At 67.9% G+C, this 57,671-nt stretch carries 50 protein-coding genes; 30 read left to right on the top strand and 20 right to left on the bottom strand.

Going from position 1 to position 57,671, the window contains the following annotated elements:
* The 3 genes from ACXJLU_RS04765 to ACXJLU_RS04775 all read right to left on the bottom strand — a co-directional run.
* Positions 1–2,238: sensor histidine kinase (locus ACXJLU_RS04765; RefSeq protein ID WP_457329327.1), on the bottom strand; the 2,238-nt coding region annotated here is incomplete at its 3' end.
* A gap of 147 nt (positions 2,239–2,385) precedes the next feature.
* Entirely contained in the window at positions 2,386–3,243 is an 858-nt protein-coding gene (locus tag ACXJLU_RS04770) for a YbgC/FadM family acyl-CoA thioesterase (RefSeq protein WP_457329328.1), read from the bottom strand.
* The gene (locus ACXJLU_RS04775) at positions 3,240–4,151 is read right to left on the bottom strand and encodes an alpha/beta hydrolase (RefSeq protein ID WP_457329395.1); all 912 of its coding nucleotides are present in this window, start codon (positions 4,149–4,151) and stop codon (positions 3,240–3,242) included. Before ACXJLU_RS04775 ends, ACXJLU_RS04770 begins: the two co-directional genes overlap by 4 nt.
* A gap of 84 nt (positions 4,152–4,235) precedes the next feature.
* Between ACXJLU_RS04775 and ACXJLU_RS04780 the strand changes: the two genes are divergently transcribed.
* Positions 4,236–5,384, top strand: coding sequence for an iron-containing alcohol dehydrogenase (locus tag ACXJLU_RS04780; RefSeq protein ID WP_457329329.1), 1,149 nt, complete (start codon positions 4,236–4,238; stop codon positions 5,382–5,384).
* Between the two features lie 23 nt (positions 5,385–5,407).
* Here ACXJLU_RS04780 and ACXJLU_RS04785 read toward each other — a convergent pair whose 3' ends face one another.
* From ACXJLU_RS04785 to aceA, 3 genes are all read right to left on the bottom strand, one after another.
* A complete protein-coding gene (locus tag ACXJLU_RS04785) occupies positions 5,408–5,884 on the bottom strand; it encodes an RES family NAD+ phosphorylase (protein ID WP_457329330.1) in 477 nt (158 codons plus the stop codon).
* Between the two features lie 13 nt (positions 5,885–5,897).
* Positions 5,898–6,422, bottom strand: a complete 525-nt coding sequence (locus ACXJLU_RS04790; RefSeq protein WP_457329331.1) for an Xre family toxin-antitoxin system antitoxin — start codon at positions 6,420–6,422, stop codon at positions 5,898–5,900.
* A gap of 61 nt (positions 6,423–6,483) precedes the next feature.
* Positions 6,484–7,800, bottom strand: coding sequence for an isocitrate lyase (gene aceA / locus ACXJLU_RS04795; RefSeq protein ID WP_457329332.1), 1,317 nt, complete (start codon positions 7,798–7,800; stop codon positions 6,484–6,486).
* Positions 7,801–8,141: 341 nt separating this feature from the next.
* On the opposite strand from aceA, the gene ACXJLU_RS04800 reads away from it, so the two are divergent.
* The 3 genes from ACXJLU_RS04800 to speB are packed head-to-tail and all read left to right on the top strand — an operon-like array spanning position 8,142 to position 11,976.
* Positions 8,142–10,565: a bifunctional metallophosphatase/5'-nucleotidase gene (locus tag ACXJLU_RS04800; protein WP_457329333.1), complete on the top strand. Its 2,424-nt coding sequence runs from the start codon at positions 8,142–8,144 to the stop codon at positions 10,563–10,565.
* Positions 10,565–11,020, top strand: a complete 456-nt coding sequence (locus ACXJLU_RS04805) for a hypothetical protein (protein ID WP_457329335.1) — start codon at positions 10,565–10,567, stop codon at positions 11,018–11,020. The genes ACXJLU_RS04800 and ACXJLU_RS04805 overlap by 1 nt, the downstream gene beginning before the upstream one ends.
* Before the next feature lie 17 nt (positions 11,021–11,037).
* The gene (speB, locus tag ACXJLU_RS04810; RefSeq protein WP_457329336.1) at positions 11,038–11,976 is read left to right on the top strand and encodes an agmatinase; all 939 of its coding nucleotides are present in this window, start codon (positions 11,038–11,040) and stop codon (positions 11,974–11,976) included.
* On the opposite strand, the gene ACXJLU_RS04815 is transcribed toward speB, so the two are convergent.
* Complete coding sequence (locus ACXJLU_RS04815; RefSeq protein WP_073467839.1) at positions 11,948–12,427, bottom strand: Lrp/AsnC family transcriptional regulator; 480 nt, start codon at positions 12,425–12,427, stop codon at positions 11,948–11,950. The genes speB and ACXJLU_RS04815 overlap by 29 nt on opposite strands.
* A 133-nt stretch (positions 12,428–12,560) precedes the next feature.
* Between ACXJLU_RS04815 and aptA the strand changes: the two genes are divergently transcribed.
* From aptA to ACXJLU_RS04885, 14 genes are all read left to right on the top strand, one after another.
* Positions 12,561–13,865 (top strand): omega-aminotransferase AptA, encoded by a 1,305-nt coding sequence (aptA, locus tag ACXJLU_RS04820; protein WP_457329338.1) that lies wholly within the window; start codon positions 12,561–12,563, stop codon positions 13,863–13,865.
* Positions 13,866–13,917: 52 nt separating this feature from the next.
* A complete protein-coding gene (locus ACXJLU_RS04825) occupies positions 13,918–15,246 on the top strand; it encodes an NAD(P)/FAD-dependent oxidoreductase (protein WP_457329339.1) in 1,329 nt (442 codons plus the stop codon).
* A 121-nt stretch (positions 15,247–15,367) separates the two neighbouring features.
* Positions 15,368–16,156: a gamma-glutamyl-gamma-aminobutyrate hydrolase family protein gene (locus tag ACXJLU_RS04830; RefSeq protein WP_457329340.1), complete on the top strand. Its 789-nt coding sequence runs from the start codon at positions 15,368–15,370 to the stop codon at positions 16,154–16,156.
* 79 nt (positions 16,157–16,235) lie between these two features.
* A complete protein-coding gene (locus ACXJLU_RS04835; protein WP_047512597.1) occupies positions 16,236–17,603 on the top strand; it encodes a glutamine synthetase family protein in 1,368 nt (455 codons plus the stop codon).
* A gap of 13 nt (positions 17,604–17,616) precedes the next feature.
* Positions 17,617–18,999 (top strand): aspartate aminotransferase family protein, encoded by a 1,383-nt coding sequence (locus ACXJLU_RS04840; RefSeq protein ID WP_457329341.1) that lies wholly within the window; start codon positions 17,617–17,619, stop codon positions 18,997–18,999.
* A gap of 47 nt (positions 19,000–19,046) precedes the next feature.
* The gene (locus ACXJLU_RS04845; RefSeq protein WP_457329396.1) at positions 19,047–20,150 is read left to right on the top strand and encodes a polyamine ABC transporter substrate-binding protein; all 1,104 of its coding nucleotides are present in this window, start codon (positions 19,047–19,049) and stop codon (positions 20,148–20,150) included.
* Between the two features lie 11 nt (positions 20,151–20,161).
* Positions 20,162–21,271: an ABC transporter ATP-binding protein gene (locus tag ACXJLU_RS04850; protein ID WP_457329342.1), complete on the top strand. Its 1,110-nt coding sequence runs from the start codon at positions 20,162–20,164 to the stop codon at positions 21,269–21,271.
* A 169-nt stretch (positions 21,272–21,440) separates the two neighbouring features.
* Positions 21,441–22,358: an ABC transporter permease gene (locus ACXJLU_RS04855; RefSeq protein WP_457329343.1), complete on the top strand. Its 918-nt coding sequence runs from the start codon at positions 21,441–21,443 to the stop codon at positions 22,356–22,358.
* Positions 22,355–23,203, top strand: coding sequence for an ABC transporter permease (locus ACXJLU_RS04860; RefSeq protein WP_073467847.1), 849 nt, complete (start codon positions 22,355–22,357; stop codon positions 23,201–23,203). The genes ACXJLU_RS04855 and ACXJLU_RS04860 overlap by 4 nt, the downstream gene beginning before the upstream one ends.
* 39 nt (positions 23,204–23,242) lie before the next feature.
* Positions 23,243–24,667, top strand: a complete 1,425-nt coding sequence (locus tag ACXJLU_RS04865) for a DUF3138 family protein (protein WP_457329344.1) — start codon at positions 23,243–23,245, stop codon at positions 24,665–24,667.
* A gap of 25 nt (positions 24,668–24,692) precedes the next feature.
* Positions 24,693–26,180 (top strand): aldehyde dehydrogenase, encoded by a 1,488-nt coding sequence (locus ACXJLU_RS04870; protein WP_457329345.1) that lies wholly within the window; start codon positions 24,693–24,695, stop codon positions 26,178–26,180.
* A 13-nt stretch (positions 26,181–26,193) separates the two neighbouring features.
* Entirely contained in the window at positions 26,194–27,480 is a 1,287-nt protein-coding gene (gene gabT, locus ACXJLU_RS04875; protein ID WP_457329346.1) for a 4-aminobutyrate--2-oxoglutarate transaminase, read from the top strand.
* A complete protein-coding gene (gene glnT / locus ACXJLU_RS04880; RefSeq protein WP_457329347.1) occupies positions 27,477–28,793 on the top strand; it encodes a type III glutamate--ammonia ligase in 1,317 nt (438 codons plus the stop codon). Before gabT ends, glnT begins: the two co-directional genes overlap by 4 nt.
* 37 nt (positions 28,794–28,830) lie before the next feature.
* Positions 28,831–29,763 carry a DMT family transporter gene (locus ACXJLU_RS04885; RefSeq protein WP_457329348.1) on the top strand — a complete coding sequence of 311 codons (933 nt, stop codon included), beginning with the start codon at positions 28,831–28,833 and terminating at the stop codon, positions 29,761–29,763.
* Here ACXJLU_RS04885 and dusA read toward each other — a convergent pair.
* Positions 29,749–30,798: a tRNA dihydrouridine(20/20a) synthase DusA gene (gene dusA / locus ACXJLU_RS04890; protein ID WP_457329349.1), complete on the bottom strand. Its 1,050-nt coding sequence runs from the start codon at positions 30,796–30,798 to the stop codon at positions 29,749–29,751. The genes ACXJLU_RS04885 and dusA overlap by 15 nt on opposite strands.
* A gap of 153 nt (positions 30,799–30,951) precedes the next feature.
* Between dusA and ACXJLU_RS04895 the strand changes: the two genes are divergently transcribed.
* Positions 30,952–31,194 carry a hypothetical protein gene (locus ACXJLU_RS04895; RefSeq protein WP_073467876.1) on the top strand — a complete coding sequence of 81 codons (243 nt, stop codon included), beginning with the start codon at positions 30,952–30,954 and terminating at the stop codon, positions 31,192–31,194.
* 4 nt (positions 31,195–31,198) lie between these two features.
* Here ACXJLU_RS04895 and ACXJLU_RS04900 read toward each other — a convergent pair whose 3' ends face one another.
* From ACXJLU_RS04900 to rimP, 11 genes are all read right to left on the bottom strand, one after another.
* Positions 31,199–32,083 (bottom strand): alpha/beta fold hydrolase, encoded by an 885-nt coding sequence (locus ACXJLU_RS04900; RefSeq protein WP_457329350.1) that lies wholly within the window; start codon positions 32,081–32,083, stop codon positions 31,199–31,201.
* A complete protein-coding gene (locus ACXJLU_RS04905) occupies positions 32,080–32,898 on the bottom strand; it encodes an esterase/lipase family protein (protein ID WP_457329351.1) in 819 nt (272 codons plus the stop codon). The genes ACXJLU_RS04900 and ACXJLU_RS04905 overlap by 4 nt, the downstream gene beginning before the upstream one ends.
* A 37-nt stretch (positions 32,899–32,935) precedes the next feature.
* Complete coding sequence (locus ACXJLU_RS04910; RefSeq protein WP_457329352.1) at positions 32,936–34,462, bottom strand: wax ester/triacylglycerol synthase family O-acyltransferase; 1,527 nt, start codon at positions 34,460–34,462, stop codon at positions 32,936–32,938.
* A gap of 66 nt (positions 34,463–34,528) precedes the next feature.
* Positions 34,529–35,638, bottom strand: coding sequence for an enoyl-CoA hydratase/isomerase family protein (locus ACXJLU_RS04915; protein ID WP_457329353.1), 1,110 nt, complete (start codon positions 35,636–35,638; stop codon positions 34,529–34,531).
* Positions 35,635–36,501 (bottom strand): DMT family transporter, encoded by an 867-nt coding sequence (locus tag ACXJLU_RS04920; protein ID WP_457329354.1) that lies wholly within the window; start codon positions 36,499–36,501, stop codon positions 35,635–35,637. The genes ACXJLU_RS04915 and ACXJLU_RS04920 overlap by 4 nt, the downstream gene beginning before the upstream one ends.
* 1 nt (position 36,502) lies before the next feature.
* Positions 36,503–38,317 (bottom strand): translational GTPase TypA, encoded by a 1,815-nt coding sequence (typA, locus tag ACXJLU_RS04925; RefSeq protein WP_457329355.1) that lies wholly within the window; start codon positions 38,315–38,317, stop codon positions 36,503–36,505.
* Between the two features lie 16 nt (positions 38,318–38,333).
* Positions 38,334–39,281, bottom strand: a complete 948-nt coding sequence (truB, locus tag ACXJLU_RS04930) for a tRNA pseudouridine(55) synthase TruB (RefSeq protein WP_457329356.1) — start codon at positions 39,279–39,281, stop codon at positions 38,334–38,336.
* A gap of 4 nt (positions 39,282–39,285) precedes the next feature.
* Positions 39,286–39,651 (bottom strand): 30S ribosome-binding factor RbfA, encoded by a 366-nt coding sequence (gene rbfA, locus ACXJLU_RS04935; RefSeq protein ID WP_056809543.1) that lies wholly within the window; start codon positions 39,649–39,651, stop codon positions 39,286–39,288.
* Between the two features lie 94 nt (positions 39,652–39,745).
* A complete protein-coding gene (gene infB, locus ACXJLU_RS04940) occupies positions 39,746–42,658 on the bottom strand; it encodes a translation initiation factor IF-2 (protein ID WP_457329357.1) in 2,913 nt (970 codons plus the stop codon).
* 70 nt (positions 42,659–42,728) lie between these two features.
* Positions 42,729–44,207: a transcription termination factor NusA gene (nusA, locus tag ACXJLU_RS04945; RefSeq protein ID WP_073467866.1), complete on the bottom strand. Its 1,479-nt coding sequence runs from the start codon at positions 44,205–44,207 to the stop codon at positions 42,729–42,731.
* On the bottom strand, positions 44,197–44,745 hold the full coding sequence (rimP, locus tag ACXJLU_RS04950; protein WP_073467867.1) for a ribosome maturation factor RimP: 549 nt from the start codon (positions 44,743–44,745) through the stop codon (positions 44,197–44,199). Before rimP ends, nusA begins: the two co-directional genes overlap by 11 nt.
* 197 nt (positions 44,746–44,942) lie before the next feature.
* Between rimP and fabI the strand changes: the two genes are divergently transcribed.
* Positions 44,943–45,728: an enoyl-ACP reductase FabI gene (gene fabI / locus ACXJLU_RS04955; RefSeq protein WP_073467868.1), complete on the top strand. Its 786-nt coding sequence runs from the start codon at positions 44,943–44,945 to the stop codon at positions 45,726–45,728.
* On the opposite strand, the gene ACXJLU_RS04960 is transcribed toward fabI, so the two are convergent.
* Entirely contained in the window at positions 45,729–46,703 is a 975-nt protein-coding gene (locus ACXJLU_RS04960) for a glucokinase (RefSeq protein ID WP_457329358.1), read from the bottom strand.
* Between the two features lie 497 nt (positions 46,704–47,200).
* Between ACXJLU_RS04960 and ACXJLU_RS04965 the strand changes: the two genes are divergently transcribed.
* The 10 genes from ACXJLU_RS04965 (at position 47,201) to ACXJLU_RS05010 (ending at position 57,615) form a co-directional block, all read left to right on the top strand.
* On the top strand, positions 47,201–48,445 hold the full coding sequence (locus ACXJLU_RS04965; protein WP_457329359.1) for a maltoporin: 1,245 nt from the start codon (positions 47,201–47,203) through the stop codon (positions 48,443–48,445).
* A 276-nt stretch (positions 48,446–48,721) separates the two neighbouring features.
* Positions 48,722–49,756, top strand: coding sequence for a D-xylose ABC transporter substrate-binding protein (gene xylF / locus ACXJLU_RS04970; RefSeq protein WP_073465203.1), 1,035 nt, complete (start codon positions 48,722–48,724; stop codon positions 49,754–49,756).
* A gap of 53 nt (positions 49,757–49,809) precedes the next feature.
* A complete protein-coding gene (locus ACXJLU_RS04975) occupies positions 49,810–50,940 on the top strand; it encodes a sugar ABC transporter permease (protein WP_457329397.1) in 1,131 nt (376 codons plus the stop codon).
* A complete protein-coding gene (locus tag ACXJLU_RS04980) occupies positions 50,937–51,719 on the top strand; it encodes an ATP-binding cassette domain-containing protein (RefSeq protein ID WP_073465232.1) in 783 nt (260 codons plus the stop codon). The genes ACXJLU_RS04975 and ACXJLU_RS04980 overlap by 4 nt, the downstream gene beginning before the upstream one ends.
* A gap of 121 nt (positions 51,720–51,840) precedes the next feature.
* Positions 51,841–52,428, top strand: coding sequence for a DUF2889 domain-containing protein (locus ACXJLU_RS04985; RefSeq protein WP_457329360.1), 588 nt, complete (start codon positions 51,841–51,843; stop codon positions 52,426–52,428).
* 32 nt (positions 52,429–52,460) lie between these two features.
* Positions 52,461–53,636, top strand: coding sequence for an ADP-forming succinate--CoA ligase subunit beta (sucC, locus tag ACXJLU_RS04990; protein ID WP_457329361.1), 1,176 nt, complete (start codon positions 52,461–52,463; stop codon positions 53,634–53,636).
* A gap of 33 nt (positions 53,637–53,669) precedes the next feature.
* Positions 53,670–54,563, top strand: a complete 894-nt coding sequence (sucD, locus tag ACXJLU_RS04995) for a succinate--CoA ligase subunit alpha (RefSeq protein WP_056812764.1) — start codon at positions 53,670–53,672, stop codon at positions 54,561–54,563.
* Positions 54,564–54,721: 158 nt separating this feature from the next.
* Complete coding sequence (locus ACXJLU_RS05000) at positions 54,722–55,429, top strand: TerC family protein (protein WP_073465200.1); 708 nt, start codon at positions 54,722–54,724, stop codon at positions 55,427–55,429.
* Between the two features lie 119 nt (positions 55,430–55,548).
* Positions 55,549–56,784: a serine/threonine-protein kinase gene (locus ACXJLU_RS05005; protein WP_457329362.1), complete on the top strand. Its 1,236-nt coding sequence runs from the start codon at positions 55,549–55,551 to the stop codon at positions 56,782–56,784.
* Between the two features lie 48 nt (positions 56,785–56,832).
* Entirely contained in the window at positions 56,833–57,615 is a 783-nt protein-coding gene (locus ACXJLU_RS05010) for a Stp1/IreP family PP2C-type Ser/Thr phosphatase (RefSeq protein WP_047501166.1), read from the top strand.
* Positions 57,616–57,671: the final 56 nt, after the last annotated feature.

Raw genomic sequence — 57,671 nt, forward strand, 5'->3', positions numbered from 1 at the left:
GCCCGGTGCCGCCGCGGCACCGCCGGCCGCGCTCGCCTCGAGCACGCGCACCGGGATCTCGAACTGCGCCGTCGTGCCCCGGCCGTGTTCGCTCTCGATGTGCAGTTCACCGCCCATCACCTGCAGGAAGCCGCGGCTGAGCGCCAGCCCGAGGCCGGTGCCTTCGGCCGCCTGCCTGCCGGCCTGGGCCTGCACGAAGGCCTCGCCCAGCATCGCCAGTTCGCCGGCGGCAATGCCGACGCCGGTGTCGGTGACGCTGAAGCGCAGCCGGCCGTCGCCGACCATCCGGACCGCCAGCGTCACGCTGCCCTGCGGCGTGAACTTGATCGCGTTGCCCAGCAGGTTGACCAGCACCTGCCGCAGCTTCAGCACGTCGGCCTCCACATGCGTCGGCAGCGGCGAGCGGGCTTCCACCGCGAGTCGCAGGCCCTTCTGCCGCGCGCTCAGCGCGAACACCTCCTCCAGCTCGTGCAGCACCACCGGCAGGTTGAAGCGGACCGGCTGCACGCCCATGTGCCCGGCCTCGATCTTCGACAGCTCCAGCACCTGGTTGATCACCTGGTACAGGTGCTCGCCGCTGGACAACACCACCCCGACGTCGCGGCGCGCGCGCTCGCCCAGGCTCGGGTCGCGCATCAGCAGCCGTGAGAAGCCCAGCATCGCGTTCAACGGCGAACGCAGCTCGTGGCTCATGCTCGCCAGGAACATGCTCTTCGCGCGGTTGGCGGCCGCCTCGGCATCTGCCCGGCGCGCCTCGGCCTCGGCCAGCGCGCGGTTGTGCTCGGCGTCGTCCTTGGCACGCTCGGTCTCGAAGCGCACCTGCATCGCCGCCGTCAGGTCGGTCGCCTTCTTCGACTGGATGCGGCTGCGTGCCGCCATCGCGCGCCGTTCGAAGGCCAGCGCCCGCGCGAGATCGCCGACCGTTTCGTACTCGCGCGACAGTTCGCTGCACAGTTCGTCGGACACCGTCTTGCCCGCGGTGTCCTCGTCGATCGCGAGCGCCTGTTCCAGGTAGTGGATCGCACCGGTCGCCGCGCTCGAACCGGCCGGCGGCGGCAGTTGATGCTCGCGGGCGATGGTGGCCAGCGCCTGCAGGCAGGCGGCCTGCCGCCAGCGCACGCCCGCCTTCACGTGGATCGCGATCGCCTCTTCGGCCGCGGCGATGGCCTCGCTCTTGCGGCGAAAGCGCGACAGCACCAGCGACTTGCCGCGCAGCGCATCGGCCAGGTACCAGGTGGCGCGGCCGGCGCGCCGCTCGATGTCTTCGCTGACCGCATACGCATCGGCGGCCGCCGCATGTTCGCCCAGGCTGAAGCACACGTCGCCCAGCAGCGTGGCCGCAATGGTGTGGAAGGTGCCCGCGCGCGACGCTGCCCCCAGCCCGGCCAGGCTCTCGGCGAGCAGTTCGCGCGCGGCCGGCGAGCGGCCGGTTCGATGCAGCGCCAGGCCGACCCAGCCAAGGCTGAGCGTCAGCGTTGCCGGCCAGCCCGTCTTGCGGGCCAGCGCGACGGCGCGCTCCGCCCACTCCAGCCCCTGGGCCGGGTCGTTCAGGCTCAGGAAGGCGCGGGTGACGTTGCCGGCGACGATGATCGCGGTGCGCAGCTGCCCGGCGGCCAGCGCCAGCGAGAACGCCCGCTGGTTGAAGGCGATCTCGTGCACCAGCTCGCCACGGAACTGCGCGAACCAGCCGTTCGTCACCGCGATTCGGGCATCGAGCCCGGCGTGGCCCGATGGGGATGCGGTGCCGAGCAGCTCGCCCCAGCGCGCGACGGCCGCCGCCGGTGCCTGCATGAACTGGCCGAGCGCGAGGCTGGCCTCGGCGCAGCGCAGGCGCACCGCGTCGCCGGCGCGCTGGTAGGCGGCCAGCGCGTCGGCAAAGCATTCGTTGGCGCGCGCGGGCTCGTCGGCGTGGTACTGCAGCAGGATCGCCTGCGCGAGCGAGGCGTCGCCGGCACCGGTGAAATCGCCGATCGATTCGAAACCCTCGCGCGCCTGCGCGAGCAGGCCCTTGGCCGCATCGAGCTCGGCGAACAGCCACCGGGCCTCACCGTGAACCAGCTGCAGGCGCGCCAGGCAGCGGATGCGCGGCGCCTCGCCCGCCGCGTCGAGCGCGCCGGCCGCCAGCAGCGCCTGCGCCTCGTCGACCAGCGCCAACGCGCGCTGCGTGTGGCGCTGGCGCAGGTACCAGGCGAGCGCGGCGAGCCGTTGCGGGCGCAGCGCCTCATCGACGACGGTCAATTGCCGTTCCAGCGCCTGAACGTCCTGCTCCGACCCGAAATAATCTAGGTCCATCGCCCAACACCGAGAGACAACCATGACGGTATACGCGCCGGCGTCGCCGCTCGCAACGGTGGATTCGACCAAGGCCCCTCGATCCGATGGCCGCTACAGGCTGCGCACCATCTCGACGTGCGGGATGTCGACTTCCTCGAACACCGGCCCGCGCGGCGCGAACCCGGCCCGCGTGTAGAACGCCTCGGCCGAGGTCTGCGCATGCAGCACGGCTTCGCGGTAGCCCTGCTCGCGCGCCGCCTTCATCAGCGCGTCGAGCACCGCCCGGCCGACGCCGCTGCCGCGCATCGCCTGCGTCACCGCCATGCGGCCGATCTTCGCGACGCCGGGCACGTGCTCCAGCAGCCGGCCGGTCGCCAGCGCCGCGCCGAAATGGTTGTACGCGACGGCATGCAGGCAGTCGGCATCGGCGTCGTCCCACTCGCGCTCCGGCGGGATCTTCTGTTCCTCGACGAACACCTCGGTGCGGATGCGCTGCGCATCCCGACCCAGCTCGGCCCAGGCGCCGACGCGCACCTCCACCATCGGCTTGCCGGCCTCGAAATCCTGCAGCAGCTCGCGCAACTCCTGCGGCACCGGTTTCGAGGTGTGCGCGACCGGGTCGGCGAACACGTAGACCAGCTCGGCGCTGACCAGCAACTGGTCCTGCCGGAAGGCCGCCGCGCTGAACACCATCGACGAGGTGCCGATGCGCCCGCAGCGCACGCCGATGTCGAGCACGTCGTCGTAGCGTGCCGAGCCTTCGTACTCGACGGTGGTCTTGCGCACGAACAGGTCGCCGCCGAGGTAGTGCATCGTCGACGCATACGGCATCGCGAGCGCCCGCCAGTAGCCGGCGACTGCGGTGTCGAAGTACATCAGGTAGTGGCCGTTGAAGACGATCTGCTGCAGGTCGACTTCGGCCCAGCGCACGCGCAGCCGTTCGAGGAATCGGAAATCGGTGCGTTTCATGCGAGCAGTGCTTTCTTCAATGCGGCGGCGATGGCGTCCTGCGCAGCGACGGCTTCGTCGAGCTCGCGCGCCATCTTGATGAAATCGTGCGTGACGCCGCGATACAGCTCGAGCTCGACCGCGACGCCGACGGCGCGCAGCATGTCGGCGTAGGCGACGCCCTCGTCGACCAGCGGGTCGCATTCGGCCAGCACCACGCAGGCCGGCGCGACGCCGTCCAGATCGGGCGCGTTCAACGGCGCGAAGCGCCAGTCGCCGCGGTCGGCATGGGCGATGTAGTGGCCGAAGAACCACTCGATGCCCTGGGCGTCGAGCAGGAAGCCTTCGGCGAACTCGCGGTGTGACGGCGTGTCGGCATAGGCCGTCGTGCCGGGCGTGATCAGCACCTGCAGCGCGAGCGGCAGGCCGATGTCGCGCGCATGGATCGCGCTCGCCGCCGCCAGCGTGCCGCCGGCACTGTCGCCGCCGACCGCCATGCGGCGCGCATCGAGCCCGAGCGTCTCGGCATGCGACGCCAGCCAGCTCATGGCGGCCCAGGCGTCGTTCACCGCGGTCGGGAAACGGTGCTCCGGCGCGAGCCGGTAGTCGATCGCGACCACCGCCGTGCCGCTGCGCAGCGCGAACTGGCGGCACAGGCTGTCGTGGGTCTCGAGGTTGCCGATCGTGAAGCCGCCGCCATGCAGGTACATCATCAGCGGCAGCCGGCCGGCCGACGGCGCGTAGAGCCGGGCGCGCAATGGCGTGCCGTCGTCGGCAGGCAGCGTGAAGTCCTCGACGCGCACCAGCGGCGCGCGCGGCGGGTCGATGGTTTCGGCGGCCGCGATGTAGACCTCGCGGGCTTGCGCGACCGGCATGGTGTGGAACGGGGGGCGCTTGGCGCGGCCGATGCGATACAGCAGGCTGCTCATCGCGGGGGTCAGGGGATGCGAGCTCACGGGGGGCGAGTGTGCCAGAGCATACTGGCCGGTCCCATCGCAACGTTCCGTTCCGCCATGGCCTTCATCTACTACCTCACGCAGATCCAGCTCGACTTCGGCACCTTGAAGCTGCTGCCCGCCGAGTGCGAGCGCATCGGCATCCGCAAGCCGCTGGTCGTCACCGATGCCGGCGTGCGCGCGGCCGGCGTGCTCGACCAGGCATTGGCCGCGCTCGGCGCCCTGCCCCACGCGGTGTTCGACGGCACGCCGTTCAACCCGACCGAGGCAGCGGTGCGTTCCGCGGTGCAGGTCTGGCGCGAGCACGGCTGCGACGGGCTGATCGCGGTCGGTGGCGGATCGAGCATGGACCTGGCCAAGGGCGTCGCGATCGCCGCGACCCACGACGGCCCGATGAAGACCTACGCGACCATCGAAGGCGGCAGCACGAAGATCACCGACCGCGTGGCGCCGGTGATCGCGGTGCCGACGACGGCGGGCACCGGCAGCGAGGTCGCGCGCGGCGCGATCGTGATCGTCGACGACGGCCGCAAGCTCGGCTTCCACAACTGGAACCTGCTGCCGCGTGCGGCCATCTGCGACCCGGCGCTGACGCTTGGCCTGCCGCCGCTGCTGACGGCCGCGACCGGCATGGACGCGATCGCGCATTGCATGGAGACCTTCATGGCGCCGGCGGTGAACCCGCCCGCCGACGGCATCGCGCTCGACGGGCTGGAGCGCGGCTGGAGTCACATCGAGCGGGCCACGCGCAATGGCCAGGACCGCGAGGCGCGCTGGAACATGATGAGCGCGAGCCTGCAGGGCGCGATGGCCTTCCAGAAGGGCCTCGGCTGCGTGCATTCGCTGAGCCACAGCCTGGGCGGCGTGAACCCGAAGCTGCACCACGGCACGCTGAACGCGATGTTCCTGCCGGCGGTGCTGCGCTTCAATGCCAGCGCCGAATCGATCGTGCGCGAGCGGCGGCTGGCGCGCATGGCGCACGCGATGGGCATCGGCTCATGCGATTCGAGGGGCACCGAGATCGCCGAGGCGGTGCGCGAGATGAACGCACGGCTCGGGCTGGCCTCGGGGCTCGCGGCCCTCGGCGTGACCGAAGAGCTGTTCGAGCGCGTGATCGACGGCGCGATGGTCGACCACTGCCACAAGACAAACCCGCGCCTCGCGACGCGGGAGTATTACCGCGAGATGCTGCTGGCGTCGATGTAACCCGGCCGGGGAGCCGTCGCGCCTCAAGCCAGCCGCAGGTCGTACACCCAGGGCCGCAGCTTGGCGGCCCGGAGGCCCGCCGCATCGGCGTGCAGCGGATTGATCAGCACGTTGCACTCTTCCGGAACGATCACCGACGGCACGACCAGCAAGGCCGACGCCGCCGTGCGCAGCCAGGCGTCGCCGATGTCGAGCGACACCTTGCCCTCCGGGATGGCGCTCCAGCCCACCGGCAGTTCCGCCGCTGCGCACGAGCGACGGGCGGACCACACCGCGGCCGGCACCTCGATGCGCACCAGGAAGCGGTTCAGCGGAAGATCGCCGGCATTCAGGTGCACCACCGTTTCCAGGCAGGCGAGTGACGCGGTCGACGCGGTGTAGACGAGCGGGCGGCCGGGCCGGTTCCAGCGCCCGCCGGTCTGCTCGGCGCCTTTGCCGCTCAGGTCATGTGCTTCGTACTCGCGAGCGTCCGTGGCGATGCGCCACAGCAGCTGGGTCACGCCTTCTCCTGCGTCACGAATAGGCCCCGCTCTGCATCCGGGCGACCAGTTGCGACACCAGCCCCTGGCCTTCGGCGGTGTCCATCAGCTCGGCGGGGCGCGCGCCTCCCAGCGCCGACAGCGGCCGGTCCAGCCAGCTGGCCAGCCAGCCTGCAGCGTCGAAGCCTGCCGGCTCCCCCGATTCCTCGACCATCGCCTGCACCTGCCCCACCAGGCGGGCCATGCCCAGCACCTTCGAGCCCTCATCGGGCGACAGCGGCTTGCTGTCGCGCGCCTTGCGGTCGATGGTGGCGCGGGCCAGGCCCAGCGTGACGATGAGCTTCTCCTTCGGCATGCCCATGCGCTTGGCCATCGTGTCGATCACGCCGGCCGGCACGCCGCGCTTGACGATGCGCACGCGCTCCATCGCGTCGGCCTGGAAGGCGTGCAGGAAGTCGGTCGAGACGGCGGTGCCGACCAGTGGGATGGTCGCCCGCGCCTGGGTCAGCTTGAGGGCAGGCAGGCTCGCGGGCCGGGAGCGCGACGGTGGCTTTCGCATGGTTTCATCCTTTGAGCGGATATTTTCGCTCAAATGAGCGCCCCCGTCGCGATCGAATCGCTCAGGCCACCTTGCGCTCGTCGAAGAACTGCTCGTCTTCGGTCGAACCCTTCAGTGCTGCCGTCGATGCCTCGCGCTCGATCGTCGTCGTCACCGCATCGAAGTACCCGGTGCCGACCTCGCGCTGGTGCTTCACCGCGGTGAAGCCCTTTTCGGCCGCGGCGAACTCGGCTTCCTGCAGCTCGACGAACGCGGTCATGTTGTTGCGCGCATAGCCATAAGCCAGGTTGAACATCGAGTAGTTCAGGCTGTGGAAGCCGGCCAGCGTGATGAACTGGAACTTGTAGCCCATCGCACCCAGCTCGCGCTGGAACTTCGCGATCGTCGCGTCGTCGAGGTTCTTCTTCCAGTTGAAGCTCGGCGAGCAGTTGTAGGCCAGCAGCTTGCCGGGGAACTTCTTGTGGATCGCATCGGCAAACGCCTTCGCGAACGCCAGGTCGGGCTTGCCGGTCTCGCACCAGATCATGTCGGCGTACTCGGCATAGGCCAGGCCGCGGCTGATCGACTGCTCCAGCCCGTTGCGGGTGCGGTAGAAGCCTTCGATGGTGCGCTCGCCGGTGGTGAACGGCTTGTCGTTGTCGTCGACGTCGCTCGTGACCAGGTCGGCGGCCTCGGCATCGGTGCGGGCCAGCAGCACGGTGGGCGTGCCCATCACGTCGGCCGCGAGACGCGCTGCCACCAGCTTGGCCACTGCTTCGCGCGTCGGCACCAGCACCTTGCCGCCCATGTGGCCGCACTTCTTGACGGAGGCGAGCTGGTCCTCGAAGTGCACGCCGGCGGCACCGGCTTCGATCATCGACTTCATCAGCTCGAAGGCGTTCAGCACGCCGCCGAAACCGGCCTCGGCATCGGCCACGATCGGCGCGAAGTAGTCGCGGTAGTCGGCGTCGCCCGGGCCCTTGCCTTCGGACCACTGGATCTGGTCGGCGCGCTGGAAGGTGTTGTTGATGCGGCGCACCACCATCGGCACCGAGTTCGCCGGGTACAGCGACTGGTCGGGGTACATCTCGCCGGCCAGGTTGGCATCGCCCGCCACCTGCCAGCCGCTCAGGTAGATCGCCTTCAGGCCGGCCTTGACCTGCTGCATCGCCTGGTTGCCGGTCAGCGCGCCGAGCGAGTTGACGAAGGGTTCGGTGTTGATGAGGTTCCACAGCTTCTCGGCACCGCGCTTCGCGAGCGTGTGCTCGATCTGCAGCGAGCCGCGCAACCGCACGACGTCGGCCGCGGTGTAGCCGCGCTTGATGCCCTTCCAGCGCGGGTTCTCGGCCCAGTCTTTTTCAAGGGCGGCGATCTGTTGTTCGCGGGTCGGTTGGCTCATGTCGGTCTCCGGAAGTGACGGTGTGGAAAAACGAGGACTTGATGGCTTCAAGAATAGGAGCCGTCCGTCTCTTGCGGAAGACTTGTGTCTTATATAAGACTAAAAATAATCTTCAATGAAATCAATAACTTGAGCTGTCGGTTTCTGGATGTGAAATCAACTTCTTCCATCTGGAAGAATGCACTCGCAGCGTCGCCCTTGCGTTGCCACAATGCGAAATGATGTTTTCTTGATGCGGAAAGCTGAAGCGCGAGGCGCGCATCTTGCGAGGTGTGCGTCTTCTGTCACCTGCGCGCCATGTTGCGCAACCATGATCGCGAGCTTTGAAGGAGGGCCTGCCTGTGTCGAACCGTCGTTTTTCAAGCCGCTTGCGGCTGTGCCTGCTGGCGTTGGTGTGTGCAGGCCTGAGTGCCTGTGGTGGCGATGACGGGCCGTCCCCCGGCGAGCCCGCTGCATCGTTGACCCTCTCCGGCACCGCAGCCACCGGCAGCGCGCTGGCGAATGCCAAGGTCGCCGTCCGCTGCGCCGACGGCAGCCAGGCCAGTGCCACCACCCGCGCCGATGGCGGCTACTCCGCCGCCTTCAACGGCAAGCTGCCTTGCGTGCTGGAGGCCGATGCAGGCGCGCTCGGCAAGCTGCACTCGCTGGCCACGGGCAGCGGCAACAGCGCCACCGCGAACATCACGCCGCTGACGGAAGCCGTGGTGGGCAAGTTCTCGGCCGACACCGTGGCCTGGTTTGCGAGCTTCGACGCCGCCGCGGGCGCCAGCCTCAGCGCCGCCAAGGTCTCCGCCGCGCAGGCCGCGGTCAAGGACGAACTGGTCGCCAACGGCATCAGCATTCCCGCCTCGGTGAGCGACTTCCTGGCCGGCGCGCTGGTCGCCGCTTCCGGTGGCGTGGCCGGCAACGAGCACGACCAGCTCCTCGACGCGCTCGCCGCCAAGACCTTCAGCATCAAGCTGGTGGCGATGAACGATTTCCACGGTGCCATCACCGCGCCGGCCGCCACCAATGGCGGCACGGTGACCCTGCCCGACCCGGCCCATGCCGCGGGCACCAAGGTCAATGTGGGCGGTGCGGCCTACGTGGCCACCGCCATCAAGGCGCTGCGCGCCAAGGGCCCCAACAGCGTGGTGGTGGGCGCGGGCGACATGACGGGCGCCTCGCCCTTCGTCTCGTCGGCCACGCACGACGAAGCCTCGGTGGACGTGCTGAACCGCATCGGGCTGGAGATCACCTCGGTCGGCAACCACGAGTTCGACTACGGCCGGGCCGAACTGCTGCGCAAGCAGAACGGCGGCTGCTTCCCGGTCTCCGGCGCCCAGGGCGTGGCCGGCGCCGACACCTGCTTCATGGACGCCACCACCGGCACCTGGTCCGCGAGCGGCGGCAGCTTCAGCGGTGCGACCTACAAGTACCTGGCCGCCAACGTGGTCGACCAAACGAGCAACGCGCCGCTGCTGCCGGCCACGGCCATCAAGCGCTTCGGCCCCGTCGCGGTGGGCTTCATCGGACTGACGCTGAAGGGCACCACCGAGCTGGTCGCCGGCACCGGCATCAGCGGCCTCGCTTTCCTGGAAGAGTCGGCCACCATCAACAGCCACGCGAAGGCGCTGAAGGCGGCCGGCGTGCAGGCCGTGGTCGTGCTGATCCACCAGGGCGGCGTGTCGACCGCGACGACGGTCAACGACACCAGCTGCCCGGTCAGCTTCGGCGACCTGGGCGGCATCCTGGACAAGCTCAGCAGCGACATCGACGTGGTCGTCAGCGGCCACAGCCACCAGGAATACGTCTGCAACTACACCGGCAAGGCCAGCGGCAAGCGCTATGTGGTCACGCAGACCGGCTTCTACGGCGGCGCGGTGACCGACATCAACCTGGGCGTCAAACTCAAGACGGGCGTGACCTCGATCGACGCCGCCACGGTGCCCATCGTCCAGGCCGACAACAACGCCGGCGTGACGGTGCCCGCTGCCTTCGCCACCTTCGCGAAGGATGCGGACATCGCGGCCCTGGTGAACCACTATGTCGACGTCTCGAACACGCTGGCGCAGAAGCAGGTCGGCACGCTCGGCGGCAACCTGATGCGGGCGCTGTTCACCGGCACCACCAACCGCGATGAATCCGCCGAAGGCGTGATGGGCTCGGTGATGGCCGATGCCTACCTGTACGGCACGCCCAACGGTGCCGACTTCGCGGTGGTCAACCCGGGCGGTGTGCGCGCCGACCTGACCTGCGCCACCGGCGTGAGCGCGCCCTGCCCGGTGACCTACGCGCAGGTGAACACCGTCGCACCGTTCGCCAACACGGTGGTGAAGGTCAGCGTCACCGGCGCGCAGGTGATCCGCCTGCTCGAGCAGCAGTGGGAAGCCCCGAACTGCACCGCCAAGTTCAACCCGGCGACGCTGCAGTACGGGCGCCTGCTGCAGGCCTCCAGCGGCCTGACCTACAGCTACGACAACAGCGTCAACGCCTGGACCACCGGCGCCAGCCCGACCGACTGCGCGGCCGCGGGCACCGGGCACCGGGTGGTGGTGTCGTCGGTCAAGGTCAATGGCGTGGCACTGGACCTGGCCAAGACCTACACCGTCAGCACCAACAACTTCCTCGGCCTCGGCACTGGCGGCGACAACTTCAACGTGCTGGCGACGCAGGGAGCCAACAAGGTCGACTCGAAGGTGATCGACCTCGACGCGATGATTGCGTACTTCCGCGAGAAGTCACCTGTCGCGCCGACGACGCCGCGCATCACGCGCCTCAACTGATGCGGGGCCGCACGCGCCTTGTCAGGGCGGCGACCGGGGCCGTCATCGGCCTGCTGTGCAGCTTGCAGGCGCTGCCGGCCTGGGCGCTCGACGCGGGCCAACGGCGCGCCCTGAACGAGGCCGTGCAGCAGACCTCGCAGGCCTGCCTGCACGAGATGCACCACGACACCGACGAGTTCTCGGCGTGTGTCGATGCCCGCTTGCTGAGTGCTGCGGGCAAGCCGGTGGAGCAGCTCGGCACGGCCTACCTGGGGCTGGTGGGTTGCGTGTCGGCCGCGCGCATCGCCACCTTGCATTCGGATGAATGCGCGCGGGGCTACCTCGCCCGCGTGGACGCGCTGCGCAAGCGTTTCAAGCTGAGCGACCAGGACCTGTGCCCGACGGTGGCGGGCGACTGCCGCAGCAGGCTGGCGCAGATCGATGCGCTGCGCCGGGACAGCAAGCCGCGGAAATAAAAACGCAGAATCGCGGGATGAGCAGCTTCGCCTTCCTGTCGAACAACGCCTTCCTGAAGGCGCCCGCGGCCTCGGCCGACACGCCCTTCGCGGTGGCCGGCATCGCGTGGGACGGCTCGGTGACGAACCGCCCCGGCGCCCGCTTCGGCCCGCGCGCGATCCGCGAGGCGAGCCACATGCTGTGCGACGGCATCCACCCGTTCTTCGACACCACGCCCGACGGGCAGCTCGGCGATGCCGGCGACCTGCTGCTGCCGAACACCAGCCTCGAGCGCATGCGCGCGGCGATGGGTCCGCAGGTGGCGCCGCTGATCCGCGCGCACCACATGGCCTGGCTGGGCGGCGACCACTCGATCACGCTGCCCTTGCTGCGCAGCTACGTCGAGTGGCTGGGCAAGCCGCTCGCGGTGATCCATTTCGATGCGCACTGCGACACCTGGGCCGATCACTTCGGCGAGCCGAGCGGCCACGGCACCTGGGTCTACGAGGCGATCAACGAAGGCCTGGTGATCAAGGAGTGCTTCACGCAGCTGGGCATCCGCTCGGCCGGCCAGCGTGAGGCGCGCGAGTACGTGCGCGACCAGGGCGGGCAGATCTTCACCGCACGCGAGTTGCGCGGCCTCGACGGCGCGGTGCAGATGCAGCCGGTGCTGTCGGCGATCCGCAGCCGGCTGTCGCGGCACGACAACCCGCCGGTCTACCTGAGCCTGGACATCGACTGCCTCGACCCAGCCTTCGCGCCCGGCACCGGCACGCCGGAGCCCGGTGGTCTCGCGACCACGCAGGTGCTGACGATGCTCGAGGAACTGGCCGACCTGCCCTTCGTCGGGATGGATTGCGTCGAGGTGTCGCCGCCGTACGACCACGCGGAACTGACCAGCTACGCAGCGGCGAATTTCGTCTGGACCTACCTGTGCGGCCGGCTGGCTAAACGGCCAGCGCCGTCGTCTTCTTGACCGTCCGCAGCACCAGCATCGAGTTCGAGCGCACCACCCCCGGCAGCCGCTCCAGCACCTCGGTGTGGAAGCGCTCCAGGTCGCCCGCATCGCAGTAGGTAAAGCGCAGCAGGTAGTCGTTGGTGCCGGCCACGTAGAAGCAGTCGAGGATCTCCGGCACGTCGCGCACCGCCTGCTCGAACTCGGCCATCGCGGCCTGCGTCAGCTTCTCGAGGTTGACGATCGTGAAGCTGGTGCCCGGCTGCCCGACCGCCTTCGAGTCGATCAGCGCGACGTACTGCGCGATCACCCCGCCGTCTTCCAGCGCCTTGACCCGCCGCAGGCAGGCCGACGGCGACAGGTGAACCCGTTCGGCCAACTCGACATTGGCCAGCTTGCCCTCCACCTGCAAGACCCGCAGGATGTGGCGATCAATCGCATCGAGTTGCACCTTCGGCTTGCTGCTTGCCATATTCTGCGAATCCAAGAGTAACTGGCCGCATGATATTGCGACACGCACCGAAATCGGCCCGCTTTGCGCAAGCAAATTTCGTCGCGGGCCGGCTAGACTGCGTGACGAAATTCACAAGCCATCTGAACCGGTCATGGACAACAAGCTCGACGCCCACTGGATGCCCTTCACCGCCAACCGGCAGTTCAAGCAGGCGCCGCGCCTGCTGTCCAAGGCCGAAGGCATGCACTACTGGACGCCGGAGGGCCGCCAGGTGCTCGACGGTGCCGCCGGCCTGTGGTGCGTGAACGCCGGGCATGCGCGGCCGAAGATCGTGAAGGCCATCCAGGAGCAGGCGGCGGAGATGGATTTCGCGCCGCCCTTCCAGATGGGCCACCCGAAGGCCTTCGAGCTCGCCGAGCGGCTGGTCCAGCTGGCGCCGTCCGGGCTCAGCAAGGTGTTCTTCACCAACTCCGGCTCCGAAGCCGTCGAGACCGCGCTGAAGATGGCGATCGGCTACCACCGCGCCCGCGGCGAAGGCCAGCGCACCCGGCTGATCGGCCGCGAGCGCGGCTACCACGGCGTCAACTTCGGCGGCATCTCGGTCGGCGGGCTGGTCGCCAACCGCAAGATGTTCGGCAGCCTGCTGCCCGGCGTCGACCACATCCGCCACACGCACGATCCGCGCAACGCATTCACGCACGGCCAGCCGCTGCACGGCGCCGAGCTGGCCGACGACCTGGAGCGCCTGGTCGCGCTGCACGATGCGTCGACCATCGCCGCGGTGATCGTCGAGCCGGTCGCCGGCTCCACCGGCGTGCTGGTGCCGCCGCAGGGCTACCTCGAACGCCTGCGCGCGATCTGCGACAAGCACGGCATCCTGCTGATCTTCGACGAGGTCATCACCGGCTTCGGCCGCCTCGGCGCCCCGTTCGCCGCGACGAAATTCGGCGTCATGCCCGACCTGATGACGGTCGCCAAGGGCCTGACCAACGGTGCCGTGCCGATGGGCGCGGTGTTCGCGAAGCAGCATGTTCACGACGCCTTCATGAACGGCCCCGAGCAGGCGATCGAGTTCTTCCACGGCTACACCTACTCGGCGCATCCGCTGGCCTGCGCCGCGGCGCTCGGCACGCTGGACACCTATGCCGACGAAGGCCTGCTGACGCGCGGCGAAGCGATGGCGCCGACCTTCGAGCGCGCGGTGCATTCGCTGAAGGACCTGCCGAACGTGATCGACGTGCGCAACCTCGGCCTGGTCGGCGGCATCGAGCTCGCACCGATCGACGGCCAGCCCGGCAAGCGCGCGTTCTCGGTCTTCCTCGACTGCTGGGAGAAGGGCCTGCTGATCCGCACCACCGGCGACACGATCGCGCTGTCGCCGCCGCTGATCATCGAGAACAAGCACATCGACCAGCTGATCGGCACGCTGTCCGACGCGATCAAGCGCGCAGCCTGACCACGACCGCCCTGCAACCGACTCGCCAAGGACACTGCCTAGCGCACACCGTATGAGCTTCCTGAGCGCCGACAGCGATCTCACCCGCCACTCGTACTACGCCGCGACCGTGCAGCGGACGCAGGGCTTTCCCACGCTGTCGTCATCGCTTGACTGCGATGTCGCCATCGTCGGTGGCGGCCTCGCAGGGCTCTCGGCCGCGATCGAGCTGGCCGACCGCGGCTACCGCGTCGCGTTGCTCGAAGCTCGCGAAGTCGGCTGGGGTGCCTCGGGCCGCAACGGCGGCCAGGCCATCGCCGGCCTCGCCTGCGACCAGACGGTGATCGAGGACCAGCTCGGCCTGGCCGAATCGCGCCGCGTGTGGGCGATGACGCTCGAAGCGCTCGACCTGATCCACGAACGCTGCCGGCGCTTCTCGATCGATTGCGACTGGCAGGCGGGCTACCTGAGCGTGGCCGTCAATGCCCGCAAGGCGCGCGAGCTGCACGACTGGCACGTGCTGATGCGCGAGCGCTACGACCACGACACCACCTGGATCGCGCCGGCCGAGTTGCCGCAGTGGATCGCGAGCCCGCGTTTCCACAGCGGCGCGCACGACGCGCGCTCGGGCCACCTGCATCCGCTGAAGTACAGCCTCGGTCTCGCCCGCGCGGCGGCGAGCGTCGGCGTGCAGCTGTTCGAGCAATCGCCGGTCACGGCCATCACCCCCGGCACCACCGTGCGCCTGACCACGCCGCAGGGCGAGCTGCGCGCGAAGCACGTGCTGCTCGCCGGCAACGTCTACCTGCAAGGCCTCGCGCCGCAGCTCGAACGCCGCATCATGCCGGTCGGCACCTACATCGTCGCCTCGCAGCCGATCGATCCCGAGCTCGCGCGCTCGCTGATCCCGTCGCGCTCCGCGGTGTGCGACACCAACTTCGTGCTCGACTACTTCCGCCCGACGCCCGACCACCGCATGCTGTACGGCGGGCGCGTCAGCTACAGCACCAGCACACCGATCAACCTCGCGGCCAGCATGCAGCGGCGCATGGCACGCAGCTTCCCGCAGCTGAAGGACACCGCGGTCGAGTTCTCGTGGGGCGGCTTCGTCGACATCAGCATGAACCGCGCGCCCGATTTCGGGCGCCTGCCCATCGAGGGTGCGGGCGCGGGCGCGAAACCGCACCACGACAACATCTACTACCTGCAAGGTTTCTCGGGCCACGGGCTTGCGTTGACCGGCCTCGCCGGCCAGCTGGTCGCCGAGGCGATCGACGGCCATGCGGCCCGCTTCGACACCTTCGCGAAGCTGCGCCACCGCCCGTTCCCCGGCGGCCCGCTGCTGCGCACGCCGGCGCTGGTGATGGGCATGGCGTACTACCGCCTGAAGGACATGCTGTGAGGTGCCTGCCGATTGACTTTGCATCCCGTGCGGGCACACTCATTGCTCCACTTCTGCTGTCTCTTGCGTTGCCAGTAAGCCCAGTGCGCTCCCGCTCAACAAGCGGCGCGCAGCAAGCCCAATGAAACCACTCAACAAGCCGGTCGTCCTGATCCCCGCGTGCAACCGACTCGTCGGCCTGCATCCCTTCCACATCGCCGGCAAGAAATACATCGACGCGGTGCGCCTGGCCGGCTGCCTGCCGCTGGTCGTGCCCTCCTCCACCGCGGCCGAGATCGACGAGCTGCTCGACGTCGCCGACGGCGTGCTGCTCACCGGCTCGCCGTCGAACGTGCACCCCAGCCATTTCGGCGAAGAGGTGCACGACCCGTCGCTGCCGCTCGACCCCGACCGCGACGACTGGACGCTGCCGATGATCCCGCGTGCGCTCGAGCGCGGCATCCCACTGTTCGCGATCTGCCGCGGCTTCCAGGAGGCCAACGTCGCGCTCGGCGGCTCGCTGTACCAGGCGGTGCAGGAGGTGCCCGGCCAGCGCGACCACCGCGGCGCGCCGCATTTGAAAGACGCGCCGCCCGAGGTGGTCTACGACTTCGCGCACGAGGTCACCGTGGTGCCCGGCGGCACGCTCGCCGGCATCGTCGAGAAGCCCTCGTTCCAGGTGAACTCGGTGCACGGCCAGGGCGTCAACAAGCTCGCACCGGGGCTGCGCGTCGAGGCGCGCGCGCCCGATGGCCTGGTCGAGGCCTTCTCGATGGCCGAGGCCAAGTCCTTCAACCTCTGCGTGCAATGGCACCCCGAATGGCAGGCCGCGCAGAACCCGATCTCGCTGCGCCTGTTCAAGGCCTTCGGCGCCGCCTGCCAGTCGTTCCGCGATCGCCACCGGGAGCCGCACCGCGACCCGGACCGTTAGGTGCGTTCCACCCTGCCCTGACGCTCGGCCCGACCGCAATCAATCCCGATTGCGGCCAACGAAACCAACAGGTGATCCCATGGTGGACAAGAACAACTTCAATTTCAGCGACCTCGAACAGTGGCTCAATGATCGCCGCGTGACCGAGATCGAGTGCCTGGTGCCCGACCTCACCGGCGTGGCCCGCGGCAAGATCCTGCCGCGCGAGAAATTCACCGAAGACCGCGGCATGCGGCTGCCCGAGGCCATCGTCGCGATCGGCGTCACCGGCGAGTTCCCCGAGGAAGGCCCGTACTACGACGTGATCCACGCGACCGACCGCGACATGCACCTGCGCCCCGACCCGAGCACGGTGCGCATCGTGCCGTGGGCGGTCGACCCGACCGCGCAGGTCATCCACGACTGCTTCGACCGCGACGGCAAGATGATCCCGTACGCGCCGCGCTCGGTGCTGCGCAACATCTGCGACCTGTACGCCGCCGAGGGCTGGGACCCGGTGGTCGCGCCCGAGCTGGAGTTCTACCTGATCGAGCGCAGCACCGACCCGAACCAGCCGCTGCGCCCGCCGAAGGGCCGCAGCGGCCGGGCCGAGACCTCGCGCCAGGCGTATTCGATCGACGCGGTGAACGAGTTCGACCCGCTGTTCGAGGACATCTACGCCTACTGCGAGCAGATGGAGCTGAACGTCGACACGCTGATCCACGAGGTGGGCGCGGGCCAGATGGAGATCAACTTCTTCCACGACCACCCGCTGGGCCTGGCCGACGAGGTGTTCTTCTTCAAGCGCACGATCCGCGAGGCCGCGCTGCGCCACGAGATGTACGCCACCTTCATGGCCAAGCCGATGGCCAACGAGCCGGGCAGCGCGATGCACGTGCACCAGAGCATCGTCAGCAAGCTGACCGGCAAGAACATCTTCAGCAACGAGGACGGCTCGCCGTCGAAGGAGTTCTTCTGGTACATCGGCGGGCTGCAGAAGTACACGCCGGCGGCGATGGCGCTGTTCGCGCCGTACGTCAACTCGTACCGCCGGCTCGCGCGCTCGACCGCGGCGCCGATCAACATCCAGTGGGGCACCGACAACCGCACGGTGGGCATCCGCTCGCCGGTGGCGACACCGGCGGCACGCCGGGTCGAGAACCGCGTGATCGGCGCCGACGCGAACCCGTACGTGGCGCTCGCGGCGACGCTGGCCTGCGGCTACCTCGGCATCAAGAACAGGATCGAGCCGGCGGCCGAGTGCAAGGGCGACGCCTACCTGTCGGAGTACCAGCTGCCGCGCTCGCTGAGCGAGGCGCTGGGCTGGCTCGCGGATGAGAAGGACCTGCACGACGTGCTGGGCAAGCCGTTCATCACCGTCTACTCCGAGATCAAGGAGATCGAGCACGACGAGTTCATGAAGGTGATCTCGCCGTGGGAGCGCGAGCACCTTCTCCTTCACGTCTGACCTGGAGATCCAGATGAGCACCACGCAACGCAGCACCCAGGAATGGCAGGCCGCCGACACGGCGCATTACCTGCACCCGTTCACCGACTACAAATCGCTCGCGGCCAAGGGCTCGCGCATCATCACCAAGGCCGACAACATCTACCTGTGGGACAGCGAGGGGAACAAGATCCTCGACGCGATGTCCGGCCTGTGGTGCGTCAACGTCGGCTACGGCCGGCAGGAGCTGATCGACGCGGCCACCGCGCAGCTGAAGCAGTTGCCGTTCTACAACTCGTTCTTCCAGACCGCGACACCGCCGGCGATCGAGCTGGCCGAGCTGCTGGCGCAGGTGACGCCGCCGCAGTTCAAGCATGTGTTCTTCAGCGGCTCCGGCTCCGAGGGCAACGACACCGTGGTGCGCATGGTGCGCCGCTACTGGGACGTGCTCGGCCAGCCCGAGCGCACGGTGATCATCAGCCGCAACAACGCGTACCACGGCTCGACGATGGCCGGCGCCTCGCTCGGCGGCATGAGCGGCATGCATGCGCAGGGCGGGCTGCCGATCCCGGGCATCGTGCACATCGAGCAGCCGTTCTGGTTCGAGAACGGGCAAGGCATGAGCCGCGAGACCTTCGGCGTGCGCGCGGCCGACTGGCTCGAAGCGAAGATCCTCGAGGTGGGCGCCGACAAGGTGGCCGCCTTCATCGGCGAACCGGTGCAAGGCGCGGGCGGCGTGATCGTGCCGCCGTCGAGCTACTGGCCGGCGATCCAGCGCATCTGCGACAAGCACGGCATCCTCGTCGTGTCCGACGAGGTCATCACCGGCTTCGGGCGCACCGGCCGCTGGTTCGGCTGCGAGACCATGGGCTTCAAGCCCGACCTGATGACCTTCGCGAAGGGCGTGACCTCGGGCTACATCCCGCTCGGCGGCGTGATGGTCGGCGACCGCATCGCGAAGGTGCTGATCGAGCAAGGCGGCGAGTTCAACCACGGCTACACCTACTCCGGGCACCCGGTGGCCTGCGCGGTGGCGCTGGCGAACATCCGGCTGATCCAGCGCGAGGGGCTGGTCGACCGCGTGCGCGACGAACTCGGCCCGCATCTTGCAGCGCGCTTTGCCGAACTCGGCGAGCACCCGCTGGTGGGCGAGGCGCAGACCTGCGGAATGATGGGCGCGCTGCAACTGGTCAAGGACAAGGCGTCGAACCGGGTGTTCGACAGCGCGCTCGAAGTGGGCATGGTGTGCCGCGGCCACTGCTTCGGCAACGGGCTGATCATGCGCGCCGTCGGCGACCGGATGATCGTCGCGCCGCCGCTGGTGATGACGATCGCGCAGCTCGACGAGATGGTCGCGCTGATCCGCAAGTGCCTCGACCTCACGCTCGCCGACGTCAAGCAGCGCGGCTGGATCTGATTTCACGCCTGGAGTTTTTCAACATGAAGGACATGACCATGAAGCAGATGTTCAACGCGCTGGGCTTCGCGTTCGCCGCGACCGCGATGCTGTGGGGTACGCAAGCCTTCGCGCAGGAGGAAGAAAAGGTCCTGAACATCTACAACTGGTCTGATTACATCGCCGAGGACACGCTGGCCAACTTCGAGAAGGAGACCGGCATCAAGGTGCGCTACGACAATTTCGACAACAACGAGATCGTCCATGCCAAGCTGGTCGCCGGCAAGAGCGGCTACGACGTGGTGGTGCCTTCGTCGTACTGGGCCAAGCTGCAGGCCGATGGCGGGCTGTTGCGCAAGCTCGACAAGGCCCAGCTGCCCAACCTGAAGAACCTCGACCCGCAGATCCAGGCGACGCTCGCCAAGCTCGACCCGGGCAACGACTACATGGTGAACTGGCTGTGGGGTTACACCACCGTGGGCATCAACGTCGACAAGGTGAAGGCGGCGCTGGGCAGCCTGCCGATGCCCGACAACGCCTGGGATCTGGTCTTCAAGCCCGAGTACATCAGCAAGCTGAAATCGTGCGGCGTGTCCTTCCTCGATTCGCCGACCGACGTGGTGCCGGCCGCGATGCACTACCTGGGCAAGGCGGCCTTCTCGCGCAACGCGGGCGACTACCAGGCGGTGCCGGAGCTGCTGAAGAAGATCCGCCCCTCGGTGACCTTGTTCAGCTCGTCGGGCTACATCAACGACATGGCCAACGGCTCGATCTGCGTGGCGCTGGGCTGGTCGGGCGACATCAACATCGCGCGCCAGCGCGCGATCGACAGCAAGAGCGGGCAGAAGATCGAGGCGCTGATCCCGAAGACCGGCGGCGTGCTGTTCTTCGACACGATGGTGATCCCGGCCGATGCGCCGCACCCGGGCAATGCGCACAAGTTCATCAACTACATCATGAAGCCCGAGGTCGACGCGAGCCTGACCAACAAGGTGTTCTACGCCAACCCGAACAAGGAATCGCGCAAGTTCATCAAGCCCGAGATCGCGAACAACCCGACGGTGTTCCCGAGCGATGCCGAGATGCAGAAGATGGCGCTGCCGGACGCGGTGACCAACGACATCCGGCGCACGATGACGCGCATCTACACCTCGTTCAAGACCGGCGTCTGATCGGAGCGGCGATGACCAGCACACCGCAAGCCGGTTTCCTGCGCATCGACGACGTAGTGAAGGATTTCGGCGGCGGTGCCGTCGCGGTCAACCACGTCAGCGTCGACATTGCCAAGGGCGAGATCTTCGCGTTGCTCGGCTCATCCGGCTGCGGCAAGACGACGCTGCTGCGCATGCTGGCCGGCTTCGAGACGCCGACCTCGGGGCGCATCGTGCTCGACGGCAAGGACCTCGCGGGCCTGCCGCCGTATGCGCGGCCCTTGAACATGATGTTCCAGTCGTACGCGCTGTTCCCGCACCTGACGGTGTGGGACAACATCGCCTTCGGCCTGCGACGCGACAAGCTGCCGGCGGCCGAGGTCGCCGCCCGCGTGGAGGCGATGCTGAAGCTGGTGCAGCTGACCAAGTACGGCAAGCGCAAGCCGCACCAGCTGTCGGGCGGCCAGCAGCAGCGGGTGGCGCTGGCGCGCAGCCTCGCGAAGAAGCCGCAGCTGCTGCTGCTCGACGAGCCGCTGGGCGCGCTCGACAAGAAGCTGCGCGAGGAAACGCAGATCGAACTGGTGAACATCATCGAGGAGGTCGGCGTGACCTGCGTGATGGTGACGCACGACCAGGAAGAGGCGATGACGATGGCCTCGCGGATCGCGGTGATGAGCGAGGGGCGCTTCCTGCAGGTGGGCGCCCCGGCCGACATCTACGAGACGCCGGCGACGCGCTTCGTGGCCGACTTCATCGGCAACGTGAACCTGATGGACGGCGCGGTGACGGTCGACCAGCCCGACCATGTGGTGATCAGCTGCGCCGATTGCACGCACTACGTGGGGCACGGCATCACCGGCACCGAAGGCATGGAGGTGACGGTGGCGCTGCGCCCCGAGAAGATCCAGCTGTCGCGCGATGCACCGGCTGGCGAGCACGGCCCGCACAACCGGACCCGCGGCAAGGTCAAGAACCTCGCGTACTTCGGCAGCTTCACGGTCTTTCACATCCAGCTGCCGAGCGGGGCGATGCTGAAGGTCAGCCAGAACAACTCCGAGCGGCATCGGGATGACGTGATCACCTGGGACGACGAAGTCTGGGCGCATTGGTCTCCGTCTGCTCACGTGGTGTTGACGCAATGACAACCCACCCGCGCCCCGTTTGCCCTGAGCCTGTCGAAGGGCCCGCACTCGCGGCACGAGGGCTTCGACAAGCTCAGCCCGACCCTTCGACAAGCTCAGGGCGAACGGAGTTTCTTTGCACCCACCCGCGCCTTTGCAAAACCAGCGTGCCACAAGAAGGAGCGAATCAATGAAGGCTCCAACCTGGTGGAGAGGAAGAAGCGCCGTCATCGGCATCCCCTACGCGTGGCTGCTGCTGTTCTTCCTCGCCCCGTTCCTGATCGTGCTGAAGTACAGCCTGTCCGAGATGGGCGCCGTGACCCCCAACGACCTGACGAGCGTGGTCGACGGGGCGCTGAAGATCACCCTCAAGTTCGCCAACTACACCTTCCTCGCGAGCGACAAGCTCTACGTCACCGCCTACTGGTCCAGCGTCAAGTTCGCGTTCGTCACCACCGTGCTTTGCCTGGCGATCGGCTACCCCTTCGCGTATTTCATGGCCCGCGCGAAGCAGAGCCTGCAACCCGCGCTGCTGATGCTGGTGATGCTGCCCTTCTGGACCTCGTTCCTGCTGCGCGTCTACGCCTGGAAAGGCCTGCTCGAGGAAGGCGGCTGGGTGCATCGCATCGTCGTCGGGCTCGGGCTCGACCAGCTGCTGGTGCGCGCCGACATGATCGAGGTCGCCGGCAAGCTGATGAACACGCCCTTCTCGCTCGTGATCGGCATGACCTACACCTACCTGCCCTTCATGATCCTGCCCCTCTACGCGAACCTCGCGAAGATGGACCTGCGCCTGCTCGAAGCCGCGGCCGACCTCGGCGCCACGCCGTGGCAGGCGTTCTGGCGCATCACCGTGCCGCTCTCCAAGGCCGGGATCATCGCCGGCTCGATGCTGGTGTTCATCCCGTGCATCGGCGAATTCGTCACCCCCGAACTGCTCGGCGGGCCGCGCACGCTGATGATCGGCCGCGTGCTGTGGGACGAGTTCTTCAGCAACAACGACTGGACCATGGCCTCCACCGTCGCCGTCGTGCTGGTGCTGCTGATCGTGTTCCCGCTGGCGCTCTTCAACAAGTACCAGGTCGAAAGCCAGGAGCGCAGGCGATGAGCGGCACCGTGCACCCCAAGGCCGCCTGGTTCGGCCGCGCCTGGCTGGTCGGCGGCTTCCTGTTCCTCTACCTGCCCATCGTCACGCTCGTCATCTACTCGTTCAACGCGTCCTCGTTGCCCACCGTCTGGGGCGGCTTCACGCTCGACTGGTACGTCAAGCTGGCTGGCGACCGCGAGATGCTGTCCGGCCTGTGGCTCTCGCTGAAGATCGCCTTCCTCAGCGCCTGCGGCTCGGTGCTGCTCGGCACGCTGGCCGCCTTCTCGCTGGTGAAGTACCGGCGCTTCGCCGGCCGCACGCTGTTCAACGGCCTGGTCAACGCACCGCTGGTGATGCCCGAGGTGATCTGCGGCCTGTCGCTGCTGCTGATGCTGGTGTCGGTGCAGAAGGCCATCGGCTTCCCCGAGCGCGGGCTGATGACGATCTGGCTCGGCCACCTGCTGCTGGGCATCTCGTACGCCACCGTCGTCGTGCAGGCCCGCCTGCAGGACCTGAACCCGTCGCTCGAAGAAGCGGCCATGGACCTGGGCGCCCGGCCCTGGCAGGTGTTCACGCTGGTCACGCTGCCGATGATCGGCCAGGCGCTGGCCTCGGCCTGGCTGCTCACCTTCAGCCTGTCGCTCGACGACGTGGTGGTTTCGGCCTTTCTCTCCGGCCCGGGCGCCACGACCATGCCGCTGGTGATCTTCTCGCGCGCCCGCCTCGGCCTGAACCCGAGCGTCAACGCGGTCGCCACCGTGATCATCGTGATCGTCGCGGTGTGCGTGGCCGCGGCCAGCCTCTACATCGCGCGCGCCGAACGAAAGCGCATCGAGGAAATGAACGCGGCGCAACGAGGCGCCTGACTCCAGAACACCCCGAATCCAACCCCGAGGAGAAAACCGATGAAGTTCGCGAAGCTCTCGACCCTGGCGCTGGCCATTGCCGCCGCGTTGGCGGCACCCGCCCAGGCCCAGTCGAACAAGGAGTTGATGGACGAGCTGAAGGCGATGAAGCAGCGCATCGCCGACCTGGAGAAGAAGCTGGCCGAGAAGTCGGCCGCCGACGCGAAGCCCACGGAGAAGACACAAGAGAGGCAGTGGGGCATGACGCCGGAGCAGGCGCAGGATTTCAACCGCATCTCGGTCAAGACCGAGGCGCTGGAAGACGCGATGGAAGCGCAGGGGCTGAAGGGCCTGAAGATCGGCGGCTACTTCGACCCGACCTGGATCTACAACAAGAACCAGCACAGCGCCGGCTTCCAGTTCCTGAACCGCGTCTCGGACGACGGCTACAACTACGACAACGGCTACTTCGGCGTGGCGAACCTCGACTTCCAGAAGGAACTCGACGGCGGCACCAAGCTGCGCCTGACGCTGATGCCCAACCGCGGCGCCGGCTCCATCGCCGACCCGGACGGCAACTCGATCGTGCACGAGGCCTCGGCGTCGATCCCGATCGGTGACCTGCAGACGCGCTTCATCTTCGGCCAGATCCCCGACTGGTCGGGCTACGAGTACGTGCAAGGCCCGCTGACCAAGCTGGTCACGCGCGGGCTGCTGCTCGACTTCACCGAGCCGACGGTCTACACCGGCGCCGGCCTGGAGTTCATCCGCGGCAAGTGGGACATCAAGGCCGTGCTGGCCAACTACAACAAGACGAAGAACGGCGCGAACCACAAGGCGCCGGTGCTCGCCTACCGCGTCGACTACTCGAAGGGCGAGTTCAACGGCTTCGGCTTCGCCGGCGTGCACGGCAAGGCCGGCAACTTCTCCGAAAGCGCGATCGATCCGAACACGCTCGAGGTGATCCCGCAGGACGACACCCGCCTCGACCTGTTCGAGATCGACGGCTACTTCATCCGCGGCGACTGGACGGTGCAGGGCCAGATCGGCGTCGGCCGGCAGCGCGATGCGTCGATCGTGCCGGCGGCCGACGGCAGCTTGCGCGACGCGAAGTGGTGGGGCCTGTCGGCGCTCGCGGCCTACAAGTTCGAGCCGCGCTTCGAGGGCGTGGTGCGGGCCGACTACATCAACAACAAGAAGAACGGCGGCGGGCTGCTGCAGTACTCGGTCGCGGACGACCGCAACGGCATCGGCCCCGACCCGGCGCTGGGCTGCGCGCCGGGTACGCTGGTCGACGGTTGCGACGAAGGCGCGAACCGCTATGCGCTGGCGGTCGGCTTCAACTACCTGATGACCCGCAACACGACCCTGAAGGCCGAATACCGGCTCGATCGCGCGACACTGCCGGTGTTCATCGACGCCAACGACGGCAGCTACAAGAAGAGCAACCACCTGCTGGGCGCGTCGGTCGTGGTGTCATTCTGATCAAGGATCCGACGAAGGAGACAACATGGCTTCGATCGACTGGACCTCGCGCGCAGCGGCGCAGCAATTCGACGGCCGCGCCTTCATCGGCGGCCAGCGCGTCGCGGCCCTCGCGGGCGAGACCTTCGGCTGCGTCTCGCCGCTCGACGGCCGCACGCTGACGCAGGTGGCGCGCGGCCAGGCGGCTGATGTGGATGCGGCGGTGCAGTCGGCGCGCCGCGCCTTCGACGACGGCCGCTGGTCGCGCAAGGCGCCGGCGCAGCGCAAGAAAGTGCTGCTGCGCTTCGCCGAGCTGATCCTGGGCGCCAAGGAAGAACTGGCGCTGCTCGAGACGCTCGACATGGGCAAGCCGATCAAGTACAGCCTGAGCGTCGACGTGCCGTCCACCGCCCGCTGCATCGCCTGGTATGCCGAGGCGGTCGACAAGATCTACGACGAGATCGCGCCGACGCCGCACAGCGCGCTGGCGCTGATCACGCGCGAGCCGATGGGCGTGATCGGCGCGATCGTGCCGTGGAACTACCCGATGATCATGGCCTCGTGGAAGCTCGGCCCGGCGCTCGCCGCCGGCAACAGCGTGGTGCTGAAGCCGAGCGAAAAATCCCCGCTGACCGCGCTGCGCCTGGCCGAGCTCGCGCTGCAGGCCGGCCTGCCCGACGGCGTGTTCAATGTGGTGCCGGGCTACGGGCACGAGGCCGGCGAGGCGCTCGCGCTGCACCTGCAGGTCGACGCGATCGGTTTCACCGGCTCGACGCGCGTGGGCCGCAAGATGCTCGACTACGCCGGGCGCAGCAACCTGAAGCGGGTCTACAACGAGCTGGGCGGCAAGTCGGCCTTCGTCGTGTTCCCCGATTTCGACGACCTCACGCGTGCCGCGCAGACGGTGGCCGGCAGCATGTTCTTCAACCAGGGCGAGTCGTGCAATGCGCCGTCGCGGGTGTTCGTGCACGAGAGCATCGCCGACGATTTCGTGAAGACGGTGACGGCCGAGGCGCCGAAGTACCAGCCGGGCAATCCGCTCGATGCCGGCACCGAGCTGGGTGCGCTGGTCGACGACACGCAACTGCGCACGGTGATGGGCTACATCGACGCCGGCCAGTCCGAGGGCGCCCGGCTCGCGGCGGGTGGCCGGCAGGTGCGGCAGGACAGCGGCGGGTACTTCGTCGAGCCGACGGTGTTCGACGGCGTGACCAACGCAATGAAGATCGCGCGCGAGGAGATTTTCGGGCCGGTGCTCTCGGTGATCCGCTTCAAGACCGAGGAAGAGGCCGTCGCGATGGCGAATGACAGCGCGTACGGGCTGCAGGCCAGCGTGTGGAGCAGCAACATCAACCGCGCGCACCGGGTGGCGCGGGCGCTGCGCGCCGGCACGGTGCACGTGAATCAGTACGACGAAGACGACATCACGGTGCCGTTCGGCGGATTCAAGCAGAGCGGGAACGGGCGCGACAAGTCGCTGCATGCGTTCGACAAGTACACCGAGCTGAAGACGACCTGGATACGGCTCGATTGACCGGAGAACCGCGATGAACCACTCGCAGAACGAACAGCTGATGGCCCGCAAGGCCGCCGCCACGCCGCGCGGCGTCGGCGTGATGGGCACCTTCTTCGCCGACCATGCCGAGAACGCCGAGCTGTGGGATATCGAAGGCCGGCGCTTTCTCGACTTCGCCGGCGGCATCGCGGTGATGAACACCGGCCACCGCCACCCGAAGGTCATCGCGGCGATCGAGGCGCAGCTCAAGCGCTTCACGCACACCTGCTACCAGGTCGTGCCTTATGAGGGCTACATCGCGCTGGCCGAGCAGCTCAATGCGCTGACACCCGGCCGCCACGCGAAGAAGACCGCCTTCTTCAGCACCGGCGCCGAGGCGATCGAGAACGCGGTGAAGATCGCCCGCGCCCACACGAAGCGCGCTGGCGTCATCGCGTTCGGCGGCGCTTTCCACGGGCGCAGCATGTTCGCCGTGGCACTGACCGGCAAGGTGCAGCCGTACAAGGCCGGCTTCGGCCCGTTCCCGCCCGAGATCTACCACGCGCCCTTCCCCGCCGAAGGCACCAACCTCGCCGACATGCAGAAGGCGGTGCACCACCTGTTCAAGGCCGACATCGAGGCCTCGCGCGTCGCGGCCATCGTGTTCGAGCCGGTGCAGGGCGAAGGCGGCTTCAACATCATCCAGGCCGAGGCGCTGCGCTGGCTGCGCGCGCTGTGCGACGAGCACGGCATCGTGCTGATCGCCGACGAGGTGCAGACCGGGTTCGGCCGCACCGGCCGGCTGTTCGCGATGGAGCACTTCCCCGACGTGCTGCCCGACATCCTCGTCAGCGCCAAATCGCTGGCCGCCGGGCTGCCGCTGTCGGCGGTGACCGGCCGCGCCGAGATCATGGACGCGCCCGCGCCGGGCGGCCTCGGCGGCACCTACGCCGGCAACCCGCTGGCGATTGCCGCCGCGCATGCGGTGATCGGCGTGATGCACGACGAGCAGCTGCCCGCACGCGGCCAGGCGCTCGGCGACCGGCTGAAGGCGGCGCTGAACGAGTTGCGCCCCGCGCTGCCGCAGATCGTCGACGTGCGCGGGCTGGGGGCGATGGTCGCGGTCGAGTTCAACCGCGCCGGCACGGACGAACCCGATGCCGCGTTCACGAAGCAGGTGCAGGCCGAAGCGCTGCAGCGCGGGCTGATCCTGCTGAGCTGCGGCGTCAATGCCAACGTGATCCGCTTCCTGTTCCCGCTGACGATTCCCGACGTGCATTTCGCCGAGGCGATCGCGATCCTGCAGGCGTCGCTGCGGGCCGCTGCCGCCTCCGCATGAAGGAGCTTCGCGAACGGCTGCAGGCCGAGGGTGTCCACACGCTGGTCGCGCAATTCACCGACGTGCATGGCGTCGCCAAGGGCAAGTACGTGCCGCTCGCGCACCTGGAGAGCCTGCTGGCCGAAGGCGCGGGCTTTGCCGGCCCGTCGATCTGGGGCACGGGGCTGCCGCGCACCGGCCCGCGCTCGGAGTACTACGGCCGCGGCCAGCCCGAGACAGCCCGAGCGCTGCCGTGGATGCCGGGCTATGCGCGCATCGTCTGCGACGGCTTCGTGGCCGGCGAGCCGTTCGACGCCTGCCCGCGCCAAGTATTGAAGCGCCAGGTGGCGCGGCTCGCGCAACGGGGCTGGACGCTGCGCACCGGCATCGAGCCGGAGTTCTTCCTGCTGCGTCGCACCGCCGAAGGCATCGCGCCGGCCGATGCGCAGGATGCGCTCGACAAGCCGTCGTACGACCTGAAGACGCTGCCGCGCCAGGCCGCCTTCTTGCACGAGCTGTCCGAGGCGCTGACCGCCTGCGGCCTCGACGTGTTCCAGGTCGACCACGAGGATGCGCACGGCCAGTACGAGCTGAACTTCCACCATGCCKATGCACTGACGAGCGCCGATCACCTGATGCTGTTCAAGATGGCCGCGCAGGCGCTGGCCGAGCGGCATGGCAGCCTCTTCTCGATGATGCCCAAGCCGTTCGCGAACCAGCCGGGCAGCGGCATGCACTTTCATGTGTCGATGTGGGCCGGTGGCGACTGCGTGTTCGCCGACCGACAGCAGCCGCTGTCGACGCTGGCCGGGCATTTCATCGCCGGCGTGCTGGCGCATTCGGCCGCGCTGTGCGCGCTGGCCGCGCCGACCGTCAACAGCTACAAGCGGCTGGTGGTCGGCGAATCGCTGTCCGGCACCAGCTGGGCGCCCGCCTACGTGGCGCACGGGCCGAACAACCGGACGGCGCTGGTGCGCACGCTGGGCGGCCGCTTCGAATGGCGCGTGCCGGATGCATCGGCCAACCCGTACCTCGCGACGGCTGCGCTGATTGCCGCCGGGCTCGATGGCATCGAGCGCGAGCTCGATCCGGGGCCGGCGTGCACCGAGGATCTTTTCCAGCTGAGCCTTGCGCAGATCCGCGAGCGCGGCATCGGGCTGCTGCCGCAGAGCCTGGGCGACGCGGTCAACGCGCTCGAGGCCGACGAGGTGGTCCGCGAGGCCTTGGGCGAGACGCTGTCAGCCGAGTTCATCCGCCTGAAGCGCGCCGAGTGGACGGAGTACGCGCGCCATGTGAGCGGCTGGGAGATTGCGCGGTACGCTTCGGCGTTCTGAGCACCTCCCCTCCTTTTCTTTCGCCCACGCCTCCTGAATGAACTCCTCTTCGTCGGCCGCCTCGGCCAGCCACCGCGTGCACGCGCCGTGGATCGCCTACCTCTGCCTCGGCAGCTCGATGGCCCTGGTGGGCAGCTACGTGGGGCTGTCGAAGCTGCTGCTGGCGGTGTTCCCGGTCTTCCTGCTGGCCTGGCTGCGCTTCGGCATGGCGGCGGTCGCGATGGTCGGCTGGGTGCGGCGCCAGCCGGGCGAGGCGCCGCTGAGCCGGCACGACCGCATCCTGCTGTTCTTCGAATCGTTCTTCGGCAACTTCCTGTTCTCGATCTGCATGCTGTTCGGTGTCGGCATGAGTTCGGCGCTGGCCGCCGGCGTGATCATGGCGGCGATCCCGGCGGCGGTGGCGATCCTGTCGCGGCTGTTCCTGAAGGAGCGCATCCAGCCGCGCGTCGCCGCGGGCATTGCATGCGCGGTGGGCGGCATCGCGCTGGTCTCGGTGGTGGCGCACGGCGGTGAGGACAAGGGCAGCTCGCTGCTGGGCAACCTGCTGCTGTTCGGCGCGGTGCTGTGCGAAGGCTCGTACGTCGTGATGGGCAAGAAGCTCGCCGGCAATGTCTCGGCCAAGCGCATCAGCGCGCTGGTGAACCTGTGGGGGCTGGCGCTGGTGACGCCGCTCGGGCTGTGGCAGGCGATGTCGTTCGACTTCGGCGCGGTGCTGCCGGGTGCATGGTCGCTGCTGCTGTTCTATTCGCTGGCGGCCAGCATGGTGACGGTGTGGCTGTGGATGACCGGGCTGCGCCACGTGCCGGCCTCATCGGCGGGGATCTTCACGGTGCTGCTGCCGATCAGCGCGGCGGCGGTCGGCGTGATCTTCCTCGGCGAGCGGATCAGCGCGACGCAGGCGGCCGCGTTCGGGCTGGCGATCGCCGGCGTGCTGCTGGCGACCTGGCCGTCGCGCTCAGGCCGGAACTGACTCGCCCCCCGCGATGCGCGCGACCTCGCGCGCCGGCTCGGTCTTGAGCTTGTGGTCCGACCACACCTGGCGCCAGCGGCGCGCGCCGGGCAGCCCGTTGCGCAGCCCCAGCATGTGCCGCACGACGCGTGACCACGGCTCGCCGCGCAGGCCGACGCGCTCCATGTAGTCGACCATCTGCCGCTCGATCGCCGCGCGGTCCAGTTCGTGATGCGGCGTGCCGAAGAAGAGCTCGTCCCACTGCGACATCAACCAGGGGTTGTGATACGCCTCGCGGCCCAGCATCACGCCGTCGAGGTGCTGCAGCTGCTCGGTGATCTGCTCCTGCGTGGTGACACCGCCATTGAGCACGATCGTCAGGTGCGGGAAATCGCGTTTCAGGTGGTGCACCGTCTCGTAGCGCAGCGGCGGCACCTCGCGGTTCTCCTTCGGGCTGAGCCCCTTCAGCCACGCATTGCGTGCATGCACGATGAAGACCTCGCAGCCGGCTTCGGCGATCTGGCCGACGAAGTCGCGCACGAATTCGTAGCGCTCGTCCTGGTCGATGCCGATGCGGTGCTTGACCGTCACCGGGATCGACACCGCATCGCGCATCGCCTTGACGCTGTCAGCCACCAGCGCCGGCTCGTTCATCAGGCAGGCGCCGAAGGCCCCGCGCTGCACGCGCTCGCTGGGGCAGCCGCAGTTCAGGTTGACCTCGTCGTAGCCCCATTGCTCGGCCAGCTTCGCGCAGAACGCCAGGTCGGCCGGCTCGCTGCCGCCGAGCTGCAAGGCCACCGGGTGCTCCTCGGCGTTGAAGTCGAGGTGCCGCGGGCGGTCGCCATGGATCAGCGCGCCGGTGGTCACCATCTCGGTGTAGAGCCGGGTGTGCTTCGTCAGCAGGCGATGGAAGTAGCGGCAGTGGCGGTCGGTCCAATCCATCATGGGAGCGACGGACAGGCGCCAGGGGGAAGCGTTGGAGGTGTTCACGGGGGGTGGGTGCCTGGCCTGTACGAGGAGACGCAGGCGATGGGACTCTCGGAGAAAGGGGTGCATTGTCCCAAAACCGGCCTCACCCCGGTGCGAACGATGCGGCTGATGCGTTTTGAGGCATGCAACTGACAGCTCCAGACAGCGCTCGGGAATACTGTACGTTTGTACAGTTCGTCGCTACGATGCATCGCTCCTCGACTCCGCCGAATGACAGCCATGAACCCCGACATCACTTCTGAAAACTGGGCGCTGAAGTGCGCCGAGCGCCTGCAGGAACAGTGGCCGCGCGTCGACCGCAGCGACCTCGAACACCTCGCCTGGGCGCTGATCTCCGAGCCCTATTGGCAGGGCATGGACCCGAGTGATGCCGCGCTCGAATGGCTGCAGCAAGGCGTGTCCGTGCAACGCGATGCGCGCCCCGAAGCCAGCAACGATCCGCTGCTGCCGTGCAGCCGCTGAAGCCTCAGGCCCGCCCGGCCGCGAGCGCGATGCCCTGCGTGAAGCGCGGCAGCAAGGGCATCGGCAGGTCGTGCCCCATGCCGTCGATCAGGTCGAGCTCGGCACCGGCGATCTTGCGGGCCAGGTCGTGCCCGGCCGCCACCGGCACCAGCGGGTCGGCCTGGCCGTGGATCACGCGGCACGGCAGCTTCACGCCCTCCAGGCGCCGGCTGCGGTCACCATCGGCCGCAATCGCGACCAGCTGGCGTGCCGTGCCCGCGGGGCGGTATGCGCGGTCCACTGCGGCGCGCAGCCTGGCCTGCATCCAGGCCGGATCGGGCCGGTACGCCGGGCTGCCGATCAGGTGCATGAAGCGGCCCAGGTGCGCCGCGACCGAGGCCGGGTCGCGCGGGTTCTCGGGCCGGCTCAGCAGCGCACGCCGCACCTCGGGCGTGGCCATCGGCAGGCGGCGCGAGCCGGTGCTCGTCATCATCAACGTCAGGCTCTTCAGGCGCTGCGGATGATGGATGGCCATCAGCTGCGCCACCATGCCGCCCATCGACGCGCCGCACACATGGGCCTGCGCGATGCCCAGCGCATCGAGCACGCCGATGGCATCGTCGGCCAGCGCGCGCAACGGGTACGGCGGGCGGATCGGCAGGTGGAAGGCGAACTTCATCGCGGCCATCGGCACGTTTGGCACGCCCAGCTGATCGAAGCCCTGGCTCAGCCCGACATCGCGGTTGTCGAAGCGGATCACGCGGAAGCCGCGCGCCACCAGCATCTGCACCAGCTCGTCGGGCCAGGCGGTGAGCTGCATGCCCAGGCCCATCACCAGCAGCAGCGGCTCGCCGTTCGGCGAACCGTGGTCTTCGACCTCGAGCGAGATGCCGTTGGCCGCGAGCTTCATGCGCCGACCGTCTTGAAGAACCACTTGCGCGCGCCGGCGGCCTCGAAGCGCTTCCAGTGCGCCGGGTCCTGCGCGAGCCGGTCGGCGATCGCGTAGAGCGCCAGCGGGTTCACGCCCATGCCGATGTGGCTCGCATGCACCTCGATGTTCTCGGCCAGCGGAGAGTCTTCGTTGATGCTGCATTGCCACGCGACGACGCCGTCGGTGCGCGAGTAGATCGACGTGGTCGGCACCGGCGGCGGGCGGCGCACCTGTTCGAGCAAGGCCGGGTCGTGCACGCTCTGGCCGCTGACCCATTCGTAGAGGCGCCAGGCGTTGGTGGCACGCGGGTGGCCGGTGAACGGCGTGCCCAGCGTGATCACGCAGCGCGTCTGCTGCGGGCGCTCTTTCGCGACCTCGCGCGCATACACGCCGCCGAGGCTCCAGCCGATCAGGCTGACCGGCTGCTGGTGGCGGCGGTGCAGCAGGTCGACCATCTCGACGCAGCGTTCGAGCACCCCCTCGCGCGGACCGAAGTTGAAGCCCTGCTCCCATGGGTACGGCACGTAGCCGCGGTCGCGCAGAAAGTTGCGCAGCGGCACGGTCGTGAAATCGGCCGCGGCGAGGCCGGGGAAGACGAGCACCGGGTGGCCGTCGCCCGGCGGCAGCTTGTCGAGCGCCCGGTTCAGCACCGGCGACGACGCGAGCATCGCCGCGAACTCCCAGGGCGCGCGCCCTTCGAGCATCAGGAGCAAGGCGTTGGGGGCCTTCAGGTCATTCCGGGCGTCGGGGGAGGACTGCTGCGCGCCGTCACGAGGCATGGTGGGAGGCCGCATCGGGCCGTCGTGAATACGCTTGCATCTTAGTGGGCAATCAGCGGGCGGCGGCGGCTTTGGCTGGAGCCTTGGCCCTAGGTTTGGGCGCGGCCTTCGGTCTGGGTTTTGGTGTCGGCTTCGGTGTCACCTTGGCGACAGGTTCGCTGGTGGCCGGCAGCGCCAGCAGCTCGGCCAGCGCTTCTTCCAGGTGCGTCGCGAGCTCGGCCACCTCGGGCATCGCCTTCGCGCACGCCATCAGCCCGAAATCCAGCGATTCGTCGTAGCTCTGCACCGTGATGTTGAGCGCGACGCCGTGCACGACGATCGAGGCCGGGTAATTGGTCAGCATGCGCGCGCCGGCAATGTAGAGCGGAAATGCCGGGCCGGGCACGTTCGAGATCACGACGTTGGCGATCGGCGGGATGCGGTCGGCCACCCGGGCCTTGCCGTACAGCGAGGTGATGGTGCTCATCAGCCACGGCACGCCGAGCGATGGGAAATCGGTGGGCATCAGGCTCTTGACGCTGCCGAGCGTGGATTTCATCGCGGCGCTGGCGGCCTGCACGTAGCGCAGGCGCTCCATCGGGTCGGCGATGTGGGTGCCGAGGTTCACGACCGTCATCGAGGCCTGGTTGTTCGCGGTCGTGTCGCCGGCCGCGCGGGTCGACACCGGCACCGCCGCCACCATCGACTTGCGCGGCAGCGGGCCGTGCTGAAGGAAGTGCCGCCGCAGCGCGCCGCCGCACAGCATCAGCACGACGTCGTTCAGCGTCGCGCCGTGCGCGCGGCGCAGCGCCTTGATCTGCGCGATCGGCAGGCTGACGCCGGCGAACGCGCGGCCGGCGGTCACCGAGGCGTTGAGCCGGGTGCGCGGCGCGAGGGCCATCGGCGCCTCACCGGACGGGTTGCGCAGCTTCGCCACCTTGCCGGCCACCTGCCCTGCCACCTGAGAGAGCGCGCCCACCGTCGACGGCAAGGCCTTCACCAGCTTGCCGTACTGCTGCAGCTGGTTCGCGAGCACGCCGCTCAGCATACCGGCGAGACCGATGTCGAGCTTCTTCGCGGGGTGTGCCTCGCGCTCGATGTCGCGCGGCGTGGCCTGCACGTCGAGGATGGCCTGGGCCAGCGCGATCGCGGCCTGGCCGTCGACAGCGGCGTGGTGCAGCTGCGTGTAGAGGGCGACGCGCTTCTCCTTGTTCGGCCCCGGCGCGAGGCCTTCGAAGACGTGGAATTTCCACAGCGGGCGTTCGCGGTCGAGCAGCACGGGGTGCAGCTGGCTGACCTGCGCATCGAGCTCGGCGAGCCCGCTGCCCTTCGGCAGCTTGATGCCGACGATGTGCTGCGTGAGGTCCGGTGTCGCATCGACCCACACCGGGTTGGCCAGGTTGAACGGCATCCACGCGAGCTTGCGGCTCAGCGGCGGCGCGAGCGGCAGCCGCGAGCCGATGTGGCGCCGCACGTCGGCGAGGAAGCTGCCCTTGTAGGCGGCAGGCAGCTCGAACACGTGCAACGCGCCGACGTGCATCGGCATCTCCGGCGTCTCCATGTAGAGGAAGGACGCGTCCAGACCGGACAGCTGCTTCATGGGCCTCTCCGTAGGGGTGAGGCTGATGCTAGGGCGCGGTTCACTCCGCGCCGCCCCGGGGAAGCCCTACTCGCCGAGCAGGCCGCGCAACGGATGCGCAAACGCCGGCCACGGGCTCTCGAAGAACCCCGCCATCATCGCCGGCGTCACGTCCTCGACGCGCGCCGGGTTCCAGCGCGGGCTGTGGTCCTTGTCGACCGCCAGCGCGCGGATGCCTTCCACCGTCTCGCTCGCCGCGCCGGGGCGCAGGTGGAAGCAGTGGCGCACCAGGTCGCGCTCCATGCGCAGGTCGTCGGCCAGCGTCATCGTGCGGGCGCGCCGCACCTGCTCCAGCGTCACCGCCATCATCAGCGGCGAGCGCTTGACCAGTGTTGCGAGCGTGGCCTGTGCCCAATCGCCGCCATCGCTGCGCAGCGATTCGATGATGTCGATCAACGACTCCGCCGCGAAGTGCCGGTCGATCGACGCGCGATCGAGCACCGTGGTCGCCGCCGGCGCCACCGCCCGCGCACGCACCGCAGCCTGCAGCTGTTCCGCGTTCTCGTGCGGTTGATCGACCAATGCCTCGACCAGCGCCGGCAGTTCGCCACTCGCCACGCACACATCCGCCAACCCGCAAGCGATCGCATCGCCCGCGCCGAGGATCTGCCCCGTCAGCGCCAGGTACTCGCCCAGCCGCCCCGCGCAGCGCGCGAGGAACCAGCCGCCACCCACATCCGGGAACAGCCCGATGTGCGTCTCAGGCATCGCCATCTTCGTGCGCTCGGTCACCACGCGCAGCGAAGCGCCCTGCGAGATCCCCATGCCACCGCCCATCACGATGCCGTCCATCAGCGCGACGTAGGGCTTCGGGTAGCTGTGGATCAGGTGGTTGAGCGCGTATTCCTCGGTGAAGAAATCTTCCAGCTCCGGGTTGCCGGCCAGCGCCGCCTGGTGGAAGAAGCGGATGTCGCCGCCGGCGCAGAAGGCCACGCCCTTGCCTTCCAGCGTCGCGCCGCGCACGAGCACGGCCTGCACGGCCGCATCGTCGCGCCACGCCAGCAGCGCGCGCGTGATGTCGCGGATCATCGGCAGCGACAGCGCGTTCAGCGCCTGCGGCCGGTTCAGCGTCAGCAGGCCGATGCCGCCCTGCACTTTCGCGATGACGAATGACGAACTGGATGACGAACCGCTCATGCCCGCGCCTCCCGCAACCCGACCCATGCATTGACGAACAAGGTGCCCAGCACCAGGCTGCCGCCGACCATCACCGCCATCGACGGCTGCTCGCTGGTGCCGAGCCACGCCCACGCGATGCCGAACACGATCTCCAGCAGCGCCAGCAACGACATCTCCGGCGCCGGCAGGTGGCGCGCCAGGCGCACCGCCAGCACGCACGGGATCGCGAGCTGCACCAGCCCCAGCAGCCCGAGCAGCGCGACGTCGTGCACCGAGGCCTGCAGCGGCAGCGACAAGGGCAGCGTGACGATCGCCGAGATCAGCGAGCCCAGCAGCAAGGCCGGCACGAGGTCGACGCTCGTGCCGCTGCGCTGCAGCGTGTTCCAGTTGATCGCGCTCGCGATGGGCACGCCCAGCGCGACCAGCGTGCCGATCACGTGCTGCGGCTCCGAGCTGACGCCCTGCCCGTACATGTAGGCGATGCCCAGCCCGGCCAGCACGATCGCGGCCCAGGTGCGCCGCGCCACAGGGTGCCCGAGCGTGAAGCGCGCCAGCAGCGCGGTGATCAGCGGCGCGAGCGCCATCGTGATCAGCACGTTGGCCACCGTGGTCAGCGTGAGCGCCACCATGAAGCAGGTGAACATCACGCTCCACATCACGCTCGAGATCCACAGCGGCCGGCCACCCGCGCGCAGCAGCGCGAGCGTGCTGCGGCCGTGCGCCCAGGCGTAGTAGCCGCCCAGGCACACGAAGGTGGCCAGGCTGCGCCAGAACGTCACCTCGAAGCTGCGCGCCGATTCGAGCTGGCGCGTCACCACGCCGGCGATGCTCCACATCAGCGTGACGAGCAGCATGCCCGCCACCGCCCGCCCGTGGGTCATGTCACTCGGTGCGGGAAGCGCGCTTGCGGTCGTGTTCCTTCAGGTGGCGCTTGCGCACGCGGATCGACTTCGGCGTGATCTCGACCAGCTCGTCGTCGGCGATGAACTCGACGCCGTATTCCAGCGTCAGGATGATCGGCGGCGTGATCTTGATCGCGTCTTCCTTGCCGGACACGCGGAAGTTGGTCAGCTGCTTCGCACGCACCGCGTTGACGATCAGGTCGTTGTCGCGGCTGTGGATGCCGACGATCATGCCTTCATAGACCGGGTCGCCCGGCTTCACGAACATGCGGCCGCGGTCGTCCAGCTTGCCCAGCGCGTAGGTCACGATCTCGCCGTCGTCCTGGCTGATCAGCACGCCGTTCTTGCGGCCTTCGATGTCGCCCTTGAAGGCCTCGTAGCCGTCGAAGATGTTGCTGATCAGGCCGGTGCCGCGCGTCAGGTTCAGGAACTCGTTCTGGAAACCGATCAGGCCGCGCGCCGGGATCTTGTACTCGAGGCGCACGCGGCCCATGCCGTCCGGCTCCATGTTGACGAGATCGGCCTTGCGCTCGCCCATCGCCTGCATCACGGCACCCTGGTGCTGGTCTTCGACGTCGGCCGTCACCATCTCGATCGGCTCGTGGCGCTCGCCGTCGATTTCCTTGAAGACCACGCGCGGCTTGCTGACGGCCAGCTCGTAGCCCTCGCGGCGCATGGTTTCCAGCAGGATGGTCAGGTGCAGTTCGCCGCGGCCCGACACCTCGAAGATGCCGTCTTCGTCGGTTTCCTTGACCTTCAGCGCCACGTTGCTCTGCAGCTCGCGCTGCAGGCGGTCCCAGATCTGGCGGCTGGTGACGAACTTGCCTTCGCGGCCGGCCAGCGGCGAGTTGTTGACGCAGAAATTCATCGTCAGCGTCGGCTCGTCGACCTTCAGCATCGGCAGCGGCTTCGGGTCTTCGATGCTGGTCAGCGTGACGCCGATGCCGATGTCCTCGATGCCGTTGATCAGCACGATGTCGCCGGGGCCGGCTTCAGTGGCTTGCTGGCGCTCCAGGCCTTCGAACTTCAGCACCTGGTTGACGCGGGCGTTGAACGGCGTGCTGTCCGGGCCGCTGTACACGGCCACGTTCTGCATCGGCTTCAGCGTGCCCTGGTTGACCCGGCCGATGCCGATGCGGCCGACGTAGGTGGAGTAGTCGAGCGAGCAGATCTGCAGTTGCAGCGGGCCGGCCGGATCGCCTTCGTGCGCCGGCACGTGCTGCAGCACGGCGTCGAACAGCGGCGCCAGGTCGGTGCCGATCTCGCCGGGGTTGAGCGTCGCCCAGCCGTTCAGGCCCGATGCATAGATCACCGGGAAGTCGAGCTGCTCTTCGGTCGCGCCGAGCTTGTCGAACAGCTCGAAGGTCGCGTTGATCACGTAGTCGATGCGCGAACCGGGGCGGTCGACCTTGTTGACGACGACGATAGGCTTCAGGCCGAGCGCCAGCGCCTTCTTGGTGACGAAGCGGGTCTGCGGCATCGGGCCTTCGACCGCATCGACCAGCAGCAGCACGCTGTCGACCATCGACAGCACGCGCTCGACCTCGCCGCCGAAGTCCGCGTGCCCCGGGGTGTCGACGATGTTGACGTGCGTGCCCTTCCATTCCACCGCGCAGTTCTTCGCGAGGATGGTGATGCCGCGTTCCTTTTCGAGGTCGTTGCTGTCCATCACCCGTTCGGTGACCTTCTCGTTCTGGCGGAAGGTGCCGCTCTGGCGAAGCAGTTGGTCCACCAGCGTGGTCTTGCCATGGTCCACGTGGGCGATGATGGCGATGTTGCGGATCTGTCTTGTCATGACGTGCTCTCTGCGTTCAAGGTGTCTTCAGGAGGCCTTGCACCTCCACCGGGCTCAAGAGCCTCGTCGAAATCAGTTCTCCGGCGTCGACCCGGCCACTGCCGAGGAACGCACGGGGGTCGGGGCCGTAGACGCGGACCTGCTCCGCATCTGCCAGCGGCAGGCGGCGGCGCAGGCCGCTCAGGAATCGGCCGGCGTCTTCGTCGCCGAGTCGCACCACCGGCCAGTCGGCCAGCAGCGCATCGGCGTCGAGCAACGCGGCTTCGCGCTGTGCTTCATCCATCTCGGCCAGCTGCTCCAGCGTGAGCGCCTGGCCGAGCGTCAGCCCGCCGGTCTCGGTGCGGCGCAGTGCGGCCAGGTGGGCGCCGCAACCGAGTGCTTCGCCGATGTCTTCGGCCAGCGTGCGGATGTAGGTGCCCTTCGAGCAGCGCACATCGAGCGTCCAGCGGTCGCCGGCCCCGGCAGTGTCATCGTCCACGATGGCAATGCGATGAATCGTCACCGCGCGCGCCTCGCGCTCGATCTCGATGCCGGCGCGCGCGTAGTCGTACAGCGCGCGGCCTTCGTGCTTCAGCGCCGAGTGCATCGGCGGCACCTGGCGGATCGGCCCGGTGAAGCGCTCGATCACCGCCTGCAGTTGCGCGCGCGTCACGCTCACCTCGCGCTGCAGCAGCACGTCGCCTTCGGCATCGGCCGTGGTGGTGGTGCTGCCGAGTTGCAGCGTGGCGCGGTAGGTCTTGTCGGCGTCGAGGCTGACCTGCGAGAACTTGGTCGCCGCGCCGAAGCACAGCGGCAGCAGCCCGGTGGCCAGCGGGTCGAGCGTGCCGGTGTGGCCGGCCTTCTCGGCGCGGTACAGGCGCTTGGCTTTCTGCAACGCGTCGTTGCTCGACAGGCCGAGCGGCTTGTCGAGCAACAGCACGCCGTGGACGGCGCGCCGCGGGATGCGCGGGCGTTGTGCGTTCACGTGCTCAGTCGTCCTTGGCCTGCGTCGAATTGGCCTGCTGGATCAGCGCGCTCAATTCGGCGGCCCGCTCGGTCGTGCGGTCGAAGTGGAAATGCAGCGTCGGCACGGTGTGGATCTGCAGCCGCTTGAACAGGCCGTTGCGCAGGAAGCCGGCGGCCTCGTTCAAGGCCTCCTCGCATTCCTTCACGTCGCCCACCAGCAGCGAGAAGAACACCTTCGCGTGCGCGTAGTCCGGCGTGACCTCCACCGCCTGCAGCGTGACCATGCCGATGCGCGGATCCTTCAGGTCGCGGATCAGCTCCGCCAGATCGCGCTGGATCTGGTCGGCAATGCGGAAACCGCGGTTCGGAATGGCTCGTTTGTGTCGCATGTTCAAGGCTCCTGCTGATGCGGGCGGGGGTCTTCAAATACAAACCCCGCCGTCTTGTCGAGGGCGGGGTTCGGGGTGAGACCCACGCTCCGCTTTACAGCGTTCGTGCCACTTCCTTCACCTCGAAGAACTCCAGCTGGTCGCCTTCGGCGATGTCGTTGTAGTTCTTCAGCTTGATACCGCACTCGAAGCCTTCCTTGACTTCGCGCACGTCGTCCTTCAGGCGGCGCACCGACTCGACTTCGCCGGTGTAGACCACCACGTTCTCGCGCAGCAGGCGGAAGCGCGCGTTGCGGCGCACCACACCCGAGGTGACCATCGAACCGGCCACCGTGCCGATCTTGGACGCCACGAACACCGTGCGGATCTCTGCCGTGCCGATCACCTCTTCGCGCTGCTCCGGCGCCAGCATGCCGGTCATCGCCTTCTTCACGTCGTCGACCGCGTCGTAGATGATGTTGTAGTAGCGCAGGTCGACGCCGTTGCCTTCGGCCAGCTTGCGCGCACCGGCATCGGCGCGCACGTTGAAGCCGATGATCACGGCCTTCGACGCGATCGCGAGGTTGATGTCGCTCTCGCTGATGCCGCCGACCGCCGCGTGCACGATCTGCACCTTGACCTCGGCCGTGCTCAGCTTGAGCAGCGACTGGGCCAGCGCTTCCTGCGAACCCTGCACGTCGGCCTTGATGATCAATGCCAGCGTCTGCGCTTCGCCCTGGCCCATGTTCTCGAACATGTTCTCGAGCTTGGCGGCCTGCTGCTTGGCCAGCTTGACGTCGCGGTACTTGCCCGAACGGAAGGTCGCGATTTCGCGCGCCCGGCGTTCGTCGGCCAGCACCATGAATTCATCGCCGGCCTGCGGCACTTCGGTCAGGCCCTGGATCTCGACCGGCAGCGACGGGCCGGCTTCGGTCGTCGGCTTGCCGTTCTCGTCCAGCATGGCGCGCACGCGGCCGTAGCTCGAACCGGCCAGCACCACGTCGCCACGCTTCAGCGTGCCCGATTGCACCAGCACCGTCGCGACCGGGCCGCGGCCCTTGTCGAGCTGGGCTTCGATCACCAGGCCCTTGGCCGGAGCGTCCTTCGGAGCCTTCAGTTCGAGCACTTCAGCCTGCAGCAGCACCTGCTCCAGCAGCTGGTCGATGCCCATGCCGGTCTTGGCCGACACCGGCACGAACGGCGAATCGCCACCGAAGTCTTCCGGCACGACCTGTTCGGCCACCAGCTCCGACTTCAGGCGCTCGACGTTGGCCTCGGGCTTGTCCATCTTGTTCATCGCCACCACGATCGGCACCCCGGCCGCCTTGGCGTGCGCGATGGCTTCCTTGGTCTGCGGCATCACGCCGTCATCGGCCGCCACCACCAGGATGACAATGTCGGTTGCCTTGGCACCACGGGCACGCATCGCCGTGAAGGCCGCATGGCCCGGGGTGTCGAGGAAGGTGATCATGCCGCGCGGCGTGTCGACGTGATACGCGCCGATGTGCTGCGTGATGCCACCCGCTTCGCCGGCGGCCACGCGGGCACGGCGGATGTAGTCGAGCAGCGAGGTCTTGCCATGGTCGACGTGACCCATGACGGTGACCACCGGCGCGCGCGGCAGTTCTTCGTGGCTGGATTCGGTCTGGGTGTCTTCGAGGAAGGCTTCCGGGTCGTCCAGCTTGGCAGCGAACGCCTTGTGGCCCATTTCCTCGACGAGGATCATGGCCGTTTCCTGGTCCAGCTGCTGGTTGATCGTGACCATCTGGCCGAGCTTCATCAACTGCTTGATGACCTCGGACGCCTTCACCGACATCTTGTGCGCGAGGTCGGCGACGCTGATGGTCTCCGGCACGTGCACTTCCTGGATCTGCTGCTCCGGCGGTGCGCTGAAGTTGCCGCCCTGCGAATCGTTGCGGTCGCCACGGCGGCCACCACGCGGCGCACGCCAGCCCGGACGGGACGCGGCGTCGTTGCGGGTCTTCAGTGCGCGCTTCTTCGCGGCATCGTCGGCCCAGCTCGACGACAGCTTCTCGGACTTGACCGACTTCTTGTCGCCCGGCTTGTCGCCCGGCTTCGCGGCGGTGGCCGTGGTCGTCCCCGGCGCGGCGGCCGGCTTGTGGATCGTGCCCTTGATGCCTTCCTTGCCGACTTCCGGCTTGGGCGGCTCTTCGGGCTTCTTGGCCATCAGCACCTTCTTCGGTGCATTCATCATCGCGCGGATCGCGGCGGCCTCGTCCTCGGCGGCCTTGCGGCGCTTGGCGAGGTCGGCAGCGCGCTGCTTCTCTTCGTCGACGACGTCGGCGGCCTTGATCACGCGCAGTGCGGGCTTCGGTGGCTCGACCGGGGCGGCAGGCGCCACCGGAGCAGCAACCACCGGCGCGGCGCTCGGTGCCGGCGCAGCCTTGGCAGCATTCGCTGCGGCCTTCGCGGCAGGAGCCGGCGTGGGCGCAGCAGCGGCGGCCGCGGCGGCAGCAGCCGCTGCGGCGGCCGCCTTCGCGGCTTCCTCGGCAGCCGCCTTCGCGGCGGCTTCGGCGGCTTCACGTGCACGGGCCTCGGCGGCCTCGCGTTCGCGGGCTTCCTGTTCCTCGCGCTGGCGGCGCTTCTCGGCCAGCTCTTCTTCCTGGCGGCGCAGCAACTCGGCCTGGGCTTGCGCCTCGACCTCGCGGCGCTGCAGTTCGGCGTCGTCGACGACCGGCGCTGCCGGCTCTTCGGACGGCGCCGATTCATCGCGCTTGACGAAGGTGCGCTTCTTGCGCACTTCAACCTGGATCGTGCGCGCCTTGCCGCTCGAATCGGCCTGCTTGATCTCGCTGGTCGACTTGCGGGTCAGCGTGATCTTCTTGCGCTCGCCCCCGCCCGTGCCATGGGCCGTGCGGAGATAGTCGAGCAGCCGCTCCTTGTCGGACTCGGTCAGCGCGTCGTCGCTCGACGCCTTCGCGACGCCGGCCGACTGGAGCTGCTCGAGCAGCGCTGCCGCCGGGCGATTGAGCTCAGCAGCCAACTGGGCGACGGTGGTCACAGCCATTGTGAATATCCTTGCTTGGTACTTGCAGTGCAGCGTTCGATCGGGCGTTGGGGCATCAGGTCGTTCAATGTCAGGTCGTGAACCAATGTTCGCGTGCCTTCATGATCAATGCCTTGGCCTTGTCTTCGTCGATGCCGGCAATTTCGGTCAGTTCGTCGACCGCGAGGTCGGCGAGGTCGTCGCGTGTGTTGATCCCGCTCTCGGTCAGCTTCGGGATCAGGTCCGCATCCAGCCCTTCGAGATCGCGCAGGTTCTGCGACACGTCTTCCATTTTCTCTTCGCGGGCGATCTCCATCGTCAGCAAAGCGTCTTTGGCCCGCGTGCGCAGTTCGTTGACGGTGTCTTCGTCGAAGCCTTCGATCTCGAGCATTTCCTGCATCGGGACGTAGGCCACTTCCTCGAGGCTGCTGAAGCCTTCGGCGATCAGGATGTCGGCCACCTCGGCGTCGACGTCGAGCTTGTCGACGAACAGCTTGCGAACGCTGTCGGACTCCTCGCTCTGCTTCGCCTTCGATTCCTCGGCCGTCATGATGTTGATGCGCCAGCCGGTCATCTCGGAGGCCAGCCGCACGTTCTGGCCGCCGCGGCCGATCGCGATCGCGAGGTTCTCTTCGTCGACGACGACGTCCATCGCGTGGCGCTCTTCGTCGACGACGATCGACTGCACGTTGGCGGGGGCCAGCGCGCCGATCACGAACTGCGCCGGGTCTTCGGACCACAGCACGATGTCGACGCGCTCGCCGGCGAGTTCATTGGTGACCGCATTGACGCGCGAACCGCGCACGCCGACGCAGGTGCCGATCGGATCGACCCGCTTGTCGTGCGAGATCACGGCGATCTTGGCGCGCGAACCAGCGTCACGGGCGCAGGACTTGATTTCCAGCAGACCCTGCTCGATCTCGGGCACCTCCTGGGCGAACAGCTCGATCATGAAGCCGGGCGCACTGCGCGACAGCACGATCTGCGGGCCACGCAGGGTCGGATCGACCTCGGCGATGTAGGCGCGGACGCGGTCGCCGGAGCGCAGGTTTTCCTTCGGGATCATCTCGCTGCGCTTCAGGCGCCCTTCGACCCGGCCGGATTCGACGATCACGTCGCCCTTGTCCAGGCGCTTGACGGTGCCGACGAAGATCTTCTCGCCGCGCGACAGGAAATCATTGAGCAGCTGCTCGCGCTCGGCGTCGCGGATCTTCTGCAGGATGACCTGCTTGGCCGCCTGGGCGCCGATGCGGCCGATCGACACCGAGTCGACCGGCTCTTCGATGTAGTCGTCGACCTCGATGTCGGGGAGCTGCTCGAGCGCCTCGAACAGCAGGATCTCGGAATCGGGCAGCTGCAGGCCGGCCTCGTTCGGCACCACGTGCCAGCGGCGGAAGGTCTCGTATTCACCGCTGTCGCGGTCGACGGTGACGCGCATGTCGACCTCGCCGCCGTGCAGCTTCTTGCTGGCCGAGGCCAGGGCGGCCTCGACCGCGCCGAACACGACTTCGCGATCCACGCTCTTCTCGCGCGAGATGGCATCGACCAGCATCAAGAGTTCACGATTCATTCTTAGGATCTCCGTCAACATCTTCGGCCTGCACGTCGGCGTCGTGCGGCACAGCAGCCGGCTGCGCAAAGCGCCGGCCCTTGAAATCGAGGACAGGCACCAGATGGGCCTCCCGCACTTCCTCGAACGAAAAATCCAGGGCCTGGTCGACCTTGCCGTCGTTGAACACCAGGCGCCACTGCTCTCCCAGGGCCTCCAGCACGCCGCGGAATTTCTTGCGGCCCTCGAAAGGCACCTTCAGCGTCAGCTCGATTTCCGAGCCGGCGAAGCGTTGATAGTCGGCAGGCTTGTTCAGCGGGCGGTCCAGCCCCGGCGACGACACTTCCAGGCGCTCGTAGGCGCACCCCTCGACCTCCAGCACGTGCTGCAGCTGGCGGGTCACCTTCTCGCAATCCTCGACCACGATGAACTCGCCGTTCGGATCATTCTGCAGACGGTCGATGAAGACACGCAGCAAACCCTTGGGGCTGCGCTCGCAATTCACGAGGTCGTAACCCAGCCCGGTCACGGTGCGCTCAACAACGTCTTGCCAAATCATCCAGCGAGTGTCTTCAGAGGTTATGAAAAATGTGGAGAAGCAAAAAAAATGGGCTGGAAGAATCCGCCCATGCAGTTTTCTTGCGAAAGACGCATTGTATCCCGGTGAACGAGTACCCGGCAAGGGTTGTGACCGTCAAGCGCATGTGCGTGCCAGAATGAGCACCCCCTTTTCGATGACACCAGACTGGAGACTCCATGGGATTCCTGGCCGGCAAGCGCTTCCTGATCACCGGCGTTCTGTCCAACCGCTCGATCGCCTACGGCATTGCCCGCGCCTGCCGGCGTGAAGGCGCCGAACTGGCGTTCAGCTATGTCGGAGAACGCTTCCGGGACCGCGTGGCCGAGTTTGCCGCCGAGTTCGACTCCACGCTGCTGTTCGATTGCGACGTCGCGAGCGACGAACAGATCGACGCGATGTTCAACCAGCTCGGCGAGACCTGGCCGCAATTCGACGGGTTCGTCCATTCGATCGGTTTCGCGCCGCGCGAAGCGATCGCCGGCGATTTTCTCGAAGGCCTGTCGCGCGAGGGTTTCCGGATCGCCCACGACATTTCCAGCTACAGCTTCCCGGCGCTGGCCAAGGCGGCCGCGTCGCGCCTGACGCCGAAGGCCGCGCTGCTGACACTGAGTTATCTGGGGGCGATGCGCAGCGTTCCCAGCTACAACACGATGGGGCTGGCCAAGGCCTCGCTCGAAGCGTCGGTGCGCTATCTGGCCGCCAGCCTCGGCCCGAAGGGCGTGCGGGTCAACGGCATCTCGGCCGGTCCGATCAAGACGCTGGCCGCGTCGGGCATCAAGGGCTTCGGCAAGATCCTCGACGTGGTCGAACAGAACGCGCCGCTGCGCCGCAACGTGACGATCGACGATGTCGGCAACGTCGCCGCCTTCCTGCTGTCCGACCTGGCGGCCGGCGTCACGTCGGAAATCACCTATGTCGACGGTGGCTTCAGCCACGCGATGGGCGGCATCACCGAAGTCTGATCACAGGTCGTCCAGCGCCCGCAAGGCACCCAACAGGGCCGGCGAGGTGCTGGCCTGCACGACGAAGGTCGGCATCGCATTGAGGTAGTCGCGGAACCGCCCCTTCGCGACGAAGCGCTCGCGGAAGCTCGACCGGTCGATCCGGCCCCCCAGGCGCGGCACGATGCCGCCGCCGATGTACATCCCGCCGCGCGTGCCCAGCGACAACGCCAGGTTGCCGGCCACGCTGCCCAGCAGCGCGAAGAACATGTCGAGCGCCTCGACGCAATGCGCATCGCTCGCCGCCACCGCACGCTCGCTGACCTCGGCCGCGCTCAGCGGCTGGGCGGTGGCGCGATCGACCTGGCACAGCGCCTCGTAGAGACTCACCAGCCCCGGGCCCGACAACGCCCGCTCGGCCGACGCGTGGCCGTAGCGCTGGCGCAACGCCGCGATCACCGCATCCTCCCGCGGCGTGGCGCCGCCGAGCGTCACGTGACCGCCCTCCCCGTTCAGCGGCACCACGCGCTCGCTGCCGGGCACGCGCAACAACCCCGACACTCCGAGCCCGGTGCCGGCACCGATCAGCCCGACCGGCGCCCCCTCGACCACCGCCCCGCCGCCGACCTGCCGCAGCTCGGCGGGCTTCAGCGACGGCAGCGACAGCGCAAGCGCCGTGAAGTCGTTGATCAGCAACAAGCGCTCGAGGCCCAGCTTCTGGCGAACCGCCTCGATCGAGAACGACCAGTGGTGGTTGGTCATCTGCACCTGGTCGCCGACGATGGGGTTGGCGATGCCGATCGCGCACCAGCGCGGCCGCACGGCCGGCGAATGCGTGTGCAGGTAATGCGCCATCGCGTCCTGCAGCGTTGGGTGATCGGCGGCCGGCAGCGTGTCGATGGCGCTCAGCTCGGCACCGGGTGCCAGCTGCAGCGCGAAACGCGCGTTCGTGCCACCGACGTCACCGACCCACCGCGGAAATGAATCTGCCTGCATGTCAACGTTCTCTCGTTCAAGTCACCGCAGGCAAACCCCGTGGCAACGATCCTCGCCGCAGCGCGACCATTCGCATGCGGCCTCCCGACGCAGAGTGCGCCCCCTGCTATGGCCCGCCTCGGTGCGCCATGCACCCGGACCGTGCGCTCGACTTTGTAGCCAAACTACTTTTCATGATAGCCAAGCCGGCTGCAAAGTATTGACAGCTGGGCATTCGGGACTTCCCTGATGGGTGTGGTTATTGTGATAAACGAGGGGAAAACCCGCGTTTACCGGCTGTAGTCGGATTACTAGAGTCAACCTTGACAAAACCTTACAGCCAACGATGTAGCCGTGCTACTCGCTGGACACAAGGAAGACAACGCACGTTTCCAGCCATTCCGGGCGAACTGCGACCCCGCTCGCCCCACCCTGTTTCCCCCAACCGCTGCAGCAATGGGTCCCCCCAGACCAGGCGCTCGGCACATTTCAAAGCAAAACCTCTGAGGAGTCAGTTGATGAAGAGTCAGTTCAAGCTCGCGACCGTTGCCGCCGCGATGGGTCTGTTGGGCGCCACCTCTGCACAAGCCGTCGATTGGGGCGGTTATTTCCGAACGGGCCCGGGCGCGACGTCGAAAGACTCGTCGCGGGCGTGCTACGGGCTGTCGGGCCAGGGCATGAAGTACCGGCTGGGCAACGAGTGCGACCTGTACGGCGAGTTCCTGCTGAGCCAGGGGTTCAAGGCSGACGGCGTGGACTACAAGGCCGCGCTGATGACGAACCTGTTCAGCCCCGGCTCGGACACGGGCGCAGTGGATCGCGGGGCGACGGGCCAGGACGCGAAGAACCAGTCGCTGGACCACAGCAAGCTGGGCATCAACCAGATCTACGTGGAAGGCAAGGGCTTCGACATCCTGCCCGAAGGCAACTTCTGGATCGGCAAGCGCTTCTACGGCCGCGCTGACGTGCACATCGTCGACACGTTCTTCGTGAACCTGTCGGGCGTGGGCGCGGGCGTGGACAGCATCAGCGTGGGCAGCGGCAAGCTGGCGGTGGCGGCGTTCCGCACCGACGGKGACAACTCGACCAAGCCGGGCTCGCGGTTCAACCTGGACTTCTCGGAGTTCGCGGTGAACCCGGGCGGCAAGCTGCGCGTGACGGGCACGTTCGTGCGCGGGGACTTCACCGGCGGCACGAGCGGCGGCGGGCTGTCGCTGCAGCACAACCAGGAGAACCTGTTCGGCCTGGGTGGAGGCAACACGCTGTGGGTGCAGTACGCGCAGGGCGCGGCGGGGCTGGACGGTGGCTTCGGCAACCTGRCGGCGAGCTCGAACGCGAAGAGCTGGCGGATCGTGGAAAGCCCGACGTGGCAGATCGGCGCGTTCGGCGGCCAGGGCATGCTGATGTTCCAGCAGGACAAGCTGGACGCACCGGCGGGCGAGWCGACCAAGGTGAACTCGGTGTCGGTGGGCGGGCGTGGCTCGTATGCGCTGACGAAGAACTTCAAGCTGGTGGGCGAAGCGGCGTACGTGCAGCGCAAGCCTGACGGCGGCGAGACGCAGAAGCTGGCGAAGGTCACGTTCGCGCCGACGCTGTCGACCGGCCCGGGCTTCTGGAACCGGCCGGAACTGCGCCTGTACGTCACGCACGCCAAGTGGAACCTGGCGGCCAACGCCGCCAGTGGCGCCAACGGCGTCACCGGCATCGGCGACGGCAAGGACACGGGCACCTCCTATGGTGCTCAGGTCGAAATCTGGTTCTGAGCCTGACTGCGAAGTGCTGAACGCGCCCGCCGCTGCGAAGCAAGGCGCGCGCGGGCGCCGAGGTACTTCGGTGAACTTGTTTTCCGATGGCAAGACCGACTGACGACTCCTTTTCGAGGGCCCCGCGGGGCCCTTTTTTCATGCATCAGGGCTTGTCCCGATGACGCCGAAACGGTTTGAAGCAACATTTCGTTCGTCACTCAAACTATGTCGGCGTGGTCGAACTTGCGCCCGCCGAGGACCGAAGTGATGCACCCCACAAGACAGGAGAGAGACATGCAGATCAAGCACACCCTGGGCGCCGTCGCCTTCGCGCTCACTTTCGGCGGCCTCAGCAGCGCCGCGCAGGCGCAGCTCACCGTCGGCGTCAGCTGGTCGAACTTCCAGGAAGAGCGCTGGAAGACCGATGAGGCCGCCATCAAGGCCCAGCTCGAGAAGCTCGGCGCCAAGTACGTGAGCGCCGATGCCGGCGGCTCGCCCGAGAAGCAGCTGGCCGACATCGAGGGGCTGATGTCCAAGGGCGCCAAGGTGCTGATCGTGCTGGCGATGGACAAGGACGCGATCCTGCCGGCCGTCAACAAGGCCGCGAAGCAGAAGGTGCCGGTGGTGGCCTACGACCGCCTGATCGAGGCGCCGGGTGTCTTCTACATCACCTTCGACAACAAGGAGGTCGGCCGCCTGCAGGCGCGCGCCGTCTTCAAGGCCCAGCCCAAGGGCAACTACGTGATGATCAAGGGCTCGCCGACCGACCCGAACGCGAACTTCCTGCGCGAAGGCCAGCAGGAGGTGATCGACGCGGCCGTCAAGAAGGGCGACATCAAGATCGTCGGCGAGGAGTACACCGACGGCTGGAAGCCCGAGGTCGCGCAGAAGAACATGGAGCAGATCATCACGAAGAACGGCGGCAAGATCGATGCGGTCGTCGCGTCGAACGACGGCACCGCCGGCGGCGTGGTGGCAGCGCTCACCAGCAAGGGCATCAAGGGCATCCCGGTGTCGGGCCAGGACGGCGACTTCGCCGCGCTGAACCGCGTGGCCGCCGGCTCGCAGACGGTGTCGGTCTGGAAGGACGCACGCGACCTGGGCCGTGAAGCGGCCAGCGCGGCGGTGGCGCTCGGCGGCGGCAAGTCGCCCGAGAAGGCCGTCAGCTGGAACGGCGGAGAGAAGAAGATCGCGCTGCAGTCGCGCTTCCTGGCACCGGTCGCGATCACGCGCGACAACCTCGACGTCGTCGTCAAGGCCGGCTGGATCAAGAAGGACGAGCTGTGCAAGGGCGTGACGGGCGACAAGGTGCCCTCGGCCTGCAAGTGAGTCCATTGCTGGAGCAGTTGCGCCGTGCCGCCGTCGACTGGCGGCTGGTGCTGATGGGGCTGGTGCTCGCCGTGATGTCCGTGGTGTTCCACGCGATGTCCGGCGGCATCTTCCTGTCGCCGGAGAACCTCTACAACATCGCGCAGCAGACGGCGGTGGTCGGCATCGTCTCGACGGTGATGGTGCTGGTGATCGTCGCGCGCCACATCGACCTGTCGGTCGGCTCGACGATGGGCTTCGTCGGCGTGCTGATCGCCTACCTCCAGTACACCGCCGGCTGGTCGTGGCAGGCCTCGTGCCTGGCCGGCCTCGCGGTGGCGCTGCTGGTGTCGGTGTACCAGGGCGGGCTGACGGCGGTGCTCGGCGTGCCGTCGTTCGTGGTGACGCTGGGCGGGCTGATGTCGTTCCGCGGCGCGGCCTTCCTGGTCGCCGACGGCAAGACGCAGCCGGTCAGCGACGACTTCTTCGTCAACCTCGGCGGCGGCTACGACGGCGCGATCGGCGTCGGCCCGAGCTGGGTGCTGGGCGGGCTGCTGAGCGCGGCGCTGGTCGTGCGCATGCTGCTGCGCCGGCGTGCGAAACAGCGGCATGGCATGGCACTGGATCCGCTGTGGGTCGACGGGCTGCTGGCCGGGCTGACGATCGCGCTGCTGCTCGGCTTCGTCGCGCTGATGTCGGCGTACCGGATCTCGTCGAAGACGGAGGCGCAAGGCATCCCGGTGCCGGTGCTGATCTGGGGCGTGGTGGCGTGCAGCCTGTCGTTCATCGTGCACCGCACCCGCTTCGGCCGCTACGTGTTCGCGATGGGCGGCAACCCGGACGCGGCCGCGCTGGTCGGCATCCCGGTGCGGCGCGTCACACTGATGCTGTTCGCGCTGCTGGGCGTGCTGATCACGGTGGCCGCCATCGTGTCGGTGGCCCGGCTGAACGCCGGCACCAACTCGCTGGGCAGCGGCATGGAGCTCTACGTGATCGCCGCCGCGGTGATCGGCGGCACCGCCTTGTCCGGCGGCAGCGGCTCGATCCTCGGCTCGGTGCTGGGCGCGCTGATCATGCAATCGCTCGACAGCGGCATGCTGCTGCTCGACGTGCCGATCGGCAAGCGCATGGTGATCATCGGCCAGGTGCTGATCGTCGCCGTCGTGTTCGACGTGCTGTACCGCCGCTACATCCAGGAAAGCTGACCGTGCAAACTTCGGTGGAACCCCTCGTCGAACTGGTCGACATCCACAAGGCCTTCGGCGGCGTGCGCGCCGTCGAGGGCGTCAACCTGAACCTGTTCCCCGGCGAGGTGGTCGCGCTGCTCGGCCACAACGGCGCCGGCAAGTCGACGCTGATGAAGATGCTGGCCGGCGCCTACCCGATCGACAGCGGCGAAACCCGCATCGGCGGGCAGAAGGTGCACATCCGCACGCCGGCCGAGGCACAGTCGCACGGCATCGAGACGATCTACCAGACGCTCGCGCTCGCCGACAACCTCGATTCGGTGGCCAACCTCTTCCTCGGCCGCGAGAAGCTCACGCCGTGGCGCACGCTGGACGACCACTTCATGGAGGTGCAGGCGAGGCAGGTCTTCCAGCGCCTGAACAAGAACTTCACCAACATCCGCACGCCGGTGCGCCGGCTGTCGGGCGGGCAGCGGCAGGTGGTCGCGATCTCGCGGGCGATCTACTTCAATGCACGCATCCTGGTGATGGACGAACCCTGCGCCGCGCTCGGGCCGGAGGAGACGCGCATGGTCGGGAACCTGGTGCGCCAGCTGAAGTCCGAAGGCGTCGGCATCTTCCTGATCAGCCACGACATGCCCGACGTGTTCGAGCTCAGCGACCGGCTCGCGGTGATGAAGAACGGCAAGCTGGTGGGCACCTACCGAACCGCCGACGTCACCGAGGACGAGGTGCTCGGCATGATCATCCTCGGCAAGCAACCGGCAGGCAAAACGCAGGCATTCGCACCGGTTTGACGGCCCGCGTGGCCGCTTGCTGCGGTGCGGGATGCTACATTTCGGGGGTTTGCCCTAGGGGCCGCGCGGACCGAAGCCTTCCGGCTCGTCCGCGGCTGTAACCACCCTGAAACCCAACCTGATGGCCTTGCCCACCGCCGCGCCCGAGCGTCAGCTCAAGCATCGACGCAGCATCGACGTGCGCGTCTATGCGCGTGGCAACGGCCTGTGGGAAGTGGATGCCCACCTCAGCGACATCAAGACCCGCGACGCCACGCTGGCCGGCCAGGTCCGCCATGCCGGCGACCCGATCCACGACATGCTGCTGCGCCTGGTGGTCGACGAGGTCTTCAACATCCTCGAGGCCGGCTCCGAAACCCGCTGGATGCCATACCCGGGCCACTGCGACGACCTCGGCGATGCCTATGGCGCGCTGGTCGGCCTGAACCTGCTGCAGGGTTTCCGCGCCGCGGTGCGCGAACGGCTCGGCGGCGTGCTGGGCTGCACCCATCTGACGGAAATGACCCAGGTGCTGCCGACCGCGGTCGTGCAGGCCTTTGCCGGCGAAGTGCTGGACACGCGGGAGGACAATGCGTCCGGCCGCCAGCCGTTCCAGCTCGACCGCTGCCACGCACTGCGCACCGACGGCCCGGCGGTGCGCACCTTCTACCCCCGCTGGTACCGAGCGTTGCCTGTGCCAGGCACTCCCATCGACGGGCCTGCCCGTTGAATATCTTTAGAAACTGAGCGAGAGAGTCCGCGATGAAAATCCATGAGTACCAAGGCAAGGAAATCCTGCGCCAGGCCGGTGTCCCGGTCCCGAAGGGCTACCCGGCATTCAGCGTGCTGGAAGCCTCCGAGGCAGCCCAGAAGCTGGGCGGCCCGGTCTGGGTCGTGAAGGCGCAGATCCATGCCGGCGGTCGCGGCAAGGGCGGCGGCGTGAAGCTCGCCCGCTCGCTCGACGACGTGAAGAAGCTGTCCGGCGAGATCCTCGGCATGCAGCTGAAGACCCACCAGACCGGCCCCGAAGGCCAGAAGGTGCGTCGCCTGCTGATTGAGGAAGGCGCCGACATCAAGAAGGAGTACTACGTTGCCGCCGTCACCGACCGCGCGACGCAGAAGGTCGCGATGATGGCCAGCAGCGAGGGCGGCATGGACATCGAAGAGGTGGCCCACAACACGCCCGAGAAGATCCTGAAGGTCTTCATCGACCCGCTGACCGGCATGACCGACGCGCAAGGCTACGAACTCGCGAAGGGCATCGGCGTGCCCGAGGCCTCGCAGGCGCAGGCGGTCGACGTCTTCAGGAAGCTGTACGGCTGCTACATGAGCACCGACGCGTCGCTGGCCGAGATCAACCCGCTGATCCTCGAAGGCAACGGCAGCATCAAGGCGCTCGACGCGAAGTTCAACTTCGACTCGAACGCGCTGTTCCGCCACCCCGAGATCGTCGCCTACCGCGACCTCGACGAAGAAGACCCGGCCGAGATCGAAGCCAGCAAGTTCGACCTGGCCTACATCCAGCTCGACGGCAACATCGGCTGCCTGGTCAACGGTGCCGGCCTCGCGATGGCGACGATGGACACCATCAAGCTGTTCGGCGGCGAGCCGGCCAACTTCCTGGACGTCGGCGGCGGCGCCACGGCCGAGAAGGTCACCGAGGCCTTCAAGATCATGCTGAAGAACCCCAAGGTGAAGGCGATCCTCGTCAACATCTTCGGCGGCATCATGCGCTGCGACACCATCGCCGAAGGCGTCATCGCCGCGTGCAAAGCGGTCAACCTGTCGGTGCCGCTGGTCGTGCGCATGAAGGGCACGAACGAAGACCTCGGCAAGAAGATGCTGGCCGACAGCGGCCTGCCCATCATCAGCGCCGACTCGATGGCCGAAGCGGCCCAGAAGGTCATGGGCGCCCTGAAGGCCCCCCTGAAGGCCTGAGCCTCCGCGCGACGACCCCCCCAAGGAAATTCCATGAGCATCCTGATCAACAAAGACACCAAGGTCATCACGCAGGGCATCACCGGCAAGACGGGCCAGTTCCACACCCGCATGTGCCGTGACTACGCGAACGGCAAGAACTGCTTCGTCGCCGGCGTGAACCCGAAGAAGGCCGGCGAAGACTTCGAAGGCATCCCGATCTTCGCGAACGTCAAGGACGCGGCCGCCAGCACCGGCGCCACCGTCAGCGTGATCTACGTGCCGCCGGCCGGCGCCGCCGCGGCCATCTGGGAAGCCGTCGAGGCCGACCTCGACCTGGCCATCTGCATCACCGAAGGCATCCCCGTGAAGGACATGCTGGAAGTGCGCAACAAGATGAAGCAGAAGGAAGCCAAGGGCGGCAAGCAGACGCTGCTGCTGGGCCCGAACTGCCCCGGCCTGATCACGCCCGACGAAATCAAGATCGGCATCATGCCGGGCCACATCCACCGCCGCGGCCGCATCGGCGTGGTCTCGCGCTCGGGCACGCTGACGTATGAAGCGGTGGCCCAGCTGACCGAGATCGGCCTCGGCCAGTCGAGCGCCGTCGGCATCGGTGGCGACCCGATCAACGGGCTGAAGCACATCGACGTGATGCGCATGTTCAACGACGATCCCGAGACCGATGCCGTCATCATGATCGGCGAGATCGGCGGCCCGGACGAGGCCGATGCGGCCCGCTGGTGCAAGGACCACATGAAGAAGCCGATCGTCGGCTTCATCGCCGGCGTCACCGCGCCCCCCGGCAAGCGCATGGGCCACGCCGGCGCGCTGATCTCGGGCGGTGCCGACACGGCCGACGCCAAGCTGGAGATCATGGAAGCCTGCGGCTTCACCGTGACGCGCAACCCGTCAGAGATGGGCAAGCTGCTGAAGGGCCTGCTCTAAGCGCACCCGGCTCGTCGCCCAAGGGGCCGCCTTCGCAGGCGGCCTTTTTTTATGAGGGGACGCCCGGCTCCTGTGGAAACTACAGAAGCCGGGTGCCGGTCGGCTGAAAGACAATCCCGCCTTTCTCCGCAACAACACAACCAACAGGATCCACACCCATGGACTTCACGTCAGGAGCCCTGTGGGGCGCCTTCGGCGCCATCATCGCCGCCAACATCCTGCTGTCGGGCGACAACGCCGTGGTCATCGCGATGGCCGCCCGCTCGTTGCCGCCGCACCAGCAGAAGAAGGCCATCTTCTGGGGCAGCGCCGCCGCGATCGTGATGCGGATCGTGCTGACCATCGTCGCGGTGCAGCTGCTGCAGCTGCCCTACCTGAAGGTGATCGGCGGCGTGCTGCTGCTGTGGATCGGCGTGCAATTGCTGGTCGACTCGGAAGGCGACGGCGAGGTCAAGTCGCACGGCACGATGGGCGCGGCGATCCGCACGATCCTGGTGGCCGACCTGGTGATGAGCGTCGACAACGTGCTGGCCGTGGCCGGTGCGGCCGACCGGGCGCCGGAAGGTGCGCGGCTGACGCTGCTGATCGTCGGCCTCGCTCTGTCGATCCCGCTGATCATCGCCGGCAGCACGCTGCTGATGAAGATCATGGACCGCTTCCCGATCATCATCACGCTGGGTGCGGCGCTGCTGGGCTTCCTGGCCGGCGAGATGTTCGTCAGCGACCCCTTCAGCCGCGACTGGTTCCACGCCAACGTGCCGGAAGCCGACTTCATCGTCGGCGGGATCTGCGCGGTGCTGGTGGTGGTCGTGGGGCTGTGGCTGCAGAAGCGCGGCAAGGCGGCGAAGGGCGGCGCGACGGAGTGACGGAGTGACGGCGGGGCGGGCTGCGCGGCCGTGAGGCCGCGAGCCTGTGATATGGTGCCCGCTCCATGTTCAGCGGCGGCCTCGTTCCTCCAGATTCCTCATTCAACGCCGCGTCGACGGTGGCCGCCGTCGCCTTGCTGCTGGCCGCGGTGATCGCGCACGTGTTGCTGGTGTTGCCGCGGCTCGATGCCGGCCGCGGTCGCCTCGCCAGCGGCGCATTGGCCGTGGTCCAGATCCTGATCGCGTGGGGCCTGCTGTCGGCTTCGGTGTGGGTCCCGTGGCTGCTGCCGGTGGCCGCGCTGGTGACCGGGCAGCTCGGATTCGAGCGCGGATTGGATGGCCGTCGCGTGCTGCCGGAGCCGGAACCTTCTGCACTGCCGCCTGCCGACGCCGTCGCGGCACTGTCTCGCTCGGGCGCCGAAGGCAGCATGCTCGGCCGCTACCGGGTCGAGCGCGAAATCGGCCGGGGCGCGATGGGCGCGGTCTACCTCGGCCGCGACAGCAAGATCGGCCGCATGGTCGCGATCAAGACGATGGCGCTGAGCCAGGAATTCGCCGGCGACGAGCTGGACGAGGCGCGGCGCCGTTTCTTCCGCGAGGCCGAGACGGCAGGGCGATTGCAGCACCCCGACATCGTGACGATCTACGACGCGGGTGAAGACCAGGACCTCGCCTACATCGCGATGGAGTACCTGAAGGGCGAGGACCTGCAGCGCCACAGCCAGCCGGGGCGGCTGCTGCCGGTGCCGCAGGTGCTGCGCGTCGTCGCACGCGTGGCCGAGGCGCTCGCCTATGCGCACAGCCAGGGCGTGGTGCACCGCGACATCAAGCCGGCCAACGTGATGGTCGACCTGTCGCGCGACCTGGTGAAGGTCACCGATTTCGGCATCGCGCGGATTTCCGACTCGAGCCGCACGCGCACCGGCATGGTCCTCGGGACGCCGTCGTTCATGTCGCCCGAGCAGATGGCCGGCCTGCGCGTCGACGGGCGCAGCGACCTGTATTCGCTGGGCGTGATGCTGTTCCAGCTGCTCACCGGGCTGCTGCCGCACCGTTCGGATTCGATGGCCACGCTGATGCACCAGATCGCCAACGAGCCGGCGCCCGACGTGCGCACGCTGCGCCCCGAACTGCCGGAGATGCTGGCCGACGTGGTCACGCTCGCGGTCGAGAAGCGGCCCGAGGTGCGTTATGCCGACGGCCGGCAGATGGCGTCCGACCTGCGGCAGATCGCGTCGCTGATGGACGCCGCCGCGCTGGCGCCGCCGCCGGCCGTAGGATCGCCACCCCCCGATTCCAGCGGATTCACCGAGACCGTGAAGTTCGATCGTGCCGATCCAAGGCACAATTCCTGACCCCCTTGGTTTGAAGGTTCGATGACTCTGCCCGTGTCCGCCACCGCCATGTCGCTTGAATTCTTCAGTGCCACGGACACCGGCCGAGCGCGCAACAACAACGAGGATTCGGTCGCCGTCCACGAGGCTTCGGCGCTGGTCGTGCTGGCCGACGGCATGGGCGGCTACAACGCCGGCGAGGTCGCCAGCGGCATGGCCACCTCGTTCATCAAGACCGAACTGGGCCGCTGGCTGCAAGAAGCGTCGGGCAATGCGTCCGACACCGACGTGCGCCGCGCGATGGACATCTGCGTCGACAACGCGAACCGGGCGATCTTCAACGCGGCCAATTCCAACCCGCAGTACGCCGGCATGGGCACGACGCTGGTGGTCGGCGCCTTCCGCGACGGCCGGCTGCTGATGGGCCATGTCGGCGATTCGCGCGGCTACCGCTTTCGCGCCGGCCGCCTGCAGCAGATCACGCACGACCATTCGCTGCTGCAGGAACAGATCGATTCCGGGCTGATCACGCCGGAACAGGCCGCTTTCTCCGCCAACAAGAACCTGGTGACGCGCGCTGTCGGCGTCGAAGACACCGTGCTGCTGGAGACCCACCTGCACGACCTGATGCCGGGAGACATCTACTTACTCTGCTCCGACGGGCTGTCTGACATGCTGGACGATGAGAGCATCGGCCAGGTGTTGCAGGCGCACGACTCGCTGGACGAGGCAGGTGCGGCGCTGATTGACGCAGCCAATGATGCGGGTGGAAAGGATAATATCGCGGTGGTCCTGGTTCGGGTACGGGGCCAGAGCATCGCGCCACGATCGTGGTGGCCGTTCAGGCGTTGAAACGTTCAGGCATTGAAGTTCTGCCGGCTCTGAAATTGCCAGCACATTGCACGGGG

The sequence above is a fragment of the Rhizobacter sp. P5_C2 genome, from assembly GCF_054049715.1.

Bases quoted from the DNA above. Each gene is read 5' to 3' on its own strand.
- ACXJLU_RS04770 (WP_457329328.1), bottom strand. From the start codon at position 3,243: ATGAAACGCACCGATTTCCGATTCCTCGAACGGCTGCGCGTGCGCTGG.
- ACXJLU_RS04775 (WP_457329395.1), bottom strand. From the start codon at position 4,151: ATGAGCAGCCTGCTGTATCGCATCGGCCGCGCCAAGCGCCCCCCGTTC.
- ACXJLU_RS04780 (WP_457329329.1), top strand. From the start codon at position 4,236: ATGGCCTTCATCTACTACCTCACGCAGATCCAGCTCGACTTCGGCACC.
- ACXJLU_RS04790 (WP_457329331.1), bottom strand. From the start codon at position 6,422: ATGCGAAAGCCACCGTCGCGCTCCCGGCCCGCGAGCCTGCCTGCCCTC.
- aceA (WP_457329332.1), bottom strand. From the start codon at position 7,800: ATGAGCCAACCGACCCGCGAACAACAGATCGCCGCCCTTGAAAAAGAC.
- ACXJLU_RS04805 (WP_457329335.1), top strand. From the start codon at position 10,565: ATGCGGGGCCGCACGCGCCTTGTCAGGGCGGCGACCGGGGCCGTCATC.
- speB (WP_457329336.1), top strand. From the start codon at position 11,038: ATGAGCAGCTTCGCCTTCCTGTCGAACAACGCCTTCCTGAAGGCGCCC.
- ACXJLU_RS04815 (WP_073467839.1), bottom strand. From the start codon at position 12,427: ATGGCAAGCAGCAAGCCGAAGGTGCAACTCGATGCGATTGATCGCCAC.
- aptA (WP_457329338.1), top strand. From the start codon at position 12,561: ATGGACAACAAGCTCGACGCCCACTGGATGCCCTTCACCGCCAACCGG.
- ACXJLU_RS04825 (WP_457329339.1), top strand. From the start codon at position 13,918: ATGAGCTTCCTGAGCGCCGACAGCGATCTCACCCGCCACTCGTACTAC.
- ACXJLU_RS04830 (WP_457329340.1), top strand. From the start codon at position 15,368: ATGAAACCACTCAACAAGCCGGTCGTCCTGATCCCCGCGTGCAACCGA.
- ACXJLU_RS04835 (WP_047512597.1), top strand. From the start codon at position 16,236: ATGGTGGACAAGAACAACTTCAATTTCAGCGACCTCGAACAGTGGCTC.
- ACXJLU_RS04840 (WP_457329341.1), top strand. From the start codon at position 17,617: ATGAGCACCACGCAACGCAGCACCCAGGAATGGCAGGCCGCCGACACG.
- ACXJLU_RS04845 (WP_457329396.1), top strand. From the start codon at position 19,047: ATGTTCAACGCGCTGGGCTTCGCGTTCGCCGCGACCGCGATGCTGTGG.
- ACXJLU_RS04850 (WP_457329342.1), top strand. From the start codon at position 20,162: ATGACCAGCACACCGCAAGCCGGTTTCCTGCGCATCGACGACGTAGTG.
- ACXJLU_RS04855 (WP_457329343.1), top strand. From the start codon at position 21,441: ATGAAGGCTCCAACCTGGTGGAGAGGAAGAAGCGCCGTCATCGGCATC.
- ACXJLU_RS04860 (WP_073467847.1), top strand. From the start codon at position 22,355: ATGAGCGGCACCGTGCACCCCAAGGCCGCCTGGTTCGGCCGCGCCTGG.
- ACXJLU_RS04865 (WP_457329344.1), top strand. From the start codon at position 23,243: ATGAAGTTCGCGAAGCTCTCGACCCTGGCGCTGGCCATTGCCGCCGCG.
- ACXJLU_RS04870 (WP_457329345.1), top strand. From the start codon at position 24,693: ATGGCTTCGATCGACTGGACCTCGCGCGCAGCGGCGCAGCAATTCGAC.
- gabT (WP_457329346.1), top strand. From the start codon at position 26,194: ATGAACCACTCGCAGAACGAACAGCTGATGGCCCGCAAGGCCGCCGCC.
- ACXJLU_RS04885 (WP_457329348.1), top strand. From the start codon at position 28,831: ATGAACTCCTCTTCGTCGGCCGCCTCGGCCAGCCACCGCGTGCACGCG.
- dusA (WP_457329349.1), bottom strand. From the start codon at position 30,798: ATGCACCCCTTTCTCCGAGAGTCCCATCGCCTGCGTCTCCTCGTACAG.
- ACXJLU_RS04895 (WP_073467876.1), top strand. From the start codon at position 30,952: ATGAACCCCGACATCACTTCTGAAAACTGGGCGCTGAAGTGCGCCGAG.
- ACXJLU_RS04900 (WP_457329350.1), bottom strand. From the start codon at position 32,083: ATGAAGCTCGCGGCCAACGGCATCTCGCTCGAGGTCGAAGACCACGGT.
- ACXJLU_RS04905 (WP_457329351.1), bottom strand. From the start codon at position 32,898: ATGCGGCCTCCCACCATGCCTCGTGACGGCGCGCAGCAGTCCTCCCCC.
- ACXJLU_RS04910 (WP_457329352.1), bottom strand. From the start codon at position 34,462: ATGAAGCAGCTGTCCGGTCTGGACGCGTCCTTCCTCTACATGGAGACG.
- ACXJLU_RS04915 (WP_457329353.1), bottom strand. From the start codon at position 35,638: ATGAGCGGTTCGTCATCCAGTTCGTCATTCGTCATCGCGAAAGTGCAG.
- ACXJLU_RS04920 (WP_457329354.1), bottom strand. From the start codon at position 36,501: ATGACCCACGGGCGGGCGGTGGCGGGCATGCTGCTCGTCACGCTGATG.
- typA (WP_457329355.1), bottom strand. From the start codon at position 38,317: ATGACAAGACAGATCCGCAACATCGCCATCATCGCCCACGTGGACCAT.
- rbfA (WP_056809543.1), bottom strand. From the start codon at position 39,651: ATGCGACACAAACGAGCCATTCCGAACCGCGGTTTCCGCATTGCCGAC.
- infB (WP_457329357.1), bottom strand. From the start codon at position 42,658: ATGGCTGTGACCACCGTCGCCCAGTTGGCTGCTGAGCTCAATCGCCCG.
- nusA (WP_073467866.1), bottom strand. From the start codon at position 44,207: ATGAATCGTGAACTCTTGATGCTGGTCGATGCCATCTCGCGCGAGAAG.
- rimP (WP_073467867.1), bottom strand. From the start codon at position 44,745: ATGATTTGGCAAGACGTTGTTGAGCGCACCGTGACCGGGCTGGGTTAC.
- fabI (WP_073467868.1), top strand. From the start codon at position 44,943: ATGGGATTCCTGGCCGGCAAGCGCTTCCTGATCACCGGCGTTCTGTCC.
- ACXJLU_RS04960 (WP_457329358.1), bottom strand. From the start codon at position 46,703: ATGCAGGCAGATTCATTTCCGCGGTGGGTCGGTGACGTCGGTGGCACG.
- xylF (WP_073465203.1), top strand. From the start codon at position 48,722: ATGCAGATCAAGCACACCCTGGGCGCCGTCGCCTTCGCGCTCACTTTC.
- ACXJLU_RS04975 (WP_457329397.1), top strand. From the start codon at position 49,810: ATGGGGCTGGTGCTCGCCGTGATGTCCGTGGTGTTCCACGCGATGTCC.
- ACXJLU_RS04985 (WP_457329360.1), top strand. From the start codon at position 51,841: ATGGCCTTGCCCACCGCCGCGCCCGAGCGTCAGCTCAAGCATCGACGC.
- sucC (WP_457329361.1), top strand. From the start codon at position 52,461: ATGAAAATCCATGAGTACCAAGGCAAGGAAATCCTGCGCCAGGCCGGT.
- sucD (WP_056812764.1), top strand. From the start codon at position 53,670: ATGAGCATCCTGATCAACAAAGACACCAAGGTCATCACGCAGGGCATC.
- ACXJLU_RS05000 (WP_073465200.1), top strand. From the start codon at position 54,722: ATGGACTTCACGTCAGGAGCCCTGTGGGGCGCCTTCGGCGCCATCATC.
- ACXJLU_RS05010 (WP_047501166.1), top strand. From the start codon at position 56,833: ATGTCGCTTGAATTCTTCAGTGCCACGGACACCGGCCGAGCGCGCAAC.